At 63.2% G+C, this 55,935-nt stretch carries 52 protein-coding genes, 1 tRNA gene and 1 pseudogene; 23 read left to right on the top strand and 31 right to left on the bottom strand.

Annotated features, from left to right (window positions below; all coding sequences use genetic code 11):
• Positions 1–224 precede the first annotated feature (224 nt).
• The 9 genes from pta (at position 225) to AC1DKD_RS05325 (ending at position 7,919) form a co-directional block, all read left to right on the top strand.
• Positions 225–1,265 (top strand): phosphate acetyltransferase, encoded by a 1,041-nt coding sequence (gene pta / locus AC1DKD_RS05365; protein WP_441630563.1) that lies wholly within the window; start codon positions 225–227, stop codon positions 1,263–1,265.
• Positions 1,262–2,023, top strand: a complete 762-nt coding sequence (locus tag AC1DKD_RS05360; RefSeq protein ID WP_441630561.1) for a sulfite exporter TauE/SafE family protein — start codon at positions 1,262–1,264, stop codon at positions 2,021–2,023. The genes pta and AC1DKD_RS05360 overlap by 4 nt, the downstream gene beginning before the upstream one ends.
• 89 nt (positions 2,024–2,112) lie before the next feature.
• Positions 2,113–2,189: transfer RNA gene (locus AC1DKD_RS05355), tRNA-Arg, on the top strand.
• Positions 2,190–2,467: 278 nt separating this feature from the next.
• Positions 2,468–3,346 (top strand): LysR substrate-binding domain-containing protein, encoded by an 879-nt coding sequence (locus AC1DKD_RS05350; RefSeq protein WP_441630559.1) that lies wholly within the window; start codon positions 2,468–2,470, stop codon positions 3,344–3,346.
• A gap of 168 nt (positions 3,347–3,514) precedes the next feature.
• Positions 3,515–4,264, top strand: a complete 750-nt coding sequence (locus tag AC1DKD_RS05345; protein ID WP_441630557.1) for an SDR family NAD(P)-dependent oxidoreductase — start codon at positions 3,515–3,517, stop codon at positions 4,262–4,264.
• Positions 4,265–4,343: 79 nt separating this feature from the next.
• Complete coding sequence (locus AC1DKD_RS05340; RefSeq protein ID WP_045240274.1) at positions 4,344–5,669, top strand: MFS transporter; 1,326 nt, start codon at positions 4,344–4,346, stop codon at positions 5,667–5,669.
• A gap of 44 nt (positions 5,670–5,713) precedes the next feature.
• Positions 5,714–6,559 carry a transketolase gene (locus AC1DKD_RS05335; protein ID WP_441630555.1) on the top strand — a complete coding sequence of 282 codons (846 nt, stop codon included), beginning with the start codon at positions 5,714–5,716 and terminating at the stop codon, positions 6,557–6,559.
• On the top strand, positions 6,556–7,557 hold the full coding sequence (locus AC1DKD_RS05330) for a transketolase family protein (protein WP_441630554.1): 1,002 nt from the start codon (positions 6,556–6,558) through the stop codon (positions 7,555–7,557). Before AC1DKD_RS05335 ends, AC1DKD_RS05330 begins: the two co-directional genes overlap by 4 nt.
• 125 nt (positions 7,558–7,682) lie before the next feature.
• Complete coding sequence (locus tag AC1DKD_RS05325; RefSeq protein WP_441630552.1) at positions 7,683–7,919, top strand: molybdopterin-binding protein; 237 nt, start codon at positions 7,683–7,685, stop codon at positions 7,917–7,919.
• A gap of 6 nt (positions 7,920–7,925) precedes the next feature.
• Here the strand turns inward: AC1DKD_RS05325 and AC1DKD_RS05320 are convergent, their stop codons facing one another.
• Positions 7,926–8,354 carry a TOBE domain-containing protein gene (locus tag AC1DKD_RS05320; protein WP_045240277.1) on the bottom strand — a complete coding sequence of 143 codons (429 nt, stop codon included), beginning with the start codon at positions 8,352–8,354 and terminating at the stop codon, positions 7,926–7,928.
• A gap of 156 nt (positions 8,355–8,510) precedes the next feature.
• On the opposite strand from AC1DKD_RS05320, the pseudogene AC1DKD_RS05315 reads away from it, so the two are divergent.
• A pseudogene (locus AC1DKD_RS05315) lies at positions 8,511–8,738 on the top strand (LysR family transcriptional regulator); the annotation flags it as partial.
• A gap of 115 nt (positions 8,739–8,853) precedes the next feature.
• Here AC1DKD_RS05315 and eno read toward each other — a convergent pair.
• The 6 genes from eno to AC1DKD_RS05285 form a co-directional block, all read right to left on the bottom strand.
• On the bottom strand, positions 8,854–10,164 hold the full coding sequence (gene eno / locus AC1DKD_RS05310; RefSeq protein ID WP_477111859.1) for a phosphopyruvate hydratase: 1,311 nt from the start codon (positions 10,162–10,164) through the stop codon (positions 8,854–8,856).
• A 42-nt stretch (positions 10,165–10,206) separates the two neighbouring features.
• Entirely contained in the window at positions 10,207–11,637 is a 1,431-nt protein-coding gene (gene pyk, locus AC1DKD_RS05305; RefSeq protein ID WP_441630548.1) for a pyruvate kinase, read from the bottom strand.
• A gap of 3 nt (positions 11,638–11,640) precedes the next feature.
• Positions 11,641–12,936 (bottom strand): glycerate kinase type-2 family protein, encoded by a 1,296-nt coding sequence (locus AC1DKD_RS05300; protein ID WP_441630546.1) that lies wholly within the window; start codon positions 12,934–12,936, stop codon positions 11,641–11,643.
• A gap of 27 nt (positions 12,937–12,963) precedes the next feature.
• Positions 12,964–14,322 (bottom strand): dicarboxylate/amino acid:cation symporter, encoded by a 1,359-nt coding sequence (locus tag AC1DKD_RS05295; protein WP_477143051.1) that lies wholly within the window; start codon positions 14,320–14,322, stop codon positions 12,964–12,966.
• A gap of 97 nt (positions 14,323–14,419) precedes the next feature.
• The gene (locus tag AC1DKD_RS05290) at positions 14,420–15,388 is read right to left on the bottom strand and encodes a tripartite tricarboxylate transporter substrate binding protein (RefSeq protein ID WP_441630543.1); all 969 of its coding nucleotides are present in this window, start codon (positions 15,386–15,388) and stop codon (positions 14,420–14,422) included.
• 127 nt (positions 15,389–15,515) lie between these two features.
• The gene (locus AC1DKD_RS05285) at positions 15,516–16,592 is read right to left on the bottom strand and encodes a tartrate dehydrogenase (RefSeq protein ID WP_441630541.1); all 1,077 of its coding nucleotides are present in this window, start codon (positions 16,590–16,592) and stop codon (positions 15,516–15,518) included.
• Positions 16,593–16,738: 146 nt separating this feature from the next.
• Here AC1DKD_RS05285 and AC1DKD_RS05280 point away from each other — a divergent pair, with 146 nt between their 5' ends.
• A complete protein-coding gene (locus AC1DKD_RS05280) occupies positions 16,739–17,662 on the top strand; it encodes a LysR substrate-binding domain-containing protein (RefSeq protein ID WP_441630539.1) in 924 nt (307 codons plus the stop codon).
• A gap of 155 nt (positions 17,663–17,817) precedes the next feature.
• Here AC1DKD_RS05280 and AC1DKD_RS05275 read toward each other — a convergent pair whose 3' ends face one another.
• The 4 genes from AC1DKD_RS05275 to AC1DKD_RS05260 form a co-directional block, all read right to left on the bottom strand.
• The gene (locus AC1DKD_RS05275; protein WP_441630570.1) at positions 17,818–18,741 is read right to left on the bottom strand and encodes an NADP-dependent oxidoreductase; all 924 of its coding nucleotides are present in this window, start codon (positions 18,739–18,741) and stop codon (positions 17,818–17,820) included.
• The gene (locus AC1DKD_RS05270) at positions 18,741–19,169 is read right to left on the bottom strand and encodes a nuclear transport factor 2 family protein (RefSeq protein ID WP_441630537.1); all 429 of its coding nucleotides are present in this window, start codon (positions 19,167–19,169) and stop codon (positions 18,741–18,743) included. The genes AC1DKD_RS05275 and AC1DKD_RS05270 overlap by 1 nt, the downstream gene beginning before the upstream one ends.
• A gap of 91 nt (positions 19,170–19,260) precedes the next feature.
• On the bottom strand, positions 19,261–19,701 hold the full coding sequence (locus tag AC1DKD_RS05265; protein WP_441630535.1) for a DoxX family protein: 441 nt from the start codon (positions 19,699–19,701) through the stop codon (positions 19,261–19,263).
• A gap of 85 nt (positions 19,702–19,786) precedes the next feature.
• On the bottom strand, positions 19,787–20,680 hold the full coding sequence (locus AC1DKD_RS05260; protein WP_441630533.1) for a pirin family protein: 894 nt from the start codon (positions 20,678–20,680) through the stop codon (positions 19,787–19,789).
• 99 nt (positions 20,681–20,779) lie between these two features.
• Here AC1DKD_RS05260 and AC1DKD_RS05255 point away from each other — a divergent pair, with 99 nt between their 5' ends.
• A complete protein-coding gene (locus tag AC1DKD_RS05255; RefSeq protein WP_441630531.1) occupies positions 20,780–21,697 on the top strand; it encodes a LysR family transcriptional regulator in 918 nt (305 codons plus the stop codon).
• Positions 21,698–21,852: 155 nt separating this feature from the next.
• Here AC1DKD_RS05255 and AC1DKD_RS05250 read toward each other — a convergent pair whose 3' ends face one another.
• On the bottom strand, positions 21,853–22,875 hold the full coding sequence (locus AC1DKD_RS05250) for a class I fructose-bisphosphate aldolase (protein ID WP_477143050.1): 1,023 nt from the start codon (positions 22,873–22,875) through the stop codon (positions 21,853–21,855).
• A 304-nt stretch (positions 22,876–23,179) separates the two neighbouring features.
• Here AC1DKD_RS05250 and AC1DKD_RS05245 point away from each other — a divergent pair, with 304 nt between their 5' ends.
• Positions 23,180–23,785 carry a J domain-containing protein gene (locus AC1DKD_RS05245; protein ID WP_441630527.1) on the top strand — a complete coding sequence of 202 codons (606 nt, stop codon included), beginning with the start codon at positions 23,180–23,182 and terminating at the stop codon, positions 23,783–23,785.
• Positions 23,786–23,827: 42 nt separating this feature from the next.
• On the opposite strand, the gene AC1DKD_RS05240 is transcribed toward AC1DKD_RS05245, so the two are convergent.
• Entirely contained in the window at positions 23,828–23,986 is a 159-nt protein-coding gene (locus tag AC1DKD_RS05240) for a hypothetical protein (RefSeq protein ID WP_441630525.1), read from the bottom strand.
• A gap of 227 nt (positions 23,987–24,213) precedes the next feature.
• On the opposite strand from AC1DKD_RS05240, the gene AC1DKD_RS05235 reads away from it, so the two are divergent.
• From AC1DKD_RS05235 to AC1DKD_RS05220, 4 genes are all read left to right on the top strand, one after another.
• Entirely contained in the window at positions 24,214–24,363 is a 150-nt protein-coding gene (locus AC1DKD_RS05235; RefSeq protein ID WP_441630523.1) for a helix-turn-helix domain-containing protein, read from the top strand.
• A gap of 214 nt (positions 24,364–24,577) precedes the next feature.
• Entirely contained in the window at positions 24,578–27,838 is a 3,261-nt protein-coding gene (locus AC1DKD_RS05230) for an ATP-binding protein (RefSeq protein WP_477111858.1), read from the top strand.
• A 121-nt stretch (positions 27,839–27,959) separates the two neighbouring features.
• Complete coding sequence (locus tag AC1DKD_RS05225) at positions 27,960–29,345, top strand: FAD-binding oxidoreductase (protein WP_441630519.1); 1,386 nt, start codon at positions 27,960–27,962, stop codon at positions 29,343–29,345.
• A gap of 104 nt (positions 29,346–29,449) precedes the next feature.
• Positions 29,450–29,641 carry a hypothetical protein gene (locus tag AC1DKD_RS05220; protein WP_441630518.1) on the top strand — a complete coding sequence of 64 codons (192 nt, stop codon included), beginning with the start codon at positions 29,450–29,452 and terminating at the stop codon, positions 29,639–29,641.
• A gap of 81 nt (positions 29,642–29,722) precedes the next feature.
• Here AC1DKD_RS05220 and AC1DKD_RS05215 read toward each other — a convergent pair whose 3' ends face one another.
• The 6 genes from AC1DKD_RS05215 to AC1DKD_RS05190 all read right to left on the bottom strand — a co-directional run bounded on the left by AC1DKD_RS05215 (position 29,723) and on the right by AC1DKD_RS05190 (position 37,129).
• Positions 29,723–30,487 carry a fumarylacetoacetate hydrolase family protein gene (locus tag AC1DKD_RS05215; protein ID WP_441630516.1) on the bottom strand — a complete coding sequence of 255 codons (765 nt, stop codon included), beginning with the start codon at positions 30,485–30,487 and terminating at the stop codon, positions 29,723–29,725.
• Between the two features lie 2 nt (positions 30,488–30,489).
• Positions 30,490–31,197 carry an aspartate/glutamate racemase family protein gene (locus tag AC1DKD_RS05210; protein ID WP_441630514.1) on the bottom strand — a complete coding sequence of 236 codons (708 nt, stop codon included), beginning with the start codon at positions 31,195–31,197 and terminating at the stop codon, positions 30,490–30,492.
• A gap of 13 nt (positions 31,198–31,210) precedes the next feature.
• On the bottom strand, positions 31,211–32,659 hold the full coding sequence (locus tag AC1DKD_RS05205; protein WP_441630512.1) for an MFS transporter: 1,449 nt from the start codon (positions 32,657–32,659) through the stop codon (positions 31,211–31,213).
• A gap of 108 nt (positions 32,660–32,767) precedes the next feature.
• On the bottom strand, positions 32,768–34,294 hold the full coding sequence (locus AC1DKD_RS05200) for an amidase family protein (RefSeq protein ID WP_477143049.1): 1,527 nt from the start codon (positions 34,292–34,294) through the stop codon (positions 32,768–32,770).
• An 86-nt stretch (positions 34,295–34,380) separates the two neighbouring features.
• On the bottom strand, positions 34,381–35,685 hold the full coding sequence (locus AC1DKD_RS05195; protein WP_045240300.1) for an MFS transporter: 1,305 nt from the start codon (positions 35,683–35,685) through the stop codon (positions 34,381–34,383).
• Between the two features lie 223 nt (positions 35,686–35,908).
• Entirely contained in the window at positions 35,909–37,129 is a 1,221-nt protein-coding gene (locus tag AC1DKD_RS05190; protein WP_441630507.1) for a pyridoxal-phosphate-dependent aminotransferase family protein, read from the bottom strand.
• Positions 37,130–37,306: 177 nt separating this feature from the next.
• On the opposite strand from AC1DKD_RS05190, the gene AC1DKD_RS05185 reads away from it, so the two are divergent.
• The 3 genes from AC1DKD_RS05185 to AC1DKD_RS05175 all read left to right on the top strand — a co-directional run bounded on the left by AC1DKD_RS05185 (position 37,307) and on the right by AC1DKD_RS05175 (position 40,478).
• On the top strand, positions 37,307–38,026 hold the full coding sequence (locus tag AC1DKD_RS05185; RefSeq protein ID WP_441630505.1) for a GntR family transcriptional regulator: 720 nt from the start codon (positions 37,307–37,309) through the stop codon (positions 38,024–38,026).
• A gap of 1,305 nt (positions 38,027–39,331) precedes the next feature.
• Positions 39,332–39,745: a lysozyme inhibitor LprI family protein gene (locus tag AC1DKD_RS05180; protein ID WP_477143048.1), complete on the top strand. Its 414-nt coding sequence runs from the start codon at positions 39,332–39,334 to the stop codon at positions 39,743–39,745.
• Between the two features lie 235 nt (positions 39,746–39,980).
• A complete protein-coding gene (locus AC1DKD_RS05175) occupies positions 39,981–40,478 on the top strand; it encodes a VOC family protein (protein ID WP_045240303.1) in 498 nt (165 codons plus the stop codon).
• A 197-nt stretch (positions 40,479–40,675) separates the two neighbouring features.
• Here AC1DKD_RS05175 and AC1DKD_RS05170 read toward each other — a convergent pair whose 3' ends face one another.
• From AC1DKD_RS05170 to AC1DKD_RS05135, 8 genes are all read right to left on the bottom strand, one after another.
• On the bottom strand, positions 40,676–43,900 hold the full coding sequence (locus AC1DKD_RS05170; RefSeq protein WP_477143047.1) for a pilus assembly protein: 3,225 nt from the start codon (positions 43,898–43,900) through the stop codon (positions 40,676–40,678).
• Positions 43,901–43,956: 56 nt separating this feature from the next.
• Positions 43,957–44,502, bottom strand: a complete 546-nt coding sequence (locus tag AC1DKD_RS05165; RefSeq protein WP_441630498.1) for a pilus assembly PilX family protein — start codon at positions 44,500–44,502, stop codon at positions 43,957–43,959.
• Between the two features lie 3 nt (positions 44,503–44,505).
• Positions 44,506–45,537, bottom strand: coding sequence for a PilW family protein (locus AC1DKD_RS05160; protein WP_441630496.1), 1,032 nt, complete (start codon positions 45,535–45,537; stop codon positions 44,506–44,508).
• Positions 45,534–46,130 carry a type IV pilus modification protein PilV gene (gene pilV / locus AC1DKD_RS05155; protein WP_441630494.1) on the bottom strand — a complete coding sequence of 199 codons (597 nt, stop codon included), beginning with the start codon at positions 46,128–46,130 and terminating at the stop codon, positions 45,534–45,536. Before pilV ends, AC1DKD_RS05160 begins: the two co-directional genes overlap by 4 nt.
• Positions 46,121–46,609 carry a GspH/FimT family pseudopilin gene (locus tag AC1DKD_RS05150; RefSeq protein WP_441630492.1) on the bottom strand — a complete coding sequence of 163 codons (489 nt, stop codon included), beginning with the start codon at positions 46,607–46,609 and terminating at the stop codon, positions 46,121–46,123. Before AC1DKD_RS05150 ends, pilV begins: the two co-directional genes overlap by 10 nt.
• 3 nt (positions 46,610–46,612) lie before the next feature.
• A complete protein-coding gene (locus AC1DKD_RS05145) occupies positions 46,613–47,062 on the bottom strand; it encodes a type IV pilin protein (RefSeq protein ID WP_441630568.1) in 450 nt (149 codons plus the stop codon).
• 379 nt (positions 47,063–47,441) lie between these two features.
• Positions 47,442–48,434 carry a tripartite tricarboxylate transporter substrate-binding protein gene (locus tag AC1DKD_RS05140; RefSeq protein ID WP_441630490.1) on the bottom strand — a complete coding sequence of 331 codons (993 nt, stop codon included), beginning with the start codon at positions 48,432–48,434 and terminating at the stop codon, positions 47,442–47,444.
• A 61-nt stretch (positions 48,435–48,495) separates the two neighbouring features.
• Positions 48,496–49,662: a mandelate racemase/muconate lactonizing enzyme family protein gene (locus AC1DKD_RS05135; RefSeq protein WP_441630488.1), complete on the bottom strand. Its 1,167-nt coding sequence runs from the start codon at positions 49,660–49,662 to the stop codon at positions 48,496–48,498.
• Between the two features lie 114 nt (positions 49,663–49,776).
• On the opposite strand from AC1DKD_RS05135, the gene AC1DKD_RS05130 reads away from it, so the two are divergent.
• Positions 49,777–50,691 carry a LysR family transcriptional regulator gene (locus AC1DKD_RS05130; RefSeq protein ID WP_441630486.1) on the top strand — a complete coding sequence of 305 codons (915 nt, stop codon included), beginning with the start codon at positions 49,777–49,779 and terminating at the stop codon, positions 50,689–50,691.
• Between the two features lie 149 nt (positions 50,692–50,840).
• On the opposite strand, the gene AC1DKD_RS05125 is transcribed toward AC1DKD_RS05130, so the two are convergent.
• The 4 genes from AC1DKD_RS05125 to nthA form a co-directional block, all read right to left on the bottom strand.
• Positions 50,841–51,635, bottom strand: a complete 795-nt coding sequence (locus AC1DKD_RS05125; RefSeq protein ID WP_441630484.1) for an alpha/beta fold hydrolase — start codon at positions 51,633–51,635, stop codon at positions 50,841–50,843.
• A 152-nt stretch (positions 51,636–51,787) separates the two neighbouring features.
• Positions 51,788–52,186 (bottom strand): nitrile hydratase accessory protein, encoded by a 399-nt coding sequence (locus tag AC1DKD_RS05120; protein ID WP_441630482.1) that lies wholly within the window; start codon positions 52,184–52,186, stop codon positions 51,788–51,790.
• A 1-nt stretch (position 52,187) separates the two neighbouring features.
• Complete coding sequence (gene nthB / locus AC1DKD_RS05115) at positions 52,188–52,844, bottom strand: nitrile hydratase subunit beta (protein WP_441630480.1); 657 nt, start codon at positions 52,842–52,844, stop codon at positions 52,188–52,190.
• Complete coding sequence (gene nthA / locus AC1DKD_RS05110; protein ID WP_441630478.1) at positions 52,841–53,458, bottom strand: nitrile hydratase subunit alpha; 618 nt, start codon at positions 53,456–53,458, stop codon at positions 52,841–52,843. Before nthA ends, nthB begins: the two co-directional genes overlap by 4 nt.
• Before the next feature lie 129 nt (positions 53,459–53,587).
• Here nthA and AC1DKD_RS05105 point away from each other — a divergent pair, with 129 nt between their 5' ends.
• A complete protein-coding gene (locus AC1DKD_RS05105; protein WP_441630476.1) occupies positions 53,588–55,105 on the top strand; it encodes a DUF1214 domain-containing protein in 1,518 nt (505 codons plus the stop codon).
• A gap of 103 nt (positions 55,106–55,208) precedes the next feature.
• Positions 55,209–55,935 (top strand): DUF1254 domain-containing protein (locus AC1DKD_RS05100; RefSeq protein ID WP_477143046.1); only part of this gene is annotated, 727 nt, incomplete at its 3' end.

The following is a 55,935-nucleotide window of genomic DNA, read 5'->3' as shown; positions in this document are numbered from 1 at the left end:
CTCAAGCGCGCCATCGACCTGCAGATGAACCACGGCAAGACCACCATCATCGAAATCATGTGCACCCGCGAGCTGGGCGACCCGTTCCGCCGCGATGCGCTCGCCAAGCCCGTGCGCATGCTCGACAAGTACAAGGACTACGTTTGAGCCAGTGAAGTAGCGGACGTCTGGCCGGAAGCGGCGTCCGCTGCTTCCGGCCATATTCCATTCTGAGCGACCCCATCATGAAAGCGATCAACCGCATTATCGAGCGCGCACGCGCGGCGCCCCAGCGCATCGTGCTGTGCGAGGCAGAGGACCCACGCATCCTGCAGGCGGCGCAACGCGCCACGCGCGAAGGCATAGCACGCATCGTGCTGGTGGGCGACGCCGCGCGCATCCGCCAGGCCGCGGCCGGCGCGGACATCGGCCTTGCCGGCATGGACGTGATCGACCCGGCCAGCTCCGCGCTCACGCCGTCCTTCGCGCAAAAGCTGTTCGCGCTGCGGGCAAAGAAGGGCATGACACTGGAAGACGCCAGGCGCGAGGTGCTCAAACCCCTGTGCTTCGCCAACCTGATGGTGCGCCTGGGCCACGCGGACGGCTCGGTGGCCGGCGCGGTGCACACCACCGCCGACGTGGTGCGCACCGCCATCCAGGTCATCGGCATCCACCCGGCGTTCAAGCTGGTGTCGAGTTTTTTCCTGATGATGTTGTGCGAGCCCTTCCACGCACTGAAGGGCGGGCTGATCTTTTCCGATTGCGGGCTGGTGGTGGACCCCGATGCCGGCGAACTGGCCGAGATCGCGATGGCGGCGGCCGACAGCGCGCAAAGCCTGCTGATGGACACGCCGCGCGTGGCGATGCTGTCGTTTTCCACCAGCGGCAGCGCGCGGCATGCGGCCGTCGACAAGGTGGTGGAAGCCACGCGCCTCGTCACCGAGCAGCGTCCCGGCCTGGCGATCGACGGCGATGTGCAGCTCGACGCCGCCATCGTTGCCGAGATCGCCATGAAGAAGATCGAGCACTCCAGGGTGGAAGGCCGCGCCAACGTGCTGGTGTTTCCCAGCCTGGAAGCCGGCAATATCGGCTACAAGCTGGCGGAGCGCGTGGGCGGCGCCAAGGCGATCGGGCCCTTGCTGCAAGGCTTGCAGAAGCCGGCCAACGATCTCTCGCGCGGCTGCAGCGCGGACGATGTGTTCTACGTGATTGCCGTAACGGCAGTGCAGGCGCAAACCGCCGCGCAAGCCCGGACGGAAGCCCCGATGGCCGCGCAACTGTCATGACCGCTGACCACTTGCTGCCGCTGCTCGCACTGATGGGCGCGGCAAGTTACTTCCAGACGGTAACCGGCTTTGGCCTCGGCATGATCGTGATGGGCGCGACCAGCGGGCTGGGCCTGGCGCCGGTCGCCACCGTCGCCACGCTGGTGAGCCTGGTAACGCTGGCCAACAGCGCGGCGGCCTTGCCGGGCAAGATGCACCATATCGACTGGCGTGCCGTCGGCGCGGCCACGCTGGGCATCCTGCCTTCCGTGGTGGCCGGCGTGCTGATACTCGACTACCTGAGCAGCGCCGCCGCCGGCATCCTGCAACTGCTGCTGGGCGCGGTGGTCCTGTATGGCGGGCTGAGCGCCGCGCTGCGCCCTGCCCCGCTGGTGCGGCGCTCCGGCGACCGCAGCTTCTTCGTCAGCGGCATCTTTGGCGGGCTGCTCAGCGGCATGTTCGGCGTGTCCGGGCCGCCGTTGATTTTCCAGTTTTATCGGCAACCGCTGTCGATGGTGGAGATTCGCTGCGCGCTGATTCTTGTATTCACCGCGACCTCGGTGACGCGTACGCTGTTCAGTGCATGGCAGGGGCAGCTCGGCGCCGATATCTGGGCGCAGGCAGCRCTCGCGGTGCCTGTCGTGGCCGTGACTACGATTGCGGCCCGGCGATTTCCACCACCGCTTTCGGCTGTGGCAACGCGGCGGATTGCGTTCGGGGTGCTGGTGGTGATTGGGGCGTACCTGATGTTGCCGGGGTTGATTGACCTTGCCACTTAGTGGCTGAGACCCGCCGCACTCCCCGTGTGTTCTCTTATCTGCGGAAATACTTGTATTTTCCCCAGGGGGCGATATAGTCGCCCTCGCGTGCGGCTGTAGCTCAGTTGGATAGAGTACTTGGCTACGAACCAAGGGGTCGTGGGTTCGAATCCTGCCAGCCGCACCACCTGTTACGTTTAGCAAATCAACGGCTTGGAGAATTTGAACCTCCAAGCCGTTTTTGCTTTTACGCAGCATTGCTGACGGGCCTTCGCGGGAGTCTCTTCACCAACGCTACACGTCGGCAACTTCGACGCGCGAGGCCACCAACGCGATATGATCATCACGGATCCCGCCAGGGCAACGGTGAAGTTCTGTCGCTCCTTGCCATGCCCCGGGCGTATCCCCGGCCGGGGGCCGCTCTAAGTACAAACCCCTCTTACCACCGTCACCAGAGAGCTGAATATGCGCCTTCCGCCGCTGAAGTCGATCATTGCGTTCGAGAGCGTCGCGAGAACGAAGAGCGTAAGCCGGGCGTCCGAGGAACTGGGCCTGACCGCCTCGGCGGTGAGCCATCAGATTGCCAACCTCGAGTCCATCATTGGACAGCCACTCTTCTTCCGGCAGGGCCGGGGGCTGGCCCTCACGCCAGTCGGGGAGCAATACCTGCGCGATGTGACCGGGTCGCTCGCTGAACTGAACCGCGCGACCGAGCGTGCATCGAGCCAGGCTGAAGTCGACATTCTCAGGGTGCATTCGAGCCCGAGCTTCGGCTTGATGTGGCTGCTGCCCCGGCTGAAATCGTTCCAGGCCGACAACGGCGACATTCAGTTGAACGTAGCCTGCTCCTATGAGGACGTCTCCTTTACAAGCGGCTATTACGACGTCGATATCCGCTATGGCTACGCGCACTGGCGCGATCTGCAAGTCAAGACAGTGCGCAACGAGTTCATTGCTCCCCTGGCCTCCCCGGAATATCTTGCCCGACACCCCATCCGCGCTCCGGCCGACCTGCTGGGCCAGCGCCTGGTTTTCTCCGAGACACCTCTCGTCCAGTGGCAGCAGTGGTTTGCCAGATTCGGCGTCTCAGGCGAGCACCAGGTGTTCGACTTTTCCTTTGACCGCTCGTACATGTCGCTGGAGACGGCGGCCCTTGGCATCGGCGTGGCGCTGGAAAGCATGCTGCTGGCGTCGGTCCATCTCAGCAAGGGGACGCTGGTACCGGTCTTTGACCCTACGTATGCCGTGGAGGTAGGCGCGCATCACATCGTCTGCCCATCCCAGAATGCGGACTTGCCTCGGGTACAGCGATTTCTCGACTGGATCGACCGGGAGTTGACGTAGGCATGCGGCCCATGCGGCTCACGCATGGTGCGGCGCACCAAAAATTCACGTCCTGGAATCGCATCTCTCATCTGAAAATTTCTCAGCAATAGCTGAGAAGGACTGCGTTGATCGGCGCCGCGCGAGGCACCAGACTCGAACCATCATTTCAACAGTCAGGAGACAGACATGATGCTCGAGAACAAGGTTGTGATCGTGACCGGTGCCGCATCCCCCCGCGGTATCGGCAAGGCAACGGCAAGCGCGCTGGCCGCGCAAGGCGCCAGGGTAGTCATATTGGATCTGCGGCAGGCAGACGCGGAGCGGGCGGCACTGGACCTTGGCGAAGATCACCTCGGCATCGCATGCGATGTCACGGACCGCGCGGCCTGCCAACTGGCCGCGCGCGCCGCCCTGGAAAAATACGGGCGCATCGATGGCCTGATCAATAACGCCGGCATTACGCAGCCCCTGCGGACGCTGGACATCCAGCCAGCCAACTTCGATGCCGTCGTCGATGTGAACCTGCGCGGCACGCTCTACATGTCGCAGGCAGTCATCCCTCAAATGAAGGCGCAGAGGCACGGCAGCATCGTTTGCATGTCGTCGGTTTCCGCCCAACGTGGCGGTGGCATTTTTGGCGGTCCGCACTACAGCGCGGCGAAAGCGGGCGTGCTTGGCCTCGCACGCGCCATGGCCCGGGAATTTGGCGGCGACCACATTCGCGTCAACTCCATTACGCCAGGCCTGATCCAGACGGACATCACCGGCGACAAGCTTACGCCGGAAATGCGGGCTGACATCATCAAAGGCATTCCGCTGGGGCGTCTCGGCGATGCCGCCGATGTGGCCAACGCCTGCCTCTTCCTGATCAGCGATCTGTCCGCCTACCTGACGGGCATCACACTCGACGTCAATGGCGGGATGCTGATTCACTGACCGTCCCTCGACTGCCGCCTTCACCTGGCGGAACAATCGGCGCACTCGGGCTAACCCGGGGCGCCTGGCAGGAGACAACATGAAGACCAAGTACGCTTCGCCCGTCGCGGGCGATGTGATGGCGCACACGGATGCCGCCACCTTTGAATCCAAGACCTACGCGAAAGTGGTACGGCGCCTGATACCGTTCCTGATGCTCTGCTACCTTGGCGCCTATCTGGACCGGGTCAATGTGGGATTTGCCAAGCTGCAGATGCTCAATGACCTGCGCTTCAGTGAAACGATCTATGGCCTTGGCGCCGGCATCTTCTTTCTTGGATATTTCCTCTTCGAAGTCCCGAGCAACATGATTCTGCACAAGGTGGGTGCGCGCAACTGGCTCGCGCGCATCATGCTGACGTGGGCCGTCATCTCGGCGAGCTTTGCGTTTGTCAGCACGCCCACCTCCTTCTACGTGTTGCGCTTCTTGCTAGGCGTCGCGGAGGCCGGATTTGCGCCCGGGGTCATTCTTTACATGACCTATTGGTTTCCGTCGGAAAGGCGGGCCAAGGCGCTATCGATGTTCTTCATGGCGATACCGCTGGCGGGCATCGTGGGCGGACCACTGTCCGGCTACATCATGCACGCATTCCACGGCGTGCTGGATCTGGCCGGCTGGAAGTGGCTGTTCATGCTGGAGGCGCTGCCATCGCTGGTTCTCGGCATCGCCATCCTGCTCTACCTGGACAACGGCATCCAGAATGCGAAGTGGCTCACCGAAGCGGAGAAAGCGCTGCTTGCGCGCAACGTCGCTGGCGACAATGCACAGAAGGTCTCGCACGTGTCGATCCGCGCATTCATCGCCGATCGCCGGCTCTGGCTGATGGCCTCCATCTACTTCTGCGTCGTGCTCGGACAGTACGGCTTGACGTTCTGGTTGCCGACCATCGTCAGGAAGGCCGGCGTCGCCGACCCCTTGTGGGTGGGCATCCTTACCGCTTTGCCGTACCTGTGCGCCATTATTGCGCTGCCATTGGTCGGCTTGAGCGCGGACCGGCGCCGCGAGCGGCGCCTGCACCTGGCGATCCCGATGCTGGTAGCGGCGGCTGGCTTTGCGACGCTTCCCCTGCTTGGCAGCGTCGGTGCTTCGATCGTCTGCCTGAGCATCGCGGCGGCGGGAATCCTGACGTCCTCGTCGCAGTTCTGGGCCTTGCCCACCGCTTTGCTGGGTGGCATGTCGGCAGCGGCCGGGATCGCCGCCGTCAACTGCTTCGCGAACCTTGCCGGCTTCTTTTCCCCGGCCATCGTAGGCTGGCTCAACGACCTGACCGGAAAATCGACCGCCGGCCTGATCTTTATCTCAGGCGTCATCGTGCTCGGCGCACTGCTTGTCTTCCTTGTCCCGGCGAAGACCGTCAACCGTTGAGCTTCTCCATCCCCTTGACCATCAGATCTACGCAGGAGACGAATATGAATTCATCCTCATCCGAAGCGCCCGTGGCACTGCCAGAGCGCGCCTATCGAATCCGCAGGAATGCCCTGTTGATGGGTGAAGTGCAAGGCCAGGGCTACATCGGGCAGGCACTCGACATCGCGGACGTCCTTGCCGTTGCGTACTTCGGTGCCATGCGGTACCGGCCGGAAGACCCGGAGTGGGAGGGGCGAGACCGCTTCCTCCTGTCCAACGGGCACTACGCGATCGCGCTGTATGCCGCCTTGTTCGAAGCAGGCATTCTCCCGGCAGAAGAGCTGGAGACGTATGGCAGCGACGATAGCCGCCTGCCGATGTCAGGCATGGCAAGTTACACGCCAGGCATGGAGATGTCTGGCGGGTCTCTGGGGCAGGGCCTGACGATAGCCGTTGGCCGTTGCCTTGGCCTCAAGCGCAAGGGCTCCGATGCTTTTGTCTATACGCTGTTCTCCGATGGCGAACTGGACGAAGGCGCGATCTGGGAAGGCATCATGTCGGCGAGCCACTGGAAACTGGACAACCTCATCGCAATGGTCGATGTCAACAACCAGCAGGCCGACGGGCCATCGACGCAAATCATGGCATTCGAGCCGCTGGTGGAGAAGCTGGAGGCCTTTGGCTGGTTTACGCAGCGCGTCGATGGCAACGATATCGAGGCGGTAGCGGCGGCATTCGATGCGGCGCGATCGCATCCGGGCGCGCAGCCTCGCATGATCGTTTGCGATACGCGCATGGGCTGCGGTGTTCCTTTCCTGGAGCAGCGCGAGAAGAATCACTTTATCCGCGTCGACGCCCACGAGTGGCAGCTCGCGCTGGAAGCACTGGAAGCCGGGAGACAAGCATGAGCAACGCAACCTTGAACAAGCCGCGTCTGAAGACGTCCGCAATGATCGCGTCGATTGCCGGAGAGGGCCAGGCGACCCGCCCTGCCCCGTTCGGACATGCACTGGTGGAACTGGCCCGCAACAAGCCCGACGTGATCGGCATGACGGCCGACCTCGGCAAATACACCGACCTGCATCTCTTTGCGAAGGCGTTCCCCGAACGCTACTACCAGATGGGCATGGCCGAGCAGTTGCTGATGGGCGCTGCCGCCGGCCTGGCGCACGAGGGGGCACAGCCCTTTGTCACCACGTACGCGGTCTTTGCCACGCGCCGCGCCTATGACTTCATGCACCAGGCCATCGCCGAAGACAACCTGGACGTGAAGATCGTCTGTGCGCTTCCCGGCCTCACGACAGGCTATGGACCAAGCCATCAGGCCGCCGAGGACCTGGCCTTGATGCGCGCGATGCCGAACATGACCGTCATCGATCCGTGCGACGCGCTGGACACCGAGCAAATGGTGCCCGCCATCGCGGCACATCGCGGTCCTGTCTATGCGCGGCTGCTGCGCGGCAACGTCCCCATGGTGCTCGATGAATATGACTATCGCTTTGAACTTGGCAAGGCAAAATTGCTGCGCGACGGCGCTGAGGTGCTCGTTATCTCGTCGGGCATCATGACAATGCGCGCGCTCGAAGTCGCCAAGGCGCTGGAAGCAGATCACGTGGGCGTTGGCGTGCTGCACGTGCCGACGATCAAACCCCTTGACACCGAAACCATCGTGCAAGAGGCAAAGCGCGCTGGCCGGCTCGTCGTCGTCGCCGAGAACCATACGGTAATCGGCGGTCTCGGCGAAGGGGTGGCGACTGCGCTGATGCGCGCTGGCGTTAGCGCGCCATTCCGGCAGATTGGCCTTCCGGACGCGTTCCTCGACGCTGGCGCACTGCCTACGTTGCACGATCGCTACGGCATCTCCGCCAACGTCATGGCGGCGACCATCAAGGGCTGGCTAGGCTGACAAGTGACGAAAGGCCGCAGGCAGGCAAGCGCGGCTCGGCGGCGGTGGGATAACCACCCACCGCTCCCTCCGAATCCACCGCACGATCTCCGCAAACGCCGACATATCCGGCGGTAAAGAGCGATGTGCTCGCCATGTACGTGGTGGCGACCGGCAGCGACGGCTACAAGACGCCGATCTCGCTGGGCGAGATCGAGCCCGGCTTCGGCAACCAGCCGGTCATGATCGCCTATGCGATGGATGGCGCGCCGCTCACCGCCAGCGGTTTTGCCCGGCTGGCAGTCCCGAACGACGGCAAGGCCGGGCGCTACGTCTCCAGGCTGATCAGCCTGGAAGTGTTCGCGGCGCCGGCGGCACGGTAGGCAGGGTCAGGCGCGAGTGGCCAGCAAGACGCTGGAGGCCTTGAAGATGGCGACGGCCGCGCCGCCTTGCACCAGCCCCAGGCTGCTTACGCTGTCATTGGTGATGATGGCCACGATCTCGCCCCCCTGCTTCAGGCCAATGACAACTTCGGCATTGACGGCGCCGGTCTTGACCCCCGAAACCGTGCCCACAAGCTGATTGCGGGCGGAGAGCAGCATGTCCGGTTCAGGCACGCCAACGATGACGGATGACGCCTTGATCAGCGCGATGGCTTCCTTGCCTACCGCGAGCCCGAGCCGCTTGGTGCTGTCGCTGGTGATGGTGGCGACGATCTTCGCGCCGCCGGCAACCTCGAGTTCGATCTCGTCGTTCACCGCGCCCTGGTGGACTGCTGTCACCTTGCCGGTCAGCTTGTTTCTTGCGCTGGTTTTCATCTGTCCCTCACCTCGTCATGTCGGCGGCCACCGCCTGGCCGCAAGTGCGCCGTCCCGGAGCGCCGCTGGCGTCCGGGCCGTGGATCGCCAGATCATACCGCGTTCGCAAGCGGCGGCAATGCCTCCCGTCCTGATAACCAACCTTGCCCCATCGTGATGCCAAAAGCCTCGCTAGACCTCCAGTTGCTCCGCATCCTGCATACCCTGCTGACCGCGTGCAGCGTCTCCCGTACAGCGGTCCTGCTGGGCCAGTCCCGGCCGGCGATCCGTGTTGCACTGCGGCGGATGCGCGAGATGACCGGCGACCCGCTGCTGGTGCGCAGCGGCAGCCGCATGGTGCCCACCACGCAGGCGCTGGCCATGATCGAGCCGGTAGCATCCGCAGGATGTGCGCAACAGCATCCGCGCCATCTGCTCCGATCCGGCGACAGGACGCACGTTTGGCTTTGCGCTGATTGGCTCGGCAGTGAACGACAAGGCACCGCTATTGCAGGAGATGTCAGCGCCGCTGCCTTGAACGCGCGCGGAGGGCTGGCGGCCCGAACGCGGTCGGTCCCGCATAGGTAGCCAGTTCTCCCAACTCGGCTTCGATCAGCAGTATCCGGTTGTACTTGGCCACACGATCCGAGCGGCAGAGCGATCCGGTCTTGATTTGGGTGGCCGAAGTCCCTACCGCGATATCGGCAATCGTCGTGTCTTCCGTCTCGCCGGAGCGATGGGACACGACCGCGGTGTATCCCGCCGCGGTGGCCATCGATATGGCGGCCAGAGTCTCTGTCAGGGTACCGATCTGATTCGGCTTGATCAGGATGGAATTGGCGATTCCTTCTTCGATGCCTCTCTCCAGTATGGCCGTGTTGGTGACAAACAGATCATCGCCCACAAGCTGAATGCGTTCTCCGAGCGTCTCCGTCAGCAGCTTCCATCCTGTCCAGTCGTCCTCTGCCATTCCATCCTCGATGGTGACGATGGGGTAGTTCTTCGCCAGCGCGGCGAGATAGTCGCAGAAGCCGCCGGCGTCGAAGTGCTTGCCTTCGGAGGCCAGGCTATACACCCCGTTCTCGTAGAGTTCCGAGCTGGCGACGTCCAGACCCAGCGCGATATCGGGGCCGATCCGATAGCCGGCGAGCTCGATTGCACTGATGATCGCTTCCAGCGCAGCCTCATTGGAGGGAAGATCGGGAGCAAACCCGCCCTCGTCACCCACAGCGGTGGAGAGGCCCCGCTTTCGCAGCACGCTCTTGAGCGAGTGAAATACCTCGGCACCCCAACGGATCGCCTCGGCAAATGAAGCGGCGCCTGCCGGCAGAATCATGAACTCTTGTATGTCGACGTTGTTGTCGGCGTGAGCGCCGCCGTTGATCACATTCATCATCGGTACCGGCAGCACGAAGCGGTCGGCCGTCGAGAAGCGCCTGTACAAAGGCACCCGTTGGGATGCAGCCGCCGCCCTGGCGGCGGCGAGGGACACCGCCAGAAGCGCATTCGCGCCCATGCGGGACTTCGTCTCCGTACCGTCCGCTTGCAGGAGCAGGCCATCCACGGCCGCCTGGTCCGCAGCGTCGCAACCGACCAGCGTTGCGCTCAGGTCTTCGTTGACGTGTCTGACGGCCTTCCGGACCCCTTTGCCGCCGTAGCGGGCCGGGTCATTGTCCCGGAGTTCCAGTGCTTCCCGGCTGCCGGTGGAGGCGCCCGAGGGTGCGGCCGCATATCCACAGGCGCCATCGGCCAGCGTCACCTCCGCGGCTACGGTGGGATTGCCGCGGGAGTCCAATACCTCGAAGCCTCGGATGGATCGGATGACGGTCATGATGAATGCCTCAAATAGGGATGTCGTGGGTGCCGAGGGTCTTCAGGCGGCCGGCTGGCCAACCGTTGCAATGCGAAGCAGGTTGGTCGTGCCAGGCGTGCCGAATGGCATGCCCGCGGAGATCACGATGACTTGCCCCGAAGTGGCAAAGCCCTCGTTCTCGGCTGTGTCGCAGGCATAGTTCGTCATCTCGGTGACGCTCTCCACTTCATGGATGATGACCGCATGCACACCCCAGACGAGTGCCATGGCACGCGCAGCATGCAGGTTTGGGGTCATGCCGATAATGGGGGCATCGGGACGCTCGCGAGACATGCGCATGGCGGAATAGCCGGAGCTTGTGTACGCCACGGTGGTGGCTACGTGGAGAAGCCCGGCCACGCGGCGCATTGCACTGCCGATTGCGTTGGCGATGTCCGGCTCCGGTGGTGTCTGCGACGCCTCCATGACCTCCCTGTAGTACGGGTCTGCCTCCGTCTGCACAATGATGCTGTTCATCATCTGCACGGCTTCGACGGGGAATTTCCCCGAGGCCGATTCTGCGGAGAGCATGACGGCGTCGGCGCCATCGTAGATGGCGGTGGCAACGTCGGATGCTTCGGCGCGCGTCGGTACCGGCGAGCTCACCATGGATTCCAGCATCTGCGTGGCGACGATAACGGGCTTGCCCGCTTTGCGGCAAGCCTGCACGATGCGTTTCTGGATGGACGGCACCTGCTCGGCGGGCATTTCGACGCCAAGATCGCCGCGGGCGACCATCACCGCGTCGGTTTCGGCGACGATGGCATGCAGCTCCGCGATGGCCGCAGGCTTCTCCAGCTTGGCGACGATGCTGGCCCGGTTTCCGACAATCTGCTTGATCTCGCGAATGTCCTCCGCGCGCTGGACGAAAGACAATGCGATCCAGTCGACCCCGAGCGACAAGCCGTAGTCCAGGTCTTCTCGGTCCTTCGCGGTCAAGGCCGACAGCGGCAGCACGACGCCTGGCACGTTGACGCCCTTGCGGTCGGACAGCACCCCACCGTCGATCACTTCGGTCTCGGCATAGTCCGGCCCGAATGCCTTTACCCGGAGGCGAAGCTTCCCATCGTCGAGCAACAGGTCGGTCTGCGCTTCCAGTGCCGCAAAGATCTCGGGATGGGGCAGTGCAACCCGGGTCGCGTCGCCCGGGCGGTCCTTGTCCATGTCAAGCCGGAACGTCTGGCCTTGCACGAGCGTAACGGGACCGTTCGCGAACTGGCCCACGCGCAGCTTTGGCCCTTGCAGGTCCAGCAGGACGCCGATAGGCCGTCCCAGCTCCGTCTCCAGATCCCTGATGAGGTTGAGGCGTGCCTTGTGGTCGGCATGCGTGCCGTGGCTGAAGTTCAGCCGAAAGACGTCGGCGCCGGCCATGAACAGGCGGCGAAGGGTTGCAGCATCGCTGCTGGCCGGTCCGACGGTGGCGACAATCTTGGCATTTCGAGTGCGGCGCATGATCTAGCATCCTTTCCCGGCCGGGCTGGTAATCAGCAAGGCGCGGAAGTCGTTGACGTTGGTAAGAGTCGGGCCCGTGACGATGGAGTCGCCAAGCGCCTCGAAGAAGGTGTGTCCGTCGTTGTTGGCGAGAAGGGCGTGCGGCGCCATCTCCCTTTGCCAGCCTCGCGAGAGTGTCGTGGGGTCGGCGTATGCCCCTGCGATCTCTTCGATGCCGTCCACGCCGTCCGTATCGGCGGCCAGCGCAAAGACACCCGGGTGGCCGTCCAGCGCAATGGCCAGGGAAAGCAGGAATTGCACGTTGCGCCCACCGCGGCCATTGCCTCTGACCGTGACGGTGGTCTCGCCCCCTGACAGAAGCACGCACGGAAGCTGGAATGGCGCCGTTGCCCGCGCGGCCTGGAAGGCGATGCCGGCCATCACCTTGCCGACGTCGGTGGCCTCGCCTTCGATGCGATCCCCCAGTACATAGGGCTGGATGCCCGCGGCCGCCGCTGCCTGCGCCGCGGCGGCAAGGGAGATGGCAGGCGTCGCGATCATGCGCACCTCGCTGTGCGCGAGCCGTTCGTCGCCTGGCTTGACGGACTCCCCGCTGCCGGACGCCAGCAGACGCTCCGCGCTGGCCGGGAGCGGGATCCCGTAGCGCCGGACGATATCCAGCGCGTCCTGGCACGTGGTCGCGTCGCATACCGTCGGCCCGGAAGCGATATTGACCGGGTCGTCGCCGGGTACGTCCGAGATCAGCAGCGTAACAACGCGAGCCGGATGGCACGCAGCGGCAAGCCTTCCACCTTTAATGCCGGAAAGATGCCGCCGCACACAGTTCATCTCCGAGATGGTCGCGCCGCTGGCCAGCAGCGCCTGGTTGACGGCGCGTTTTTCCTCCAGGCTTATGCCGGCCAGCGGAAGGCTGAGCAGCGAGGATCCGCCGCCGGATATCAGGCAGATGACCAGATCGTCCGGGCACAACCCCGAGACCATGTCCAGCATGCGAACCGCGGCACGCTGGCCAGCCGCGTCGGGTACCGGATGCGCGGCTTCGACGACTTCGATGCGCGAGGTCGGCGTGGCGTGGCCGTACCGCGTCACAACCAGTCCGGTGAGTGGGCCCGGCCACGCCTGTTCCAGCGCCCGGGCCATGCTGGCGGCGGCCTTGCCGGCCCCGACGACGATGGTGCGACCGGCAGGCGGCTCGGGTAATGCGGTCGCCAGGCAGTCCCGCGGGTCCGCCGCGGATACGGCAGTCCGGAAGAGCGACTCCAGGAATGCACGGGGGTTTTCAATGCTGAGGTGTTTCACGATGCGCTACCTGTTTCCGTTCCGGTTTCAAGCACTCTTGCGGGCGTCGGCGGCATAGTTCGGCTGCAACGGCACCAGCGGGATCGGTTCCGGCGCGACACCTTCGTAGAGTTGCTCCAGGTCCTCGGGGTCGACTTCGCCATTGAGGACGCGTTGGACGCGGTCCTCGTCGAGCGCGCCGACCCACTTGGCAATCGCCATGGTCGCAACCGCGTTGCCGATGGTGTTGGTGATGGCGCGCGCCTCCGACATGAAGCGGTCCACCCCAAGCAGGAGAACCATGCCAGCCACCGGAATCTTCCCCAGCGACGCGAGCGTTGCCGCCAGCGTGATGAAACCCGAGCCGGTGATGCCCGCGGAACCCTTCGAAGTCAGCAGCAGCACACCGAGCACGACGAACTGGTCGGTGAGGGTCAATGGCGTGTTGGTTGCCTGTGCGATAAAGATCGCGGCCATGGTGTAGTAGATGCACTGGCCATCGGGGTTGAAGGTAAGCCCCGCCGGCACCACCAGCCCGACGACGGGCTTCGACACGCCGACGTTCTCCAGCTTGCGCATCAACTGCGGAATGACGGATTCCGACGAGCTCGTGCCCAGCACGGTCAGGATTTCGTCCTTGATGTACTTCAGGAATTTGAACAGGCTGAATCCGCAGATGCGGCAAATGGCACCCAACACAATCAGCACGAACAGCGCGCAGGTCCCGTACATGGTGGCGACCAGCTTGCCAAGCGATGCAATGGAGCCAAAGCCATACTTGCCCACCGTGAATGACATGGCGCCGAACGCGGCAACCGGCGCGAAGCGCATGATCATGCCGACGATCGCGAACATGGCGTTGGCGAACGAGTCCAGGGCGGCGACGAACGGCTTGCCGCGCTCGCCCAGATGGGCCAGGGCCACGCCCATGAATACCGAAAACACGAGGATCTGCAGGATGTCGTTCTTGGCCAGTGCATCGACAATGCTCATCGGCACGAGGTTGAGCAGGAAGTCCATGACGCCTTCGTGCTTCACCTGTGCCGTATAAGCGGCAATGCTCTTCGTGTCGAGCGTCRCCGGGTCGACGTTCATGCCATGACCGGGCTGTACCAAGTTGACCACGATGACGCCGAGCAGCAGCGCGAACGTCGACAGCACTTCGAAGTACAGCAAGGCACGCCAGCCTACCCTGCCAAGGTCTTTCATGCTTTCCATCTTGGCGATGCCGAGCACTACCGTCGCGAAGATGATGGGTGCAAACACCATCTTGATGAGGCGGATGAAGATATCGCCAAGTGGTTTGAGCTCGCTGCCGATATGGGGCATGAAGATACCCAGCAGGATGCCCGCCGCCACGGCAATGAGCACCTGGACATACAGTGAGCTGATGAGTCGCCTTTTCATGATGTCTCCTGTGGCGACGCACTTGCAGCGCAGCCTGTCTGTCTTGCCTTCATCGAACGGATGCGGCCGACGTCTTCGCGACGGCCGTGCCTCCCGGTCAGTCCATGCTTACGCGCGCCTCTTTGACGAGCTTGCCGAAGCGGGTGACTTCTTCCTTGATCTGGGCCGTCATCTGAGCCGGGGTGTTGCCGACCGGTTCTGCGCCGATGGCCGCAAACTGCTTCTTCACATCGGGGAGTGCCAGGGCCCTGGTGATTTCCGTGCTTAGCCGGTTCACGATCTCAGGCGGCGTTCCCGTAGGGGCAAGGATGCCGAACCAGGAGGCGATATCGAAGCCTGGCAAGCCCGACTCGGCAAGGGTAGGCACATCCGGCAGCGCGGAAGAGCGCCTGGCCGTGGCGACCGCCAGCGGCTTCAGCTTGCCCGCCTTGATGTAAGGCAGCGCGGACGACGCGGTGTCAAACATCATCGAGACCTGTCCGCCCATCAGGTCGGTGATAGCCGGGGCGCTCCCCTTGTAGGGAACGTGGACGATGTTGGTGCCGGTCTGTGCCTTGAATTGCTCGCCGATCAGGTGATGGGCCGTGCCGTTGCCATTGGACGCGTAGGTCAGCTTTCCCGGGTTGGCCCTGGCGTAGGCAACCAGCTCCTGCACGTTCCTGGCCGGGAAGCTCGGGCTGACAACGAGCACGTTCGGCACGATGGCAACGACGGAGACCGGTGTCAGGTCCTTTTGGAAGTCGTAGGAGAGCTTTTTGTAGACGTTCGGCGCGATGGTGTGATGAACCGCGCCCATGAGCAGCGTGTAGCCATCTGGCGCAGACTTCGCGGCGGCGTCCGCGCCAATGGTTGCGCCAGCGCCCGGCCGGTTTTCGATAATGACGGGCTGGCCCAGCGCCTGCGTGAGCTTTTGTCCCACCGTACGGGCAAGGACATCGGTGGTGCCCCCCGGGGGAAACGGGACGATAAGGCGAATGGGCTTGGCGGGATATACCTGGGCGAAAGCGGTGCCGGCGCCGAGAGCGAGGGCGAACGCAGCCACCGCAGTCCGGATAACGGATTGCATGCCTGTCTCCTGATGGAATTCTTTGTTGGCCGGCCCATTCAGGGCCGGCACGGTGCGGGGCACCTGTGCCGGTGCTAACCCGCCAGCGGTTTGCTGCGGCGCGGCAAGCCGCGCTGCTTTTCCAGCTTCAGGCCGCCTTCTTGACCTGATCGGCCAACACCTTGCAGATGGCTTCGGTGACAGATGCGGTGGTCGCATTGCCGCCCAGATCCGGGGTGAAGACGCCGTTGGCGGTGATCTGCTCGATGGCTGCCATCAGGCGGTCCGCCGCGGGCTTCTCGCCCAGATGCTCGAGCATCATGGCCGCGGTCCAGAAGGTGGCGATGGGATTCGCCACGCCCTTGCCCGTGATATCGAAGGCAGAACCGTGGATCGGTTCGAACATCGACGGAAACACGCGTTCCGGGTTCAGGTTGGCGGTCGGCGCGATGCCGAGGCTGCCGGACAGCGCTGCCGCCAGGTCGGACAGGATGTCGGCGTGCAGGTTGGTCGCGACCACCACGTCCAGCGTATGGGGCTTCAACACCATGCGCGTGGTCACGGCATCGACCAGTTCGCGGTCAACCTTGACGTCCGGATAGTCCTTGGCGACTTCATAGAAGATCTCGTCCCACATCACCATGCCGAAGCGTTGCGCGTTCGACTTGGTCACCAGGGTGAGGTGTTTGCGGGGGCGCTTCCGCGCGATCTCGAATGCGAAGCGGTGGATCCGTTCGACCCCGGCGCGCGTGAAGACTGCTGTTTCAGTGCCGGTCTCGATGGGCAGGCCACGGTGAGTACGACCGCCATTGCCGGCATACTCGCCTTCCGAGTTTTCGCGGATGATGACCCAGTCGATGTCCTTGCCATTCGCCAGCGGGCTCTTCACCCCTGGCAGGACGCGCGCCGGACGCACATTGGCGTATTGGTCGAAGCCCTGGGCGATAGGCAGACGCAGGCCCCACAGCGACACGTGATCGGGTACGTTCAGGGCGCCCACTGCGCCAAAGAAGATGGCGTCGAACTGCTTCAGGCGCTCCAGCCCGCCTTCGGGGATGTAGTAGCCTTTCTCCAGATAGTAGTCGGAGCTCCAGGGAAAATGCTCGACGCTCAGCCTGAAGCCGCCGTCTTGTCCCGCCAGGGTCTCCAGCACTTGCAAACCGGCAGAGATGACTTCCGGGCCGATGCCATCGCCAGGGATGGCTGCAATCTTGTATTCACGCATAGCGTTGCTCCTCGCATTGTTTTCCACACACCGAAGGCCGCTTTCAACCGCCAGGCTTGCCGGCGCCTTCTGTGACCTAACTATCGTTGAAAACTGAGGGAGTAAGATAAACTTAATTTCAAACTAATATTAACTTGAGGTTGAAGATGGGACAGCCTTCCGAACTTGCCTTCTTCGCTGGCCTGGCCAAGGCGGGCAGCCTGTCAGCGGCAGCGCGTGAACAAGACGTCACCCCCGCCGCCATCAGCAAACGGCTGGCTCAAATGGAAAAGCGGCTTGGCGTGCGGTTGCTGAACCGGACGACGCGGCGCATCGGCCTGACTGCCGAGGGAGAGGTCTACCTCGAGCACGCCCGGCGCCTGCTTGCTGAGATCGAGGATCTCGACCAACTGATCTCCAGCAGCCATGTGGCGCCGCGTGGGACGTTGCGCGTCAATGCCCCGCTGGGATTCGGGCGAACCTACATCGCGCCCGCGATATCCGATTTCGCGAAACGGTATCCACAAATGGAGGTGCAGCTCCACCTGACGGACAGGCCGATGAACCTGGGCGATGAGGGATTCGACATAGGAATCCGGTTCGGCGAGATTCCTGACACACGCCTTATAGCGCGGAAGATTGCCGACAACCGGCGCCTGGTCTGCGCCGCGCCCTCCTATCTAAATGCACACGGCACGCCGATCACGCCACATGATCTGACCCAGCATCAATGCATCGTGCTGCGCCAGAACGACTCCGCCTATGGCATCTGGCGCTTCGTCAAAGGCAAGAAGACGGAAACGGTAAAGGTGCGCGGCGCCCTGAGCAGCAATGATGGCGAAGTGACGCTGACGTGGGGCCTGGCCGGGCAAGGGATCTTGCAGCGCGCGGAGTGGGACCTTGCCAAGTACCTCCGAAGCGGCCGCCTGGTCTTGCTGCTCGAAGACTATGCCTTGCCACCAGCCGACATCTTTGCCGTCTTCCCTGAGCGGTTGAACATGTCGGCCAAGGTCCGGGCGTTCCTCGACTTCCTGGTTGCGCACTTTGAAGGGAAACTGCTCAGGGCGCGCGGGGGAACCTCGTCTTGGTAGACGGACGTTGCGATGCATCGGGCGCCACGGCTTCCGTACTGATGGCGCGCAAAGGGGACCGCACGTAGAGTCGGACCGGCGGCCCCGCCCCTTCACCGGCCGTTCGGCGGGCAGAAGATGGACGGCATCGCCTCGCGCGCGTGCCAGCCGGCGCCTTATGCCGTTTGGATAATCACCTTGCCGCGCACATGCCTGGCCATGCTCTTCGCCATTGCCTCTCCGGCTCGATCCAGTGGATAAGTGGACTCAATTTCGACGCGCAGTCTGCCTGATTCGTAAAGCATGGCCAGCGCGGAGAGCTGGGCACCATCAGGGCGCGTCGCAAAGTGCTTTCCGTCGGCGCCGACTTCATGGGCGCGCCTGGCATCCGGCGGGCTGACGCTGGATACCAGCGTGCCACCGCGCTTGAGCACTGACCAGGAACGCACTTGCGTGTCGCTGCCGACCAGGTCGAGTACAAGATCGACATCCGAAACCTTGGCGGCAAAATCGTCCTCGGTGTAGTCGATCACGTCCGTCGCCCCCAGGCCTTGGAGGTAGCTCCGGTTGGCGGCCGAAGCGGTGCCGATCACTTGTGCGCCGGCCAGGTTCGCCAACTGCACGGCCACGCTACCGACACCGCCAGCTGCGGCATGGATCAGGACTTTCTGTCCCGCCTGAAGCTTGCCGTGGTCGTGCAGCGCTTGCCAGGCAGTCAAAGCCGCCGCGGGAATGCCAGCGGCCTCCAGGAACCCGAGGCCCTTCGGCTTGCGGGCAAGGCGCCCCGCATCCACCACGGCACGCGTTGCATAGCCGCCGACGATGCCGATGAAGCCCAGCACTTCGTCTCCCGGCACCAGTGTGGTGACATTGCGTCCAACCGCAATGACAGTCCCCGCGGCATCCACCCCGGGCGTGAAGGGAAAGGTTAGCGGAATGAAGGCTTGCATGGCCCCACTGACGATCTTCCAGTCAATCGGGTTGACCGAGGTGGCGGCGACATCAATCAGCACCTCGCCATCACCGGGGCGAGGATCATCGAGTTCCTGCAGCGACAGGGAATCGGGGCCGCCGTAGGCGGCTACACGAATGGCTTTCATCAAAGGCTCCTTGCGGTAATGCCGACGATCGGGGTATCAAGTGCCAGCGCGGCCTGCACCGGGTCGAAGTATTCGCGCAGATGCGCGATCCTGCCGTCGCGGGCCGTCAAGAACACGACGTACTCCTGCCGGTAGATGCGGCCGGTCGACTGGATCAGCCCTTCGGCGTGCACCCGCGCAACGGCTTGACGAGGGTCTGCCGCGGGTAGGATCTCGGCGTCGAAGAAGCGGAAATTCGATACCGCACCGATGAACCAGGAGACATGGCGGATCACCGCGTCCCGGCCGCTCAATTTCGACGGATGCCCGATGCCCGGCGCGTAGGGCAGTTCCCATACGATGTCCGCGGCAATCAGTTCCTGCCATTGCTGGTGGTCATCAACCAGCCACTGGAGGTGTTGCTGCAACAACTCTGCTGCGACGCTCATGATATTTCCTTGCGTGTCGGGCGCGGTGGTAGCGGAGATTCTTGCCGCGAACCTGCAACTACGTGCTCCCGGATTGTTGGGTACGTGGCATTCAATGCGCCGCGACGGCGCGCGTGCCGGTCGTGCTGCGGCGACCGTCGATGCTAAGCGCGCCGGCGCCATGGGCCACCACCTGCAGCAGACCGCCGGCCATCGCCAGGTTCTTCAGGAAGTGGAACATCTGGTTCTGATCGCCGAGCGCGTGATGGAAGATCAGCGCCGTGACCACGGCGTAGGCGGCAAGCAGCGCAGCAGTCAATCGCGTGCGATAGCCGGCAATCAACAGCACGCTGCCCGCCAGTTCCAGCACCAGCGCACCGAGATAGCCCAGCAGCGGCACAGGCAGGCCGAGCGAGCCGATGTAAGCGATGGTCGCGCCGGGCGCCATCAGCTTGCCAAGGCCGCTGACGAGAAAGATGGTGGCGATGAGGGTACGGCCGATCAGGGGAAGGGCCAGGTGCGAAGTTGCGGTCGTCGAGTTCATGGTTTGCATCCTTGGGTGAAGAAATGGAAAGTACGTAATGAAGAATGGAACGTGGAGATAAAGCGGTAAATGCCTTGCCTGGGAGTCACTCGCATCACCGCAGACGACCATCGGCGCGCAACTGCGTCCCGATCCTGGCGATCTCGGCTTCGCCCCTGCGGAGCGCGTCGTTCGATGTATGGACTGAGTAGTAGCCAAGTGCCAGGTCGTGCGGATGGGGGACCGCCGACGCGACGATGAAATCCGCATCTGTTTTGGCGGTGAAATCGAGCGCGTCCTCGGATTGTGAGAAGACCGCGAGTTCGTCCTGCAGCAACTCGCCACCCGTCGCGAGCGTGCCACGGTTGACGTGTGCCCAGGCCACGGTGTGGCTTGCGGGCGGCTGATAGCGCCAGCTTTGGCCCGCCGCCAGGCACACGTGCAGCAGTGCCACGCCGGACGGCGCGGCAACCGGGCTGTCTTTTCCAGCCAGTGAGCCCAGTACCAGGCGCACCGGTCCTGATTGCGGTATCGAGGATGCCGGAAGGTATTGGCTGTGCGGCGTGCCGTTCTCCAGGCTGCGCGGCAGGGCGATCCACAGTTGATAGCCCTGGAAGCGGCTCCCCTTCGCGGGACTGGCTGCGTGCCAGATGCCGTTGCCCGCCCGCATCCATTCGACGCTGCCCGCCGCCAACACGCCGGCCGCGCCGGTCGTATCTTCGTAGTGCAGTTCGCCCTCGAGCAGCACGGTGAGGGTAGCGATGCCCGAGTGCGGGTGCATGGGGAACAACGCGTCGCCTGAGGGTGCGAAATCGAAGTAGTCGAGAAAGACGAAGGGCTTGATCAGCTTGCCAACGTCGCCGGGACTGACGATCCGTGAAACGGGACCATGCCGGCGGCCACCAGTACGCAGCACGATGGCACGATGGCTCGCCGCATCCGGCTGCGCGGCGTGGTGCTGGGTCTGGCCCGCGTCTCCGGCGTGACGGGTCTGCGTTGCGTACTCCATGAAAATCTCCTTCGGCGATGACATGACCGAAGGTTAGGTGCTTGACATATATATTGGTAGCCTATATTTCTAGATGAAATCCATCTAAGGAATAGATACATGCTTGATGGCGTATCCCTGGACCAGCTACGCACCTTCATCGCGGCCGCCGACGAGGGCAGCTTCTCCGCGGCGGGGCGGAAGCTGCGGCGCGCGCAGTCGGTGGTGAGCCAGACGCTCGCCAACCTGGAGGGACAAATCGATGTCCAGTTGTTCGATCGCAGCGGCCGCTACCCGCGCCTGACCGAGCAGGGCGCCGCGCTTCTGGCGCAGGCGCGGCTGGTGGTGAGCGGCATGGACGGCTTCAAATCCAAGGCGCGCGCGATTGCCGAAGGACTTGAACCCGAGCTGTCTGTGGTGGTGGATGTCATGTACCCGATGGCGTCACTGACGGTGACAGTGGGCGAGTTCCGCGATGCTTTTCCACACACCCCGCTGCGCTTGTATGTAGAGGCGCTTGGCGCGGTCATGCGCCCGGTAATCGAGCGCGTTTGCCGGCTTGGCATCAGCGGATCGATGCCCGCGGTTCCCGAGACGCTGGATGCGGAAAAGCTGCTCGACGTGCCAATGGTCACCGTGGCCGCGCCATCGCATCCTCTGGCATCGCGCAAGGGGGCTATCCGGGTACGCGAACTGGAGGGCCACGTGCAATTGGTCCTGACCGACCGCACCACGCTGACCGAGGGGGAGACCTTCGGCGTCTTCTCGCCGCTGACCTGGCGCCTGGCCGATCTGGGCGCGAAGCATGCCTTCTTGCGCGCCGGCTTCGGCTGGGGGCACATGCCAGCGGCAATGGTGCAGGGGGATATCGATGCGGGCGACCTGGTGGCGTTGCGGCTGGAAAGCTTCCAGCCGCGTACCCCGCCGATCGCCATGTTCGCGGTCTACCGCAAGGACACGCCGCCCGGCCCCGCCGGCCGCTGGTTCCTTAACCGGCTGAAGCAGACTTCGCAGCGACCTTTCCTGCGCCGATACTGAGCGCGCTTACCGCAGGCTGGAAGCGCAAGCATGTGATGCTCGCGGCGACGTCACTCGGTCTACAAGGCGCCCGCGGAACCCGAGCAGCGCGGGCGCCTGATGCAGGCAGCGCGCAAGCGTTTGAGCGCCCGGTCCAGACCGCGCCTGCCGAAAGCTCAGCCCGCAGCGGTCTCCAGCGCCGCTTCATATTGCCCCAGGCAGGCCATGCCATTCAGCCGGGAGCGCTGCAGCAGCGCCCGTTGCGCTTGCGCCGCGTTAGCGGCCTCGCCGCGCCAGGCCAGCAGGGGCGGCTCCTGCAAGGCGCGTCCGTAGGAAAAGGCCAGCCGCCAGGGCAGCGGGCCGAGCCGGTTCATGGCATCGAGATTGGCGGTGGCCTCAGTAGGCGTTTGGCCGCCGGACAGGAAGAAGATGCCCGGCACCGCCGCCGGCACCGTGCGCTTGAGCACCTGCAGGGTCTGCATGGCAACCTCGGCCGGCGTCGCGTGGCCGGCCTCCTTGCCGGGGAGCACCATGCTGGGTTTCAGCAGCATGTGTTCGAGCACCACCGCATGCCGGTGCAAAGCGTGAAAGACTTCGTGCAGCACGGTCTCGGTGACCTCGGCGCAACGCGCCATGGAGTGCGCGCCATCCATCAGCACCTCGGGCTCGACGATGGGCACCACGCCCGTCTCCTGGCAGATCGCGGCATAGCGTGCCAGCGCCTCCGCATTGGCCTGGATGGCAAGCCGGCCGGGCAGTTTGTCGGACACGTTGTACACCGCGCGCCACTTGGCAAAGCGCGCGCCCTGCTGGCGATAGCCGGCAAGCCGCTTGGCCAGCCCGTCGAGGCCCTCGGTGATCTCGTCGCCGGGAGCGTGGGCTAGCGCGAGCTTGCCCTTGTCCACCTTGATGCCGGGCACGATGCCATGGCGCGCCGCCAGCTCCGGCAGCGGCGTGCCATCGTCGGCGCGCTGGCCCAGTGTTTCCTCGTACAGGATCACGCCGCTGATGAATTCACCAAGACCTGGTGTCGACAGAAGCAGGTCGCGCCACGCCCGGCGGCTCTCCTCGCTCGATGCCACACCGATGCGCTCGAACCGCTTGGYGATCGTTGGCCCGCTCTCGTCGGCGGCCAGCAGGCCTTTGCCCGCTTGAACCAGGGCGTCCACGGTGGCTTGCAGCTCACTTCGAGTGTCCATGATGTGGCTCCGTGAAGGTGACATGGAAACAAGCATTTACTCATTAGCGCAATCGCGCAAGCGAGCCGGGGCGCGCAGCCAGTGCTCATGGTGGCCGGCCGAACACTTCGCGCAGCTTGCCCTTGGCCTGCCCGAGCGAGGCGGCGATCTCCCCGGGGCTGCCGTAGGCGTGCGCCGTGCCGAATGGCGTCGATATGCGTAGAAGTGCGCTACCAATAACGACATCACGTCGACACGGCGGGTGACGCTGCTGGCGCGCCACCCCGTGCTAGGATAAAAGCCCCCCAGCAGCCGCCCCAGGCCCATGACCACCCTCTACGCGACCCTCGGCGTGCAATCGGACGCTACCCTGGACGAGATCAAGCGCGCCTACCGCCGCGCCGCGATGAAGTGGCACCCCGACCGCAACCTTGGCCGCGAGGCGCAGGCGCACGAGGCATTCCAGGAGATCCGGGATGCCTACACCATTCTTTCCGATGCCGGGCAGCGCCAGATCTACGACGAGGTATTCGAGCGGGAGATGCGGCGCTGCCAGGCCGAGCGCGAGGCGCAGGAAGCGCAGGAGCGCGAGGCGCAAGGCGAAGCCCAGCGCGTCGCGCAGGAACACTACGAAAAGATGGTCGCCATCGCGATGCGCTTTGCCGACGACGGCCACAACCGCGACGTCATCTTCGGCGTGCTGCTCGGCCGGGACTGCGACGCGGAACTGGCGGCACGCATCGCGGACAGCACATGGGCCTTGCAGGAGTCGCGGCGGGCAACCGTGCCGGCCGCGGACGCGCCTGACACCGAGGCCGCCCCGCCGCCCGCCGGTGCGGCGGCGTCAAACCCCGACGAGGTGACGCGGCCCGGGCGTCACCCCGGCGCCTTCGATTCGTTCTGGCACGGCTTGTTCGGCCTCCGCTCATAGGAGCGGAGCGGGCTGCGCCAACGGCATCAGGACGATGCCGCCCTACCACGCCGATCCGCGCGATCGGAGCGCCGCCGTATCGTATCGGCTCGCGGCCATCATTTCGTCTTCGCACAGCGCGTCCTGGAGCACATAGTCGAAACGCACATGCGTGAACGGGCCCGTTACGCCAAGCGACGCAAACGCCGTCGAGCTTTCCAAGGGACCTCCTGCCGCCAGCACGCGGCGATTGCGTGACATCTCGACGAAAGCGTCGAGGCGGATCCCATGATGCAGCGCACATACCGCGTGGAGACTATGGCGTTTAACGCACGTGTCAAGCCGCGAACCCGTCGGGCGGTTTCGCTTTCGTCCCGGCAAGCTTCTGCGGCGAGCGTAGTTCGCACTACACTGAAGAACGCAGAACTGCCATCCGGATGCTCCGAACAATGCGCAAGCTCGAAGGCGTGGTCGGCTTCGTCGCCGTAGTGGAGGCTGGCGCGATCAGCGAGGCCGCGCGCCGCCTCCATCTGTCCGAATCCGTCGTCAGCGAGCGCTTGGCCGATCTGGAAAAAATTCCTTGGGAGCAACCCTGCTGAGACGCACGACACGACGGCTGGCGCCTACCCGGCATGGCGCATCGCCTCCGGCTCCGGAGTCCATTGACATCGCCCACGCTGAAGTCCGATGCGTGCCTGCGCGATTACGCATGTTTGTCGAGTGCGTCCGCACCGCCATCGGCAGTCCAGCGTACCAGGACGTGGGCCGGCCTCCACGACGCCGCCGAAGTCGCCTAGATCTCCGGTGACCAGCATGGCGCCTGAAGCTCGCTACTCTGTCCGACTGTTCGGCGAGTTCCATCTCGACGGCGCCGACGCGCCGATGCCTGACGCGAATTCTCCCCGCTTGCAGGCGCTGCTTGCCTATCTGATTTTGCATCGAGACGTGCCGCAGTCGCGCCAGCAACTCGCCTTCCTGTTCTGGCCCGATTCCACGCAAGCGCAGGCACGCAACGCATTGCGTCAGCTCCTGTTTCATCTACGCAAGTCATGGCCGCACGCAGCCAGTTTCGTCCACGCCGACGCGCAAATGGTGCGATGGTTGCCCGATTCCGCGTTCGATCTCGATGTCGCGCAGTTTCAGTCGGCCCTGGCCACCGCGGCGCGGGCCGCAAGCAACAACGACGCGGCCACCGAGGAAGAGCGCCTGACGCATGCAGCGGAGCTGTATCGGGGCGACCTGCTAGCCAGTTGTTACGATGAATGGATCGCCCCGCAGCGCGATCAGTTACGCGAAGCGTGCATCGCGGCGCTCGTGCGGCTCAGCCTGTTGAGCGAGGACAGGCGCGACTACGCAAAGGCGTTGAAACACTCGCAGCAGTTGCAGCGGCTCGACCCATTACGCGAGCCCACCTATATGGCGCTGATGCGCCTGCATGCCCTGAATCACGATCATGCATCCGCGCTGCGCGCCTATCGCAACTGCGTTGAAACGTTCACGCGCGAGCTGGGCATCGTGCCCAGTGAAGCCTTGCGCGAGGCCTATGCGCGCCTTGCTGCCCAGGCTGCGCCAACACAGCGTCGACGCCCACGGGACCCCATGCTGTCAATGATCGGACGCCACGACGAATGGCGGCGGCTTCTCGAAGTGTGGCAGCGTAGTCAGCTTGGCGACAAGCAGTTCGCCCTGATCTCGGGCGAAGCAGGCATCGGCAAGTCGCGCCTGGCGGAGGAATTGCTCGTGCACCTTTCCGGGCAAGGCTTCACCACGACGCACTCGCGCGCGTACGCGGCCGAGGGGCGGGTCGCGTTTGCGCCGGTCACCGGCTGGCTGCGCAGCCCCGCCTTGCACGAAGCGATGAGCGGACTCGACAGACTGTGGCTGACCGAAGTCGCGCGCCTGTTGCCAGAGCTGCTGACGCAACAACCCGGCCTGCCTCCGCCCTCCCCACTCACCGAATACTGGCAGCGCCAGCGGTTCTTCGAAGCGCTGGCGCGCGCCGTGCTGGCGACAGACGGGCCGCTGCTGCTGTTGCTCGACGATCTGCAATGGTGCGACGCGGAGACGCTTGAATGGCTACGTTTCCTGATGCGCTTCGACGTGAGCGCGAAGCTCCTCGTGGTCGCCACGGCGCGGCATGAAGACCTCACGCCCTTGCACGCCGTGAGCCAGCTGCTTGACGCCTTGCGGCGCGACGACCAGCTCACGGAGATGTTGCTGGGCGCGCTGGATGCCGCCGAAACTGCGAAGATCGCGGCGCAGATCATCAATCGGCCGCTGGCCGATGCGGAGGCAACCCGGCTATTCGAGGAAAGCGAAGGCAATCCCCTGTTCACGGTCGAGATGATGCGCGCCCGGTCCGGCACCGCGACGGCCGGCGGCACRCCGCACGGCACGGTCCCGAAGTTGCCACCCAAGGTGTACACGGTGATCTCGAACCGTCTTGCGCAACTGTCGCCTGCCGCGCGCGATATCGTCGGCGTCGCGGCGATCATCGGGCGAGCATTCACCGCCGATGTGCTGGCCCAGGCGAGCGACGTGCGCGAGGACGCCCTCACGAATGCGCTGGATGAACTCTGGCAACGAGGCATCGTGCGCCAGCCGGACAGCGGGGGCATTGCCTTTGACTTCAGCCACGACAAGATCCGGGACGTGGCGTACGCCGAGGTCAGTCCGCTGCAACGCCGCCGCCTGCATCAACGCGTGGCACGCGCACTTGAACAGGCGCCGGACGATGATCTCGACGCTGCCAGCGCGCAGATTGCCGCGCACTACGAACAGGCGGGCCTGCCAACCGATTCAGCCGCGTTCTATCGGCGCGCGGCCGGCGTTGCGCAGAGTGTGTACGCCTATGACGATGCCATCGCCCTGCTGCGGCGCGGGCTGGCGCAAGCCGATCAGATCGTCGATCCGCAAGAGCGCGCTCAGCAGTCGCTGGCATTGCAACTCGACCTTGCGCCGCCGATTCGCATTTCCCGTGGGTGGGCGGCACCGGAGCTCGACACGCCACTGCGGCGCGCCGTGGAGCTCAGCAGACAGGCGGGCGACTTCGGTCAGCAGGCGCGCGCCCAGGTCAGCCTTGCCTTCTTTCTCGTCGTCAGTGCGGAGCTTGCCCAGGCACGGAGCCTGAGCGAGGAACTCATCGCGGGATTGGGCACTTCCGGGTCGGGTACCTACGCGTCGATGGCATGGACCAACATCATGGGGAGCCTGGTCCAGCAGGGTGACTGGGTGGCGGCGGAGCCAGCGTATCAACGCGCGATCGGCGCTTATGACGAAACCCAGCACGCCGAGCATGTGTCGTTGATGGGCGGAAACTTCGGCGTGCTGGCCTCGGCGTGGTCGGCCCATGCATTCTGGTTCACCGGGCTTGCCGATCAGGCCCTCCGGCGTGGACGCGAAGCGCTGGAGGTGGCAAACCGGCTGGCACACCCGTTCTCCCAGGCGCTGGCGCTGTCTTATCTTGCAACGCAGCATGCCCTGCGCCGGCAGCACGGTCTCACGCTTCACTACGCCCGACAGGCACGTTCGATCGCCGATCAGTACCACGTCGGCTACTACCTTGCCTGGGCTGACGTGCTGCTCGCCTGGGCCAATGCAAAGCAGTCGCCCGGCGCCGACGCCGTGGCGGCAATGCGGGCGGCGATCGAGGGCTTTCATGGCACCGGCGCGCGCCTGCGGCTGCCGCTGTATCTCGGCATGCTGGCGGAATGCCTGGGTGACGTGGGCGAGACCGAGGCCGCGCTTGCGGCGCTGGATCAGGCGCTCCATCATGCGGAGCACACTGGCGAGCACTGGCTGGACGCGGAGCTCTATCGCCTGCGCGGCGAGCTTCTGCTGCAACGCAGCGCCAACCTGGCCGAAGCCGAATCGTCGCTGATCAAGGCGATCGAGATCGCCGCCGCTCAACGGGCTCGCCCTCTCGAGCTACGCGCCGCGCTGTCGCTGGCGGCATTGCGCGAGCCACGGGAGGGTATCGGCGCGCGCCGAGTGGTCGAGCCGCCGCTCGCCCGATTCGCCGAGGGCTTCGACCAGCCCGACATCGTCCGGGCGCGCGCGTTACTGGCGCGTTAGTGATGGTTTGGCCGCTCCGGGCCAGCCGCGTCGGAGATTGGCGCATATAACGGTGCGCCTAACGCCTTTCAAACGCCGAGGTTGATAAAACTCCTGCATACCTACCGGACAGGAGGCAACCATGGAAGGTGCTCTGAGTGAAACCGTCGTCACGGCGCTGAAGCCGCATTTTCGGGGGCAATTGATTCAGCCTGGCGATGCGGCCTATGACCAGGCACGCGCGGTGTACAACGGCATGATTGACAAGCGCCCGGCACTGATCGCGCGCTGCACGGATGTCGCGGACGTCATTGCGGGGGTGAACGCCGCGCGAGACAGCGGAATGCTGCTGGCCGTACGTGGCGGTGCGCACAATGGCGCGGGGCTCGGCACATGCGATGGCGGACTGGTGGTCGACCTGTCGCCGATGAAAGGCGTGTTTGTCGATCCGAAGCGCAGCACCATTCGGGTTGGTGGCGGCTGCACCTGGGGCGATGTGGACCACGCCGCCAGCGCTTATGGACTGGCGACGCCGAGCGGCTTCATCTCGACCACGGGCGTGGGTGGGCTGACGCTTGGCGGGGGCATTGGCTACCTTAGCCGCGCCTACGGCCTGACGATCGATAACCTGCTTAGCGCCGAGGTCGTTCTGGCCGACGGGCGACTGGTCAATGCCAGCAGCGACGAGAACGCGGACCTGTTCTGGGCGCTGCGCGGCGGTGGCGGCAACTTCGGCGTGGTCACCTCATTCGAGTTCAAGGCCCATCCCGTCGGCACGGTCTACGGCGGCCCGATGCTGTGGCCGATGGACCAGGCGCGCGAGTTGATGAAGTGGTGGCGCGATTTCATCCTGACTGCGCCGCAGGACATCAATGGCTGGTTCGGCTTTGTGACGGTGCCGCCCGGGCCGCCGTTCCCCGAGTCTGTCCACCTGCAGAAGATGTGCGCCGTGGTGTGGTGCTACACGGGTCCACTCGATCAGGCCGAGGCGCGGTTCAAGCCGATTCGCGACGCCATGCCGCCAGCGGTGGACTTTGCCGGCTCCATTCCTTGGCCGGTCTTGCAGAGCCTGTTCGACGCGCTGTATCCGCCTGGCCTTCAGTGGTACTGGAAAGCCGACTTCGTGAGCGACCTGAGCGACAAGGCCATCGATCTGCACATCAAGTATGGGCATCAGTTGCCGTCCATGCACTCGACCATGCACCTGTATCCCATCAACGGCGCGGCGCATCGCGCGGGCCCGAATGACACCGCGTTCAGCTACCGCGATGCGAGCTTCGCCAGCGTGATTGTCGGCGTCGATCCCGACCCGGCCAACAACGACCGCATCGTGCAGTGGGCCAAGGACTACTGGCTGGCGCTGCATCCGCACTCGGCCGGCGGCGGCTACATCAACATGATGATGGACGAAGGCAACGACAACGTGAAGGCTGCCTATCGCGACAACTATGCGCGACTGGCGGAGATCAAGCGCAAGTACGACCCTGCAAACCTGTTCCGCGTGAACCAGAACATCAGGCCCGCCTGAGCGTGGACCGAAGGTTGCGACTGCTGAAATCATCGTGGGACTCGCCGCCCCGATTCCCGGCGACTCCCACTCCCCTTGCCTGCCGGAATCGCGAGGAGAAGTTCATGAGCAAGCTGGTTTGGGCCGGGCTCGCAGCCCTGGTGCTTTTCACTGCCTGCACTGACGCCGGGAGGAGCGTGGACTGTGCCGGCGGCATATCGATGGGTGGGTTGGGTGCAATGGAAGCGCTCGGTGAAGTGGCTGGCGCAGCTTTCCCGATGAACGGTGGGCAGTTTCCGCTCTATCTGTTGCGATAAGCCTGGCCCTGCGGGAGACCGAAAAAGAAGGCGTGCCGACCACCGGTTACGCCTCGATGAATCCCGATTGTCCCGCCATCCTCAGAACTGGATCGAGGCGCGGCCAATGCCTTCGAATTCCGCTGTCACAAGGTCGCCAGCCGACGCCGCCAGAATTCCGACCCAGGTGCCCGTGGTGACGACGGTGCCGGCTTCCACGCTTCGGCCCGCGCGCGTGGCGTGGCGCAGCCAGGCCACCAGTCCGTAGGCCGGATCGCCCAGGGCATGGGTGCCACGGCGTTCGATCGATTCCATGCCAATCTGCACCCGGCAACGCTGTGCCGCCCAGTCTCGCGCTTCATAGTCACGCCACTCGCCAAGCACAAGCGCCCCGTGGGCCTGCAGGTCAGCCAGCTTCAGTAGCGCAGGTGCGGCGACGTACTGCTGCCAGCGCGAGTCGACGACCTCAATCGAGACCGCCATCGCGTCGATCAGCGCGGCCGCGCCCGGACCATCGAGGGCGGCCGCCTGCGCGGCGTCCACCCCGCGCCCGAGCCGCAGCGCGATCTCGGCCTCAATGCCGCGCCACGTGAAGGGCCAGTCCCCGGCATGCGCGGGGCTGGTCCACACCCCGGCGGACGGAAGTTCGGCGTGTGTCAGTTGCGCCTCGCGTGAAGGCCCGCCGGATTTCCAGTACCCGGCGCCTGTCTTTTGCCAGCCAAGCGAGCGAGCCACGACCGACTGCACGGCGTAGGCCTGCTCCGGATTGTCAAGCGCCGTGGCGAAGCGCTCCGCGTCGGCGCAACGGTGCTCGCGCCGTGCGCAAAGCAGGGCCTGCGCGACCGTATCGATGTTGGTTGATGTCATGCTTAGGGCAATTCCTTGAATGAAGGATTTGAATGACTCCGCGACTCGCTCGCGGCAAGCGCGCGCAGCAGGCTGCGGCACGCTGCTGGCACCGGACCGATCACGGGAATGGAAAAACGCGCGCTCAAGGCCTGGGCCGCCTGGCCCAACGGGCCACCTCCTATCACCACCGCTTGTGCTCCGTCAGCTTCCACGCAGGCCCGGACCGCTTCTGCCAGTGCGGCTTCCAGCGCCGCCGGGTCAAGGCCAAGCATGCGAGGATCGCCGCGGGTGAAACGCACACCCGTGAAGCTGGCATCGAGTCCGTAGCGCCGTACATTGGCTTCAATCGAGGACGCCAGGAACGGCGTCGTCGTGGCGATACCGAATCGACGCCCATGCTGCGCCGCTTCTCGCATGGCGGCTTCGCCGATCCCCACCACCGGCACGGCTAGCCTGCGCCGAAGCGCGTCCGCGCCGGGATCGCCGAATGCGGCGACGATGACAGCGCGCACGCCTGCGCGATCCGGACCGGCGCCGGGCAGATCCATGGCGCCGACCGCGTCCGCGGCGGCGCGCAGATCTGCCTCGTCGACGATCATCGGCACACCGCGCGCCATCGTCAGGCCGCGGATCTCCAGGTCGCCGGCAAGTGTGGCACGCGCGATGTCAACCATCATCTGCGTGGTCGACTGCGACGTATTCGGATTGATCAGCAGGATGTGGTTCATCGCGATGCGCCGATCAGGAGCCGCTTGCGCTGGCCGCACTACCACCTACCGCGAGATCGGCTTCGTCGTCGGCGGCTGTCTCGCCCATGGCGCGGCCGAAGGTTTCCGGCGCAAACTGGACACTCAGTGCGAAAACAGCGTACATCGCTGCCAGCATGCTGAACATGCCGCCGACGCCGTAGGTTTCGAACACCCGGCCGCTGATCAGCGGTGTCAGTGCCCCGGCCAGCGTGCCGAGCGCCAGGATCAGGGAAGTGCCGAACGCGCGAACGTGCGTGGGATATTGCTCCGGCGCGAAGATCCAGATCGAGGTGTTGAGCAACACGACACAGAACGTAAAGGCCGCGCCGAACAGCAGTACCAGGGCGACGTTATACGTCAGGAAGCCGAAGCATAGTCCGGCCGTGCACGCCAGCCCGGCGCCTACCGTCAGCACGCGCTTGCGCGGGATGTGATAGCCGCAGTACGAAGCCGCGAGCGCGCCGAACAGGCTGCCGCTCTGCATCACCATGGTGAAGAGCAAGCTCTTGGAAATGGTGTAGCCCTGTGACATCAGAATCGTCGGCATCAGCGTCAGTACGGAAATCTGCGCCCCGTATGTCATGGACACCGCAATCCCGAGCGCGATCGTGCGTCGGCCCAGACGGCCTTTGAATACGTCGCTCAGCCGCACCTTGGCGCGCGGCGCCTCATCCTGCACCGATGCCTTGATGTACGGCGTCGGCTCACCTGCGAGCTTGCCCAGCCGGCCCGACGCCAGGATCGACAGCACGCGGTTAGCCTCGTCTACCCGTCCCTTGGACAACAGGAACCGCGGTGTCTCCGGAATAAAACGTCGATAGAACACGACAAAGAACGCGGGGACCACCAGGCAGGCGAACAGCCAGCGCCAGTTGTCCGGTCCCGGGAACATGGCGAACACGGCCAGGCCAAAGGCGGGCGCCAGCATATTGCCAAGACCACCGCTGCCCACGCTAACCATGCCTACCGCCGTACCCCGGAAGCGGGTCGAGCACAACTCGGCCAGCATCGTCACAGCAATGGATATCTCCCCGCCCAGGCCGATGCCGACGATAAAGCGGCCCGCAGCCAGCACCGCATAGTTCGGCGCCAGCGCGCAGATGATGGCGCCCAGCGTGAACAGCAGCAGGTTTGCACTCAGCATGGTGCGCCGGCCATAGCGATCCGCGATATAGCCCGATCCGATGCGTCCGAGCGCGGCGGCACTGAAGGTCAGTGTGTTCAGAAAGCCGATCTGCGCCACTGAGATACCCCATTGCTCCCGCAGCATGGGGCCAACCAGGCCGACCGCATTCTGCTCGAAGACGTCGAACATCACACCCAGCATGATCATGAAGATGATCTTCTTGTGCGAAGCCGTCACGCCGATGCCATCCATTGCCCGGTCGAGCTCGTGCTGCTGTGGGGAACTCGACGATTGAACTACCACTTCTGCGCCCATCTTTGTCTCCTCCTCGTTTGAGGTCGTCACGGTATATCCGCAAACTTCTCGCCGCCTGGATCGGCTGGCGTTTGTAGAGCAGCAATGAAGATTCGTTCCGATACGCCCCTATTCGAGCGCCGGTGCCGCGTACGGCGCCCGGCGCGCGCGCAGAGCCTGCTCGGCCGCATAGGCCAGCCTTATCAGCACGGGTTCCGAAAACGGACGGCCGAAGAGCTCCAATCCAACCGGCACGCCCTGCGGCGCATTGCGGTCCGCGGCGGAAAACCCCGCTGGAATCACGATCGCCGGAAAGCCGGTGGCAGATGCGAGTACGCCGTTGCGATCGGCTTGGGCCTCGCCGATTGGCGCCACCAGGCGGCGCTGATGCGGAAAGGCCAGCACGTCGATCCGCTGCGCTTCCATCAGATTCAGTAGCCGCTGGCGCAATGCCTGCTGACGTTGCAAGCGCTCGCGGTATTCCGCGTCCTTGCCCGCGAGCGCCACTGCCGTGGTCAGCGTTCCCGCGACGCTTGCGTGCACTTGCCCCGATGCGATGATGTCTTTCAGCGACCGCACCCCCACGCCCGGTGCGAGCCGGGCCAGGTAGGCATCGAGATCGTGCTCCATCTCGTAGTGATGCACGAGCGTGGACGCCAGGAGTTCATCAGGGCTGATGGCGTCATCCACCGCGACCAGTTCCGCGCCCTGTGTTTCGATGACGGCCAGTGCTTGCTGCATGACGGCGTTGACGGGCCGATGCTCGGGCCCATCGCCGAAGAAATGGCGCAGTACGCCGATGCGCGCGCCCTTGAGCCCGTCGGGATCGAGAAAGGCCGTATAACTCGCGGGGATGTGGGAGGCGCCCTGGCTCGAGACAGGATCGGCCGGGTCGTGCCCGGCTATTGCGTCGAGTAGTACAGCGGTATCCGCAACGGTCCGTGTGATCGGCCCGATGGTGTCCTGCGTCAGACCGCAGGGAACGAGCCCCGTTCGGCTGACAAGGCCCATGGTTGGGCGCAGGCCGACGAGATTGTTAGCCGAGGCCGGCGACCTGATCGAGTTGACCCCATCGGTTCCGATCCCGAGCAGGCCGAAGTTGGCTGCGATGCCGGCGCCGGTGCCCCCGCTTGAGCCGCCGGGCGTTCGCGTCAGGTCGTATGGGTTCAAGGTCTGGCCAAGCTCCGTACTGACGGTCTCCCCCCCGGAGGCAAGCTCGTGCAGGTTGGTCTTTGCCAGGACGATGGCGCCTGCCCGGCGCAGCCGCTGGACAATAAACGCATCCTGCGCGGCCATATTGCCCCTAAGGCAAGGCGAGCCTGCGGTGGTTTCGATGCCACCGCATTCGATATTGTCCTTGATCAGCACCGGGATGCCGTGGAGAGGAGCCAGGGCCTGCGCCGGCTTCCCGGCGGCCCGGGCGTMCATGCGTTCCGCCTCTGCCAGCGCCTCCGGGTTGAGCCGGAGGATGCTGTTGATGCGGGGGCCGCTTTGATCGTAGGCTGAGATCCGGTCCAGGTAGCCGCRCACCAGTTGCCGTGCCGTCAGCCGGCCGTCACGCATCGCGGCATGCACGGTGGCAACGGTGGCCTCCAACAGGTTGAACGGCGCTTGCGTATCTGGTCCGTCCGTTTTCGATTCGAATGCACTGTTCATGAGAGTCTTCCATGCGCCCGCTACGGGCGCCCGAGTCGTTGGGGGTGCGGGGAAGCGGTGCGGCGCCGGCGCACCGCTTCCCGTTGTTATCGGTTGACCAGCTTGGCAGGCAAGGTCCAGATGGCAAAGGCGCCAATGATCAGCATTGCCGCGATCATGTAATAGGCGCTGGTGCCACTCTGCGTCACGTCCCTGAGATAGCCGATCATGTAGCCGCTGGTGAAGCCCGCGAGATTGCCGATCGAGTTGCTCATGGCGATTGCCGTGGCCGCCGCGGCACCGCTCAGGAAAGCAGTCGGCAGCGACCAGAACAGCGGCGTGCAGGTCAGGATGCCGGCCGCGGCAATTGACAGGAACACCAGCGACAGCGCGGTACTGTGCATGACCCAGGGCAGCGCCAGGAAGCCGATCGCTCCCATCATGCAGGGCACGATCAGGTGCCAGCGCCGTTCGCGATGCTTGTCGGCGCTCTTTGCGAAGAAGTACATCGTGACAATCGCCGCCACATAGGGGATCGCGCTCAGCAAGCCGATATGGATGGGGTCGGTGACGCCTGTGGACTTGATGAAGGTCGGCAGCCACAGGGTAATGCCGTACTGGCCGGTGACATAGCAGAAACAAATCAGGCTGATGAGCCAGACGCGTGGGTCGGTGAAGACGTTGCCGACGCGCGCCTGCGGGTCCGCCGACCTGACGTCCTCCGCCTTGGCCAACTCCAGCACGCGCTTCTCCTCGCTGGAGAGCCATTTGGCCTTGGCAATCGAGTTGTCCAGATAGTAGAAGCAGAAGAGGCCTAGCAGGACTGCGGGAACGGCCTCGATGAAGAACATCCATTGCCATCCGGCCCAGCCTGCGATGCCGCCCATGCTGCCCATCAGGAAGCCGGACAACGGGTTACCAATGATGCCGGACAGTGGCGAGCCCATGCAGTAGATCGCCATGATCTTGGCGCGCCGGTGTGCCGGATACCAGCAGGACAAGTAGTACACGATGCCTGGCGTAAAGCCGGCTTCGGCCAGGCCGAGCAGAAAGCGCAGCGTGTAGAAGGCGGTTGGCGTCTCCACGAACACGAAACACGCGGAGAGCACACCCCATGTGACCATGATGCGCCCGATCCACACCTTGGCGCCGAACCGGTGCAAGGCCAGGTTGCTTGGCACTTCGAACAGGAAGTAGCCAATGAAGAAGATGCCGGCGCCCAGGCCGTAAACAGTTTCGCTGAAGCCCAACTGCTGCGACATCTGAAGCTTGGCGAAACCAACGTTGACACGATCGAGATAAGCGATCAGGAAGCACAGCATCAGGAACGGTATCAGCCGCCAGCTTACCTTGCGATAAACGGCGTCCTCGAAGGTCCTCACTTTTGTCCCGGCCTGCAGGGTAGTATCCACAGCGTCTCCTCAGCTTTTTTCAGGTATGTCTGTGCTGCTGCACCGATCCTCACGCGATCGGTACGGTGCGGGGAATTGGCGCCACCGCGTACCGGTGACGGACTGGCTCCCGCCGCGATGCCCTCCCCGGCATCGCAAGGCTGGRGGCCAGTCCAGGCGCTGGCCGCCGCGGCGCAGCCGCGCGGAATTCCTCGCTTCGGAACTACAGTTGCGTCGGACGGCGTCAGGCCGCGGCTTTGAGCGGCAAGGGCGTGGCATGGGCGGCCAGGTAGTCCATCGCCGCGGATGTCCCGCTTGCCGCGACCGGCACGCCCGAGATCTTCAAGCCCATTTCGCAGCCGGCGAGCGTCGCCATCAGCGTCAGGTCGTTGCAGTCGCCGAGATGGCCGATGCGGAACATGCGGCCTTTCATCTTGCCGAGCGCCGCGCCCAGCGACATATTGAAGCGGTCATAGATGTTCCTGCGCACAACGTCCGCATCGATCCCCTCGGGCATCATCACGCCGGTGAGAACCGGGCTGTACGCGGAAGGGTCGGCGCACTGGATCTCCAGCCCCCAGGCGCGCACTGCCCGGCGGCATGCCTCCGCCAGCCGCTGGTGGCGCGCGAACACATTGTCCAGCCCCTCGCCGAGGATCATGTCGAGCGCTTCGGACAGGCCATAGAGCAGATTTGTGCTGGGGGTATAGGGCCAGTAGCCGGTGCGGTTCATCTCGATGATCTCGTCCCAGCTCCAGAAGCTGCGCGGCAGTCCTGCCGTCCTGGCGGCTTCGATGGCCTTGGGAGACACCGCGTTGAAACTGATGCCCGGCGGCAGCATGAGCCCTTTCTGCGAGCCGGAAACGGTCACATCCACGCCCCATTCGTCGTGCCGGTAATCAGCAGACGCCAGGCCGGAGATCGTGTCGACCAGCAGGAGCGCGGGGTGCCGCGCGGCGTCGATCGCCTTGCGCACGGCCGCGATGTCCGAGGTAACGCCGGTCGAAGTTTCGTTATGCACCACGCACACCGCCTTGATGGCATGCTGGGAGTCCGTGCGCAAGCGTGCCTCGATCATGTCGGCCTGCACGCCGCGGCGCCAGCCTTCGATGCCGGGCAAGCCGAGAAACTCTGGCCGGATGCCAAGATTCTCGGCCATCTTCTTCCAGAGCGTGGCGAAGTGACCCGTCTCGAACATCAGAACCGTGTCGCCGGGACTCAGCGTGTTGGTCAGCGCGGCTTCCCATGCGCCTGTCCCGGAAGCGGGATAGATCACGACCGGGTGCTCAGTCTTGAATATCTGCCGGATCCCGGCCAGCACCTTGAGGCCAAGCACCCCGAATTCGGGGCCGCGATGGTCGATGGTCGGATAGCTGATGGCTCGCAGGATGCGATCGGGAACGGGGCTCGGCCCGGGGATTTGAAGGAAGTGGCGGCCGGCGGGGTGGAAGTTGAGTTTCTGCATGGTCTCCTCCAGTTGAGTTTTGAATACAAAATACTCTAGCAGAAGAGCTACATGGAGACGGGGCGGATGTTGCTAAAATTTCGCAGTGTTTACCCCATAGGAGAGGGATTCTGCGGCTTTTTGGAGCAATGTTAAGTGTCTGCTAAAATGTATGCAGCAACGTTTTCTGGAATTTGAATGCAAAATTCTATTTTGACCGACACGGATTCTTCCGTATCCGTGCTACCCAAGGTTGAGCGACGGCGCTTGCATGACACGGTGGTGGATCATCTGCGGACGTTCATCGTCGAGGGGGTCTTGAAGGCGGGTACGAAACTCAACGAACGTGAGTTGTGCGAGACGCTGGGCATCTCCCGCACGCCCCTGCGCGAGGCCATGAAGGTGCTGGCGGCGGAGGGGCTGATCGAAAGCACGCCCAACCGGGGCGCGACGGTATCGCGCCTGTCGCCGACGGAGATTCAGGACACGTTCGAATTGATGAGCGGTCTGGAAGCGCTATCCGGGGAACTGGCCTGCGAGCGCATCACGGCCATCGAGTTGGCGGAGATCAAGGCATTACACTACGCGATGCTGGCATGCCGGGCCAAGGACGATTTGTCCGGTTACTACAGCTTCAACCATCAGATTCATGACCGTATCAACGAAGCGGCCCGGAATGTCGCGCTGCGTCAGACCTATCTATCGGTGAATCGGAGGTTGCAGGCGCTGCGCTACCGGTCGAACTATCAGAAGCCGAAATGGGACAGCGCCATCCATGACCACGAGGAAATGCTGACGGCGCTCGAGGCACGCGATGGCAAGCGGCTTGCCGCGATCCTGCGCCAGCATCTGCTGGACAAGCGCGACGCCGTGCTACTCATCCAGTTGAGCGAGGCCGGCGACACGTCAGGCACATAGCGCAGCGGGCCGAAGCGCCCACATCCCACTGCGGCTTGACCAGGGCGAGGCTGTTCAGTCTGGCCAGAGCCAGCCCCCTTGGATGAGCGCTCATGGGCTTACCGGACCTTCCGCAGGCAGAGCCTGGATGCCCGCTCAGGCTGAAGCCGCCATTCGCTCCCTCCCCCGCTGGGCGGCAACCCGACGGCAAGTCGGTCAGCGAGAACGAAAGTAAGTGACCGCCTGGAAGAAGCAGAAAGACGGGACCTGGAAGGCCATCCACGACATGTGGAACTCGGATGCAAGGCGGGGATGCGGCGTCATCTCCCAGCTTGCCGGCTCAGTTACGCACACGCACGTGCGGCACGACTGGCTGCGTTTGAGGACGGCGCGCTGCGACCGGCGTTGGCCGAAGACAGTCGTGCTATCCGCTGCCTGTCAACAGCCTCCCCTCGGCCTGATCAGCCATCCAATGCGCTGGCACGCCGCCGCCCGCCGGTCATTTGCCTCGTCTGCGGCGGCACCGCTCGACCTAGGCGTCGCCATTAGTCTCGAAAAACCAGCTTCATTTACCCAGTCCTCGATCTCCGAGGGTGCGCCAGATCGAACGATCGGTGGCCTCCGCCGCCGCCGTCTTGTCATGGTGCATCTCCATCACCGAAGCCCTCGCGCCTGGCCGTCCAGCGCCTGATATCGTCGTCCATCAACATGCGCAATGCAGTTCCTTTCAAGGGTCCCCCCCAAGCACATTTTCACTGGGTCATTACACCGTTCATCACAGATTCGAGGCTATGCTTTTCACATTCCAAGGAGGAGCGTATGCGCAGCAATAAGCACCCAGAAGCCAAGAACGCGGCGGCGCAAAGCTTGATCCAACGGTTGCTTTCCGGGTTTTGTTTCGCTGTGCTTATGTTTCCCGGTGTGGCGCCAGGAATGGAATTCAGGATCTACTACCAACCACAGATTAAGATGAAAATGGTTATCGGGGAGGGGAGGATTCAGGAAGGCGATGCAAAGAAATTCCTGGCGTCCGCAAAAATGGCTGACCGTGATGAAGAAGGACTCGTTACCCTTGTTTTAAACAGTCCGGGAGGAAATGTTGAGGCCGCTTTCCGAGTCGTCGATGCMWTGGATARRGTACGMGTCTATACAACAGTTCCARATAATGCCAGGTGCGCGTCCGCTTGCGCTTCRRTCTTGTTCGCKTCAGGGGAACGCCGAAGTGTTGTTGGTACKGGKYTGCTCGGTTYTMACAGTTGCTACMGGCGSGATGGGCGAACTTACACCGGGGACTCGCTTTGCAACGAAATAATCGCGGCAAACGCAATGCAAAGGGGCGTCAGCCACGCAGGCATCAATCGTTTCGTTAAGCAATATGGTGCGCGAGACATGGCGTGGGTCGGGCACGACGTCGCTTGCAAGTCGCTGCAAGGGCTATGCAAGCCTGGGCAACTGGAAACTAAATACGAGACGAACGATGCGTTGATGCGTAGTTTTGATTGCAGCAAGCTCATATCTGTTCAAGCGCAGCTTATTTGCGGGGATGCGGAACTTACCCGCATCGATAAAACACTGGCAGAAATCTATGATCAAAAGATAAAAACATCGGTTAACAAGGCGCGGTTACGAGCGGATCAACGAGCATGGCTTCGCAATTCTCGCAACGCGTGTGGCGATAAAGTTTGTCTACTGCGAAGTTATCATCTCCGCATCGATGAACTAAAGCGGGTGCGGTCGTAATGACGTGTTGATTGACGTTGGCCACGCTCAATCGCCAAAGCGTGAGCGTCACCCGGCGCCGCAGCAAAACCGTATTCCTCGGGCGCGCGCGACACGAAGTGATTCTGACTGCCCGCCGCGCCTTCGCACGACGGGAGTTCACACATGGAGGTCCGCTATCTGCGCGTTGTCGTCGTCTTCCAATGTTATCTTGACGGTGGCGAATGTCGGTGCTCAACGCCTCAGGAGACACGAAATGACAAGCAAGAACACGATCTGTTTGTGGTACGAAGGCGGCGCCGTTGACGCCGCGAACTTCTATGCCGAAACATTCCCCGACAGCTCTGTCGGCGCCGTCCTCCGCGCACCAGGCGACTATCCCGACGGCAGGCAGGGCGATGTCCTGACGGTTGAGTTCACCGTCGTTGGCATTCCCTGCCTCGGGCTGAACGGCGGCCCGCATTTCAAGCACAACGAGGCCTTCTCTTTTCAGATCGCGACGGACGACCAGGCCGAAACCGACCGTTTGTGGAACGCGATCGTCGGCAATGGCGGCCAGGAAAGCGCATGCGGCTGGTGCAAGGACCGATGGGGATTGTCATGGCAGATCACCCCGCGCGCCCTCATCGCGGCGATATCCGACCCCGATCGCGCGGCGGCCAAGCGCGCATTCGACGCGATGATGACCATGAAAAAGATCGACATCGCCGCGATAGAGGCGGCACGGCTGGGCCGAAACCTATCCTCAAGTTGATGGATCGGGTCCCGGACGTTCTCTCCTGATCCGATCCGAGGGGATGGCTGACTGAACGGTTCGGGTTGGGAGTGGACGTTCGTCGTTGCCCCGCGAGCGTCCGCAAATCAATGCCATTTCCGCCGTTCGTCGCTGGCGAGGCGGATGGGCTTGCGCCGTTTGCCTCGCCGCTTGCAACCAATGCTTGATGCAGGGTTCTAGTGCTTATCGCTCTCCGGAAACCAGTAGATGCGTTTGCGCTTGCCCACGCCCGCGATCTTGATCTTCTGAGCACCCAGTGCCGAGGTAGCGTCGCCTCCTCCGGCACCGGTCTGGTTGCCACCACCGAGCAAAACCGGCACAACGGTAGCGGTCGCGCCGCTGCCAATCGATACCATGCCGAATACCGGCGAAGGCGGAAAGCCGCCGCCATCCAGGATGATCGAACGTTGCGGGTTTTGGCCTGATGCCGTAAGGAAGCTGAWGGAATAGCTCCGGGCGATGCCAAGATTGGGGTAGCACATGCCCGCCTGGGGCACTGCCGGCGTATTTGTGCCGATGATGGTATTTCCGGCGACGGTGAGCGGCGCATTCACTGCTTTCTCGCCGGGATTGGTGAGCGTAATGTAGAAGCCCGAACCAGTGCCGTCGTACTTGGCCGTGGTGCTGGTGTTGTTGACGAGAAGCGCCTCTGTGATGGGTGTCCAGGTGGCCGGCATGCCGAGTATGTTGGTGTCCTTCAACATGTAGAGGCGATTGACCACGTTGTAAGCGGTCCCCTGCGTGGTCGAGGCCGAGTACAGAGGATGCTCGCGGTCACCCGTACCGGCCGTAATGGCATCGAAGGTAGCAGTGGAAATGACGTCGGGTGCATAGAAGAACTTGCGCGCGTCATTTGTATTAGCTCCGCCGCCGAGTGCGGCGAGCTTGTTTAGCGTCCAGTTGGCAGGCGCATTGCCCGCGGTGGTTTCAAAGTCGGCTCTCCAGAGATTGCCGCCGACGTCGCCAACGTACAGGCGTTCGATATAACCGTCGCCATTGCGGTCAAGCCCCGTGACATCCGACGGGATGGCCCGGGTCAGGCCGGCAACCGCCAGGCATGTGCCGCTCATACCGCTACAGTTGGGCAGAGCGCTCCACACAACGGCGCCGCTGACGGCATCGAATGCCACGATGCCGCGCCCCATGCTATCGACTCCCGGCGACGGATCGCTGTCTTCGGCCGAGTCATAGCCCGCGCCCATCACCACCAACGGGTTGGCGTAGCCGCGCACGCGCATGACGCGCGGCTGGGACCAGGTCTGGCCGAGCTCAGGGATATCAGCATTGGAGCGTTTCCACAGGAAGCGTGGATTGACGGGATCCGTCACATCGATTGCATAGATCAGCCGCCCGCCGCGGCGTGCCGTCAGGTAGATGACCACGCGAGGATTCGCCGCGTCGCGCAAGTCCTGCATCACGGTGGTACTTCCGTCGAAGAAGTAATCCCGCGGCGCCGGAGTGGGAGTGATACCGCCAGGCGTGGTCGAGAGCTTCACCTCCGGAGAGTTGGTGTAGAGGCGGCTGAGCTTGCCAAGGAACTCCGGTGCGATGAAGCCCCATAGCTCGCCGCCCGGCCTCACACTGCCGATGCCCTGCGTCTGGTTGCCGTTGATCGCGTGGTACACGCCATCGTTGGTGCCATAGAACACCACGACTCCCTTGCTGCCGCCATAGTTGACGACAGCCGGCCGGGAATGCAGTACGTCTGCGTGGATCGAACTGCGCACGGTCACCGGCGTACCGGGACCTGGCTCCGCTTCGGTGCCGGCCAGGCTGCTGGTATCCGAAGCGGCGACGTCCTGGCCGCGTACCCAGGCGATAAGCTTGGGCAATTCGGCTGCGGTGATGGTGGCCGCGCCGCTGGTCCCCGAGTTGATGACGGCAAGGCCGCCGGTCGAACTCGTGTCCTTCAGCCATGTGTTGGAACTATCGAATGACGGCATCGCCGCGCTAGTTGGGCAACTACCCGCACCGTTGCAGGTTATCAGTTGCCGGCCGGTCTGGCTGGTCAGCAACTGTGCGCGCAGCATCTCGCCCGCACCACCCTTTTCCACAACCTCCCCGTCAGGGGAATCAAGGCCCCACCCGACACTCGACGGGCTGTTCTTCCAGTATCCCGTGGCCGGCCAACTACTGACCGCGCTGGCCCCATAGCCGGTCGCGCCGAAGGAAAGCGGCGGCTCCGTCGTCCAGAAACTGACAGCGTTCGGAGAGATAAAGCCCGTCGCCGCGTTGCTGATGGCAGCGTTGCCCTTGGCATCCTGCAGCACGATGTTGCCGCTGGCGTCATAGCCGATCTGATACTGCTTGAGATTGCCTTGCCACCGCGGTGCCGCGGTGGCATCCGGGCGGAACATACCCACATAGACCTGGTTGAGGAACTGACCCTGGGCATTGACGGAGGCCGGAAGGCTGACCGAGGCAAAGACGCTGTTGATGGCCTGCACCTCGTTGAAGATTTGCAGCAAGGCCGACGTCAGCCCATTGACGTCACCGAGCTGTACCACATAGGTCTTGCCGCCGCCATTGGTCGCCATGCTGCTCGCGAACTGGACATAGTCAGGATTTTTGCTATCGGTCACCGCGATCGTGTAGGTCACGATGTTCTGACGGTTGGCCATGTTGCCCTGGACGTCGGTCTGGTACATGAAGCGAGCCCATTCGTCGCCCCAGTTGCTCTGGTATTTGTTGTCGGGTGCGGGAATGACAATCTGCTGTTGCTGAGTTGCAGTCGCGCCTGCGGCGGCCAGGGCATTGATGACATTCTGGCCTGTGTCTTGCGGCTTGCCGTTGTTCACGGCGTTGGCGATATAGATGACAAAATTGCGCTGACAGGGGTTGTCGATCGGTGAGGTGTACTTGGTGCCGGACAAGCCAGTCTGGCCGGCATAGTAGGCCCACGATTCCTGCATACCGCCACCGACCTGCGAGTTGTTCGAGTTGTCGGCCTGACGGTCGATTGTTTTCACATAGCTAAGGAAGCTGTCGACCCCGCTGTTGTCCATCAGCGGCAACTTGTAGGGCGCCGCCGACGGGAACTTGAACCGGCCGCCGACGTTGTCCCCGGCGCCGAACATCATCACGCCGAGATTGAGGTTGCCCAGCAGTGTGGGGCTGGTCTTGATCGACGACACCGCGTTGTAGAGCGCGCACTGCTCGGCGCCAACGTCCTTGCCTGCGTTATTGCTGGAGACGACCCCCGATGTGGAGCAGGTGAAGCTGGCCGACGCATCCCAGGTCGATGCATTGTCGAACAGGATCAGCACATTGGGCTTGCCGGACTGGGGCTGCAAGCCAGTGTACAGATCGATGTCCTCCGCCATTGCCGGATGCAAGGCGGAAAGCGCGAGTAACGTGGCGATGGCAATGCGCGAGGCAGCGCGTTCAGCGAATTGACGCATTGTGAGTCCTGAGGTGCGGAGGTGAAGCAATCGGAAACTGAATCGTGACCGCAAACTTACGGGCATGCCGTGCCGACCGGCACGCGTACTGAGATACCCTGGTGCAAGGTGGTGTTGGTGGCTGTGGCGGCGCTATCGCTGACGCTGGCCTTTACGTCCCATTGCGTGGCGTTGCACAGTGAATTTCCGCCGCCGCCTCCGGATGCCGTCAATATCCCGGTGTCCTGGTTACCATTGCCAACGAAACAGGAGACGTCGTCGGTATTGGACGTATCCAGGTCCGTATTCCTTACCGGCTTGCTGGTCTGGCACACCGGCGCCGCGACCTGCGCCGTATAGTCAGCGCTACCGTCGCCGTTCACATCGACCGGGACGCTGGCCGCGGCTGCCGCCGGGTTGGCGGTGAAGTCCTTGCTAATGACTTGCTCGATGCCTTGCTGCGCGGCATTCTGCGCCTCCACTCCGTGCTGCTGATTAGCGGCGACCTTCACATTGACGACACTGGAGCCAACCAGCGATATCGTCATCAGCAGGAAGATCACCAGGAAAATTAGCGTAACGATCAGGGTGGCGCCGGACTGCCGGCGCTGTGCGATTAGCATGACTTACTCCCGGCGGCCCGCCACATTGGCCAGCCTTGCCACGCGGGCGTAGACATGACGTTTGTAGCCGTCGTTGAACGGGCCACTGACAGTGGCCCGTCCGAGATCATAGGTGCGGCTGTCTGTCCAGCCAAGCGAGGTCCGCTGCGTGCGGGCAAGGACGCTAATGCTGACAGACGTGACGTTCTGCCAGTTGGTGAGGGCAGTCGTCCAGTCGTATGCGGGTACCGAGGTGCAAATGGCGCTGTTGTTCACACCGGGGTCGCTGACATAGCAGTCTGCGGAGCCGTTGTTGTCGAGATCCACACCGTAGGACAAGTGCATATCCTGAATGCCTTGCGCCACCGAGTTGACCTGGAAGGCACCGCCGGACAACTCCGCCATCTTCAGCGTCGGCACGCCGTCGCCAGCGCCGGAACACACATCGCAAGCTGCAAGATAAAAAATGCGGACTACAGCCGGGCGCAACTCCGCGGTAACGGCCGGGTCGCATGCCTTGGTGCGCATGGTGAAGGCCGGAGCGCTGGCGCCAAACACGAACGATGTGGCGTCGGTGGAACAGTACGATACCTGCATATAGGACTGCCCGACGGTCGCCGCCGCCACCGGCGTCGTCGACACACGCCTTATCACAAGTATTTCCGATGCCGGAGCCAGGTTCGGCAGGCATGGCGCCACCGTACCAGGAGCGTAGCCCTGAAGGCCGAGAGGCATCGTCGCCGGTGAGTTGACGAAACCCAGTGCGCCCGGTGATGTAGCGCACAGGGCGGGGCTTGCCACGGTTGCGCCGCTGGCTACGCTGGCGGCACCGAAAAAGCCGGCAAGCTCGATTTCACGACCTACCGTGTCCACCACATAGCGCCCGTTTTCCACCTGCTCCGCACTATTGGAAAACTCAGAGCGCGACCGCGTGGTGGAAAAATACAAACTCCCCAGGGCAGTCAAGAGCAGTAGCCCAAGCGTCATCCCGACCATCAATTCGATCAGGGACATGCCGCCCTGCCGGTGGCGCTTCGCATTGCGCTGCCGATTCACGAGAGAACTCCAATGCGTACCTGAATGCTTACCGCGCGGCGATAGCTGTCATTGCCGAATTGTCCGTTGCCGCATGGCAGCGCCGGCGCGGTCGTCTTTGCGAGGCCCTGCCAGGCTACCGTGATGCGGTAGATCTGGTTTGTAGCATCGAGGGCTTCGATACAACCGAGCGCACCAATCATGGCGCCTACCGTCTTTCCGCCATTGTTCTCCGCGCTGCCAAGCAATGCTGCCCCCCAGGCTGCCAGGTCGGCATTCGTGATGGATTGCTGCGCGGCGGTACCGACGGTGCAAGCTGGAGCGGGAACGGTAGTGCTGCCCGCCGTGGTAATGGTGGCGCCACTGGCATAGCAGGCCGCGGCCTGACGGTTAGCGTTGAGCCGGGCGGCCATGTCCTGCAGCAATGTCAGCGCCTGCACACGCTGATAGGCTTCCATTTCCGATTGGCCGGAGCGGGCAATCAGACCTGCGGTGCCCAGCAGCGCCACCAGCAGGATCACGACCGATATCAGGACCTCAATGAGCGTGGCGCCACGCTGCGAGGACCGGCGCAAGCGATTGCGCGCATGGGGGGAGCGCGAGTTCACGTACATGCTCCGGATACCAGTGCAACGCGGCCGGTTCCGCTCACCTGTACGCAGATCGTCGAGCTCGCCTGAGGTGATACCGACGGCGCCACCTGGAACGTCAGGCTGCCGGCAGTAGGCCTGCCGTCGTTACCGACCGCCAGGGAGTTACCCGCGCTGGCAGTGATCGAAATACCGTCATATGGACCAAAACTGCGCACCTTTTCGGTCCCGGCGGTTACGGCCCACCCCCCGGCCCAAGCGCCGGAGGCGGCCATGGTGACACTGCTGTTGCGCTTGACGGCCTCGCTACGCGTCAATGTCAGCGCGGCGGAAAGATCCAGCGAGGCGTTGCGTGCGCGTTGTGTCGCGATCAGGCTTGAGAACGACGGGGCCGCAGCAAACGCGATGATGGAAAGCACTGTCAGCGTTACCAGCAATTCTATTAGCGTGAATCCGCGTTCCGCTGCGGCGCCGGATATATTCGATGCATGAGTATTTCGCATGGGCTACTTCCAGCAAGTCGAACCCGTACCGGAGACGCTCTTGTCCCCGGTACTCGACAGCGTCAACGTTCCACATGCCGCGTCGTTCGTGGCCTGGGTACCCTGCGGCGTCGCCGTCAGGACATATCCAAGTGGCGGACCTGCGACCGCAGTGACGGTAATCTGGTAATTGGGGGAAACTGTGCCGGGCGGACTCGCATAGCCGAGTGCGGCCAGGGTGGTGGCATAGACCCGGTTGTCCACCAGGAAGCGCTCCTGCATGCTGGCGACTTCCAGCAGGAACGACTCCGCCGCTGCGCGATTGGAGCGCACTACGAATTGGATATAGGAGGGATAGGCAATGGCCGCGAGGATGCCGATGATTGCCACGGCGATCATTAACTCGATGAGCGTAAAGCCGCCCCCGAGCCGAGCGTGTCGACCCCAGCCACCGCACCGCGTGGCTACCCCCAACTCCCGAAATAGCCAATGTTTTCGGCTATATCGCACCGCCGGGCTTCTGTGGCCCATGCTCGCGCTCCTTTTCTTTTTTTTCCCGGATGACCCAGTTCCGGAAACACTACGCGGCGAGTGTAGTCGCGAATCCACTCACGGTCAAAGGGCCCTCGCTTGATTGGTTCAGCGAGCGTTGCACAGGATCCACTCTGCAGGGCGCCGCTTGCCCTTGCGTACCCTAAATCACCTTGCATCTTTGGCGACTTTCGAGGGACGAAAAGCATCATGCGCCTAACGAAGCACAATTTATGAGTCACGGGATTTTTACTGCACCGGATCGATTGCGATATTGTTACCCGCCGCCACCTTAAGAAGGCTGTACGACATGGAGGTTTTCTCACTCCGGCTGAATGCCCGCATCCTTGATGATCTTCGACCAGCGATTGGCCTCGCTGTCAAAGAACTTCTTGTGCCCGGACGGGGATAGCCGCGCGTCGCTGATCACTGTGATGCCTAGCCCCTCCTCCCGCTTGATGAGGGCCGGATCCTTCAGCGCAGTGCGCAGAGCTGCGTTAATTTTGTTCAGCACCGCGGGCGGCGTTCCGTGTGGAGCATAGAGGCCGTGCCACACCGTGAAATTGAAACCCGGCAAGCCACTTTCGCTGAGTGTCGGGATGCTTGCCAAGGCAGGTACCGTGGAGCGCTGCAGACTACTTACGCCGTAAGCCTTGACTTTCTTTGCCTCGATCTGCGGCGTGCTGTTGGTCGCTTGCTCGCACATCAGGTCGACCTGTCCGCCCATCAGATCGGACATAGCCGGCGCGGTGCCCTTATATGGCACAAATGTCATGTTGCTCTTCAGGGCATTCTGCAGCATAAGGCCACACAAATGCGATGCCGATCCAACGCCGGCATTGGCGAGGTTGAGCTTGCCCCCACTGTCCGCAATGGTTTTGCGAAGCTCGGCAAGTGTGTTCGGGGCCAGACCAGGTTTGCCGATGAGCGTTGAGGGCGCTTCGTTGATCAGGCCCAGGAACTCCAGATCCCCCGTCTTGTAGCCCAGTTTCTTGTACAAGGACGGCGCGGTCGCCAGCCCGATGTGGTGCACCAGAAGGGTGTAACCGTCGGGGTTGGCGCGCGCCACGCGTGCGGTGCCTATGGTTCCGCCCGCGCCCGCTGTGTTCTCCACCAACACCGGTTGGCCCAATGACTTGCGCAAGGCTTCCGCGACATCGCGCGCAATCTTGTCGCTGGGACCACCGGCTACGAATGGTACGACTAGTGTGACGGGCTTCTCCGGATACTCCGCGAGCGCGGACGTAGGGGCGGCAATAGCGCCGCAGACTAGTATCAATACTGCACTGCGGGCAACCGCGCGCTGTTTTAGCATCTTTGTCTCCTCTTGTATGGCCGTATGGCCGTATGGCCGTATGGCCGTTGCAACTACGCGTTCAAGACGACAGTTCCTGCATGACGCTATAGAGGTCGGACTTGCCTTCGAAGCCGATACCAGGCAGATCGGGCATCGTGACGTAACCCTTGTCAACCTTGACCCCATCGGGGAAACCACCGAAAGGCTGGAACAGATCCGGGTAGCTCTCGTTGCCGCCCAGGCCAAGGCCGGCGGCAATATTCAGCGACATCTGGTGACCGCCATGCGGAATGCAACGGCTCGCCGACCAGCCGTGTTCCTTGAGCATGTCGAGGGTCCGCAGGTATTCGACCAAGCCGTAGCTCAGCGCGCAGTCGAACTGCAACCAGTCGCGGTCGGGGCGCATGCCGCCATAGCGAATCAGGTTGCGGGCATCCTGCATCGAGAACAGGTCCTCGCCGGTGGCCATCGGATTGGTGTAGTAATTGCGCAGCGTCGCCTGCAACTCGAAATCCAGAGGGTCGCCCGGTTCCTCGTACCAGAACAGGTCGTACTGTGACAGCGCCTTGGCATATTGAACCGCAGTGTCCAGGTCGAAGCGGCCGTTGGCATCCACCGCGAGCTTTTGACCATCCTGAAGCACGCTCAGGATCGAGTCGATTCGCCGCAGGTCCTCGTCAAGCGTCGCGCCGCCAATCTTCTTCTTGACCACGGTATAGCCGCGGTCGATGTAGCTGCGCATTTCGTCCTTGAGCTTGTTGTGGTCCTGGCCGGGGTAGTAGTAGCCGCCCGCGGCGTAGACGAACACCTTGCGATCGGGCGTACCGTTGCCATAGCGGTCGGCCAGCAATTGAAACAAGGGCTTGCCCTCGATCTTGGCTACCGCGTCCCAGACGGCCATGTCGATGGTGCCGATGGCGACCGAGCGTTCGCCGTGCCCGCCCGGCTTCTCATTGGTGAACATGGTGTCCCAGATCTTGTGCGGATCGAAGTTGTTGCCGCTTGCGTCAAGCAGGGATTCGGTTGCCGCCTCCAGCACGCGCGGGATGAAGCGCTCGCGCATCAGCTTCCCCTGGCCATAGCGGCCATTGGAGTTGAAGCCGTAGCCCACCACCGGCTTGCCGTCGCGGATGACGTCAGTGATGACGGCGACCAGACTGAGGGTCATCTTGCTGAAGTCGATGTAAGCGTTACGAATCGGCGAGTTGATCGGCAACGTTTTTTCGCGAATATCGACGATTTTCATGATGTGTCTCCTAAGGCACCCGGTTCGGCGGATGCATAAGCTATGTGAGCCACTAGCATAGGTGCGGGAAGGTGTCTTAAAATTCACCACAAGTCATTTGATTATTCACTTTGAGTGAAGACCAATCTCGCTTCCGAACTGGAGTTCTTCGTGCTTATCGCCCGCCATGGCAATCTTTCGGCTGCCGCGCGGGCGCTTGACCTGACGCCGCCGGCGGCCACCAAGCGGCTTGCCCAGATGGAAGACCGGCTGGGTGTACGGCTAGTCAACCGCACAACCCGCAGCATCAGCCTGACAAATGAAGGCGAGACCTACCTCCTCCATGCGACGCGGATACTTGCCCAGGTCCGAGAGATGGAAAATGAAGTGTCGAGCAGCAGTGCCGTGCCGCGCGGGATACTTCGCGTGAATGCAACCCTTGGTTTCGGCCGCACGACCATTGCACCGCTCGTCTCCGAGTTCGCCAGGCGTTATCCCCTTGTCACAGTGCAACTGGACGTCACCGACAGGCCAATCGACCTCGTCGAGAGTAGCTTCGATCTGGCCATTCGTTTCGGCTCGCTGCCTGACAAACGGCTCAACGCGCGACGCATCATGTCGAACCGACGGTTTCTGTGCGCCTCACCGGTCTATCTCGAGAGATATGGCACCCCGGCTAGCCTTGCCGATCTCGCCGACCATCGCTGCATCATCCATCGGCAGAACGATGATGCATACGGTATCTGGCGGTTTACGCACCATGAGCAAACCGAGATCGTCAAAGTTGATGGGGTGCTGTCGAGCAACGATGGCGATATCGTCCTCGGCTGGGCACTTGATGGCCACGGCATCCTTATCCGTTCGGAGTGGGATCTGGCGAAGTATCTCGAGAGTGGCAGGCTGAGGGTTGTGCTGCCGGACTTTGTCCTCCCGTCGGCGGACCTGTTTGTCTACTACTCGAATCGGCGCAATCAAACGGCGCGTGCCAGAGCGTTCATTGATTTTTTGGTCGATCAATTCCACGAGTCAAAAACTCCAGCTGCGGCATAGCCCAGATGTTTTCTGACTTCGGCGCCAGGATCCCGCAGCGTTTTGCGTAGCATGGGAAATGCACAGCGAATGCCTGCGGCCGGACTACGGCCAGCTCGCACCGGCACTCTAGCGGGAGGCGCCCGCCTTCCGTCAGAGTGCCGAGCTGATCATCGTTCGTGCCTGGCGATGAAGGCCTCAACAGTGTCGTGCAGTAGTTCGGGCTTCTCCAGGAAGATGAAATGACCACCGTCCAGGATGGCAAACTCGGCTCCCGGAATCCGCTCTGCAAGCTCCGCGGAGAAGTACGGCGGGGCGCAGAAGTCGCGCTCGCCCACCAGCACCAGCGTCGGCGTCGCGATCGACGGAAGATCATCGAAGGCGTCGTGCCCCACGATCATGTCGATCCGGGCAAAGCTGATCTCCCGCTCGAATGTGCCGGCCGCTGTAGCGTTCACCCACGCCTGCACCTGCTCCGGGTGCTCGCGCATGAATTTCGGATCGAAGAGGAATAGTGCGTTGGCCTCGGTGGACGCGCGCAGGCCGGAATCGGTCAACATGCGTCGCCGCATGTCGAACTGGCGACGGTAGAACGCGTCCGCGCGTGCAATCGAAGAGACAATTGTCGCGCTGCGTAATAGTTCGCGGTGATGGATCGACAGCAATTGCGCGATGGCGCCGCCGGTCGAGGAGCCGAGCGCGTGGACCGGCCCGCACCCGACCGCCTCGATGACCCGCGCCATGTCCAGCGCGTGTTGTGTCATCGTCATGGCGCGTGCGGTGTGCTCGGACGCGCCGGTGCCGCGGTGATCGGGTACGATCACTTGGTGGTGCTCGGCGAACAGATCGATCTGTGGGCCCCAAGATGCGCCCACTCCCGCAAGCCCCGCCAGAAGAAGCACGGGCGAACCTTGGCCCTTGACCGCGTAGTGGATCGAAACACCGTCGGACGTTACGTTTGGCACTTTGCTTCTCCGGTTCAGAGGGACGCGAACGAGAAGTCGAACGCGTCGAAGATCGCGCCGTTGAGATTAATGTTGGCGCCGCCATGCGTACCGGACGGTAGATCGACAAGACGGTTCCACTGCCGGAGAGCCGGCGCGCAATGGACATCGACTCACAAATCCCCGTTTTCCGGGAAATCGCCAAGCGAGAGTTCAACAGGCTTGCCGTGAGGCGTGCGACGCGCCGCGTAGTGCCACGCTTTGCGATAGCGCGCCTGCGTCTCCAGGCTCGCGACGCCTTTGCTTGCCACCAGGCGCTCGAGCGTGGCGAGCCAGTGCAGGTAGTAGGTCTCGCCCGTATCCGGATCGCCGGCAAGCTGTGCGCGCCTGATCTCTTCTGCCAGCGCTGCAGCCCATTCACGCCAGGTGTAGAGGCCCCGCTGGTGCAAGACCAATGCCAGAGAAAAAACCTGCGCCTCCCACGGTTCGCGGAACACCGGGCCTTCGTTGTCACGGGGAACGCCCGGTAGGGCCTCGGCGGCATCACGCACTGCGACTGGATCGACCTTCATTTCATGCTGGTTCGAGGTAGGGCTCGAATGCCTCGATCGAGACGGTGAGCGTGGCGTCGGTCTCCGCTCCCCAGAGCTCGCGGCCTTCGAAGACGACGGTGTAGAGCCACTGCGGGTCTTCTCCCGCACCGGCCACGACGGAGTCCGGAAAAACGTGGCAACCCCGGATTGCCTCGATCGTTCCTTCACGGCCGCGCGCGTACCGCGGCAAGCGCGTGTGCGTGGGCGGGTTGATGTTCTTCGTGCGCACTCGCTCGCCCGGTTTGAACCTGGCCGGCCGCTTGGGCGGGCGACAGAAGGTGCCTCGGGTGAATGCGTGCCCGATGTCGTTCGTCGTCATGACCCGTTCGAGGGGCTTGCCCGGATGCATGGCATGCCCTGCGGCGATTTCATCGGCGCCGATCAGTCCTCGCTCGACCGCATTGCGCTCGATTCCCAATGCCCATCTTTCGTAGTAGGACACAGACAGGTAGACCGCGGCAGGCAGCCGCTCCTGCGCGTCGCGAGACATGTCGATGTTCCAGGCGCGCGTGAAACGCATGGCCCGCTGCATGGCCAGCACCCGCTCCTCCCACTGTGCGTGGAACGGAGGTTCGTCAGCCTCGGGATGCACTTTGCCGAAGCCGTGCATGCCGCCCATGTCGTGAACGCCGTTCATGGCGATATCTCCTCGGGGCGCAGGGGCAGGCCGGTGCCTATCATGCAGTCACGAGTGATGAGCCGCATCAGGCGTTCCTCGGGCCAGCCTTCGGTGCCGGCGGGGCGCGGTGGTACCACGAGGAAGCGGGTCTCCGCGGTCGAGTCCCAGACACGGATCTGCGTGGCTTCCGGCAGTATGACACCGAAGTCGGCCAGCACGCCGCGCGGATCTGACACAGCACGCGAGCGATAGGCGGCCGACTTGTACCAGACCGGAGGCAGCCCGAGCACGTCCCATGGGTAGCACGAGCACAGCGTGCAGACGACCATGTTGTGATGCCCGGGCGTGTTCTCCACCGCGATCAGATGGTCGCCCACTTGGCTGACGACGCCGAGCGCGGTGATCGCTCTTGTCGCATCCGCCAGCAGCACGGCCTTGAACTCTGGATCGAGCCAGGCCCGGGCGACCCCTCGAGCTCCGATGTGAGGGCCAATCTTGGTCTGGTATCGCTCGACAATAAGGTCGAGGACAGCAGGGTCGACGTAGCCCTTCTCGGTCAGAATCGTCTCGAGCGCGCGCACCCGCAGTTGGATCGGCGACAGCTCGGAGTGGTCATGCGCGTCGGCGCTCATGGATGTACCCGCATCAGGCTAACTGATTTTTGTAGTGTAGACCCGCTGGTTCGGGATCGTGAACCTTGAACTTCCATCTCCGGCTACAGGAAGCTGGAAATATCACGAGCGCGCGCAAGCGTGCGGCGGATGGGGTGGCCGACCTGCAAACGAAAAGACTTAAATCGCCCGAAAAATTTCTTGGTTCTCCCCACCTCCGTCCTCGGCCATAGTGGGAGGCCCGCGTCTTCGCTGCGGATACGCCACAAAACAACCCAAAAGAACCGGAACGAAAGAACAAACACCATGCGCGCTCCCAATTGGATTTTTACCTCAATCGCAGCAGGCTTCATAAGCCTGGGCATGACGGCCTGCAGTTCGCCTGGCAAGAGCGCTACCGCGAACAGCGCGACGGCGAGCGTATCGGCCCCCTCCGATGACCAGATCGTTGCGGCATGGACCTACTTGTACGGGCGCTATYTGGTGCTGCAGCAGGAGAACTACGATATCAACGTCGAGAAGGTTGGCTACAACAAGATCAAGTACAACCCCCTCGGCTCCGCCGAATTTGTGAATCCAAACATGGATGTAGCCTATCTGGAGGCCTGGCTCGCCGCGGACAAGGATCATGCCGTCATCCTGAACGTGCCACAGGTCAAGGGGCGCTATTACACGGCCCAATTACTCGACGGATGGGGCGAAGTCATTGCCAATATCAACGAGCGGACGTATCCGAATCACCCGTATGGCAAGTTCGCACTGGTGATCAAGGGGACCAATCCCCCGGTGCCGGCAGGGGCGGTCAGGATCGAATTGCCGTCGGCCAAGGCAAAGATGCTGGCGCGCGTGGAGCTCAAGGGTACGCCTGCGACCGCCAGGCGGCTGCAGAATCAGTTCACGCTGGACGTTCCCGCTGGCATCAGTATCGATCCGCCGCACCCGGTGCCGGCCTTTACACCGGCCGCCCCGATTGGCGCGGCGATCTTCGACAACGTAGCTGAAGTACTGGCCACCTATCCCGATGTCATGCCGAAGGCGCCCGAGTACCAGGCCCTGGCCCTCAATGTGGCCAGCTATATGACGGGAAATGACACCGCGCGCAAACGGGTGGACGAAGTCGTCAAGACTAGGGCGATCCCGGCATTCCTGGCGGGCGCCAAGGGATTCGGCACCCAGAAAGGCGGATGGTCGGTGACGTACGTGGCCGGGACGTTCGGCAATGACATCATGGCGCGCGACATCATCAACTATGGTGGACTGTGGGCCAATGCAATCAGCGAGGCCATCTATTTTATCGGTCAGACCGACAGCGACAAGCAACCGCTCGACGGCAGCAAGACCTACGAAATCCGGTTCCCGAAAGGCGAAAAGCCGGATACGCACGTCAATGGCTTCTGGTCCGTGACGCTGTACAGCGTGCCGGATTATCGCGTAGCGCCCAATCCGATCAATCGCTATAACCTGAACAACGTGTCTCATCTGAAAGCCAATGCGGATGGAAGTACCAGCATCTGGCTGGCACCGGCGCGGCCCGCCAACGTGCCGCAAAGCAACTGGCTGCCCACGCCGCAGGGCAAGGGCTTCTCGCTGAACTTCCGCACCTATGTCCCAAAGGAGGACGTTCAGCGAGGCGAGTGGTTCCCTGCCCCAATCCGGCTGGTGCGATAACTGTCGACGGTTGCGGGAGGGGCGTGCGTGCTGCTGGCCTGCACGGGCTCGGCACCGCGCTGTCCTCCGGCCTGGCAACCTGATTCCCTTGAGGTCACATCAAATGAATAGCCTGTTGCGCACAAAATTGTCCTCTTCACTCCTCTCGATGGTGCTGGCGTTGGTGGCCGCGGACGCGGTCCACGCCGAGGCGCAGCCGACGCAAGGCGCTTCGGCCGAGGTGGCCGGGCCGGTACCGGGCACGAAGATGACCGATGCCTATCTGCAGATGGCCRCCAGGAATATTTATTTCTGGGCGTGGCCGATGACCAATATCTACAACCGCCGCCTGGCATTCAAGGACCTCCCCGAACCCGGGTTGATGGGCGGTACCGTGCCGATCGCGCCATCCAACCGCTTGTCGATGCTGACGGACTACATCGCGCCCGACGAGCGCCTGGTGGCCTGCCCCAACCAGGACGTGGTCTATGGCTTCAGCGTGCTGGCACTCGACCAGAGCCCCGTTGTCGTGCAGGTGCCGGACTTCGGCAAGCGGTTCTGGGTCTACCAGGTAGTGGACCTGCGCACCGACAGCTTCGCCGAGTTCGGCAAGATGTACGGTACCAAGCCGGGCTTCTACCTGCTGGTCGGGCCCGACTGGAAAGGCACGGTGCCGAAGGGGATTACCAAGGTGTTCCGCGCCAGGAGCAATACCGGGGTGTTTATCCCACGCGTGTTTCAGGACGATGCCGCCGCCGACAAGCAGGCGGTGCAGGCCTCCCTTGCCGGCGTGAATCTCTATCCGCTTGCCGAGTACACCGGCAAGATGCAGGTCCGGGACTGGGCGACGC

The sequence above is a fragment of the Cupriavidus sp. 05T313 genome (genome assembly GCF_056396665.1).
Note: the sequence above shows the minus strand (reverse complement) of the source record. Positions and strands in the feature narration are given on the sequence as shown.

What these genes read in the sequence shown, in the direction of transcription:
- AC1DKD_RS05320 (WP_045240277.1), bottom strand. Translation starts at nt 8,354, where the DNA reads ATGAAAACCAGCGCAAGAAACAAGCTGACCGGCAAGGTGACAGCAGTC.
- AC1DKD_RS05140 (WP_441630490.1), bottom strand. Translation starts at nt 48,434, where the DNA reads ATGCTAAAACAGCGCGCGGTTGCCCGCAGTGCAGTATTGATACTAGTC.
- AC1DKD_RS05235 (WP_441630523.1), top strand. Translation starts at nt 24,214, where the DNA reads ATGCGCAAGCTCGAAGGCGTGGTCGGCTTCGTCGCCGTAGTGGAGGCT.
- AC1DKD_RS05150 (WP_441630492.1), bottom strand. Translation starts at nt 46,609, where the DNA reads ATGCGAAATACTCATGCATCGAATATATCCGGCGCCGCAGCGGAACGC.
- AC1DKD_RS05165 (WP_441630498.1), bottom strand. Translation starts at nt 44,502, where the DNA reads ATGCTAATCGCACAGCGCCGGCAGTCCGGCGCCACCCTGATCGTTACG.
- pilV (WP_441630494.1), bottom strand. Translation starts at nt 46,130, where the DNA reads ATGTACGTGAACTCGCGCTCCCCCCATGCGCGCAATCGCTTGCGCCGG.
- AC1DKD_RS05210 (WP_441630514.1), bottom strand. Translation starts at nt 31,197, where the DNA reads ATGAACCACATCCTGCTGATCAATCCGAATACGTCGCAGTCGACCACG.
- AC1DKD_RS05275 (WP_441630570.1), bottom strand. Translation starts at nt 18,741, where the DNA reads ATGAAAGCCATTCGTGTAGCCGCCTACGGCGGCCCCGATTCCCTGTCG.
- AC1DKD_RS05290 (WP_441630543.1), bottom strand. Translation starts at nt 15,388, where the DNA reads ATGCAATCCGTTATCCGGACTGCGGTGGCTGCGTTCGCCCTCGCTCTC.
- AC1DKD_RS05185 (WP_441630505.1), top strand. Translation starts at nt 37,307, where the DNA reads ATGCAAAATTCTATTTTGACCGACACGGATTCTTCCGTATCCGTGCTA.
- AC1DKD_RS05225 (WP_441630519.1), top strand. Translation starts at nt 27,960, where the DNA reads ATGGAAGGTGCTCTGAGTGAAACCGTCGTCACGGCGCTGAAGCCGCAT.
- AC1DKD_RS05265 (WP_441630535.1), bottom strand. Translation starts at nt 19,701, where the DNA reads ATGCAAACCATGAACTCGACGACCGCAACTTCGCACCTGGCCCTTCCC.
- AC1DKD_RS05245 (WP_441630527.1), top strand. Translation starts at nt 23,180, where the DNA reads ATGACCACCCTCTACGCGACCCTCGGCGTGCAATCGGACGCTACCCTG.
- nthA (WP_441630478.1), bottom strand. Translation starts at nt 53,458, where the DNA reads ATGAGCGCCGACGCGCATGACCACTCCGAGCTGTCGCCGATCCAACTG.
- AC1DKD_RS05280 (WP_441630539.1), top strand. Translation starts at nt 16,739, where the DNA reads ATGGGACAGCCTTCCGAACTTGCCTTCTTCGCTGGCCTGGCCAAGGCG.
- AC1DKD_RS05190 (WP_441630507.1), bottom strand. Translation starts at nt 37,129, where the DNA reads ATGCAGAAACTCAACTTCCACCCCGCCGGCCGCCACTTCCTTCAAATC.
- pyk (WP_441630548.1), bottom strand. Translation starts at nt 11,637, where the DNA reads ATGCGCCGCACTCGAAATGCCAAGATTGTCGCCACCGTCGGACCGGCC.
- AC1DKD_RS05350 (WP_441630559.1), top strand. Translation starts at nt 2,468, where the DNA reads ATGCGCCTTCCGCCGCTGAAGTCGATCATTGCGTTCGAGAGCGTCGCG.
- AC1DKD_RS05285 (WP_441630541.1), bottom strand. Translation starts at nt 16,592, where the DNA reads ATGCGTGAATACAAGATTGCAGCCATCCCTGGCGATGGCATCGGCCCG.
- AC1DKD_RS05340 (WP_045240274.1), top strand. Translation starts at nt 4,344, where the DNA reads ATGAAGACCAAGTACGCTTCGCCCGTCGCGGGCGATGTGATGGCGCAC.
- AC1DKD_RS05175 (WP_045240303.1), top strand. Translation starts at nt 39,981, where the DNA reads ATGACAAGCAAGAACACGATCTGTTTGTGGTACGAAGGCGGCGCCGTT.
- AC1DKD_RS05180 (WP_477143048.1), top strand. Translation starts at nt 39,332, where the DNA reads ATGCAAAGGGGCGTCAGCCACGCAGGCATCAATCGTTTCGTTAAGCAA.
- nthB (WP_441630480.1), bottom strand. Translation starts at nt 52,844, where the DNA reads ATGAACGGCGTTCACGACATGGGCGGCATGCACGGCTTCGGCAAAGTG.
- AC1DKD_RS05215 (WP_441630516.1), bottom strand. Translation starts at nt 30,487, where the DNA reads ATGACATCAACCAACATCGATACGGTCGCGCAGGCCCTGCTTTGCGCA.
- AC1DKD_RS05135 (WP_441630488.1), bottom strand. Translation starts at nt 49,662, where the DNA reads ATGAAAATCGTCGATATTCGCGAAAAAACGTTGCCGATCAACTCGCCG.
- AC1DKD_RS05260 (WP_441630533.1), bottom strand. Translation starts at nt 20,680, where the DNA reads ATGGAGTACGCAACGCAGACCCGTCACGCCGGAGACGCGGGCCAGACC.
- eno (WP_477111859.1), bottom strand. Translation starts at nt 10,164, where the DNA reads ATGACCGTCATCCGATCCATCCGAGGCTTCGAGGTATTGGACTCCCGC.
- AC1DKD_RS05330 (WP_441630554.1), top strand. Translation starts at nt 6,556, where the DNA reads ATGAGCAACGCAACCTTGAACAAGCCGCGTCTGAAGACGTCCGCAATG.
- AC1DKD_RS05220 (WP_441630518.1), top strand. Translation starts at nt 29,450, where the DNA reads ATGAGCAAGCTGGTTTGGGCCGGGCTCGCAGCCCTGGTGCTTTTCACT.
- AC1DKD_RS05345 (WP_441630557.1), top strand. Translation starts at nt 3,515, where the DNA reads ATGATGCTCGAGAACAAGGTTGTGATCGTGACCGGTGCCGCATCCCCC.
- AC1DKD_RS05255 (WP_441630531.1), top strand. Translation starts at nt 20,780, where the DNA reads ATGCTTGATGGCGTATCCCTGGACCAGCTACGCACCTTCATCGCGGCC.
- AC1DKD_RS05205 (WP_441630512.1), bottom strand. Translation starts at nt 32,659, where the DNA reads ATGGGCGCAGAAGTGGTAGTTCAATCGTCGAGTTCCCCACAGCAGCAC.
- AC1DKD_RS05335 (WP_441630555.1), top strand. Translation starts at nt 5,714, where the DNA reads ATGAATTCATCCTCATCCGAAGCGCCCGTGGCACTGCCAGAGCGCGCC.
- pta (WP_441630563.1), top strand. Translation starts at nt 225, where the DNA reads ATGAAAGCGATCAACCGCATTATCGAGCGCGCACGCGCGGCGCCCCAG.
- AC1DKD_RS05270 (WP_441630537.1), bottom strand. Translation starts at nt 19,169, where the DNA reads ATGAGCGTCGCAGCAGAGTTGTTGCAGCAACACCTCCAGTGGCTGGTT.
- AC1DKD_RS05120 (WP_441630482.1), bottom strand. Translation starts at nt 52,186, where the DNA reads ATGAAGGTCGATCCAGTCGCAGTGCGTGATGCCGCCGAGGCCCTACCG.